Annotated in this window: 39 protein-coding genes; 10 read left to right on the top strand and 29 right to left on the bottom strand. The window is 72.1% G+C overall.

All coding sequences use genetic code 11. The annotated features are described in order from the left end of the window. The 7 genes from VB059_RS11425 to VB059_RS11395 all read right to left on the bottom strand — a co-directional run. On the bottom strand, positions 1-1,207 hold a 1,207-nt coding region (locus tag VB059_RS11425; protein ID WP_416339547.1), incomplete at its 3' end, for an ATP-binding protein. A gap of 234 nt (positions 1,208-1,441) precedes the next feature. Next, the gene (locus VB059_RS11420) at positions 1,442-2,791 is read right to left on the bottom strand and encodes an NAD(P)/FAD-dependent oxidoreductase (RefSeq protein ID WP_323422155.1); all 1,350 of its coding nucleotides are present in this window, start codon (positions 2,789-2,791) and stop codon (positions 1,442-1,444) included. Then, a complete protein-coding gene (locus VB059_RS11415) occupies positions 2,788-4,356 on the bottom strand; it encodes an APC family permease (protein ID WP_323422154.1) in 1,569 nt (522 codons plus the stop codon). Before VB059_RS11415 ends, VB059_RS11420 begins: the two co-directional genes overlap by 4 nt. Continuing rightward, positions 4,346-5,791, bottom strand: a complete 1,446-nt coding sequence (locus VB059_RS11410; RefSeq protein WP_323422153.1) for an aldehyde dehydrogenase family protein — start codon at positions 5,789-5,791, stop codon at positions 4,346-4,348. The genes VB059_RS11415 and VB059_RS11410 overlap by 11 nt, the downstream gene beginning before the upstream one ends. Positions 5,792-5,956: 165 nt before the next feature. Continuing rightward, on the bottom strand, positions 5,957-6,898 hold the full coding sequence (locus VB059_RS11405; RefSeq protein ID WP_323422152.1) for a helix-turn-helix domain-containing protein: 942 nt from the start codon (positions 6,896-6,898) through the stop codon (positions 5,957-5,959). Positions 6,899-7,178: 280 nt separating this feature from the next. Continuing rightward, positions 7,179-8,867: an ABC1 kinase family protein gene (locus VB059_RS11400; protein WP_323422151.1), complete on the bottom strand. Its 1,689-nt coding sequence runs from the start codon at positions 8,865-8,867 to the stop codon at positions 7,179-7,181. A gap of 111 nt (positions 8,868-8,978) precedes the next feature. Beyond that, positions 8,979-9,485, bottom strand: coding sequence for a PadR family transcriptional regulator (locus VB059_RS11395; protein WP_323422150.1), 507 nt, complete (start codon positions 9,483-9,485; stop codon positions 8,979-8,981). 331 nt (positions 9,486-9,816) lie between these two features. On the opposite strand from VB059_RS11395, the gene VB059_RS11390 reads away from it, so the two are divergent. Then, positions 9,817-10,239 (top strand): hypothetical protein, encoded by a 423-nt coding sequence (locus VB059_RS11390; protein WP_323422149.1) that lies wholly within the window; start codon positions 9,817-9,819, stop codon positions 10,237-10,239. Continuing rightward, on the top strand, positions 10,236-10,424 hold the full coding sequence (locus tag VB059_RS11385; RefSeq protein ID WP_323422148.1) for a helix-turn-helix transcriptional regulator: 189 nt from the start codon (positions 10,236-10,238) through the stop codon (positions 10,422-10,424). The genes VB059_RS11390 and VB059_RS11385 overlap by 4 nt, the downstream gene beginning before the upstream one ends. A 112-nt stretch (positions 10,425-10,536) precedes the next feature. Here VB059_RS11385 and VB059_RS11380 read toward each other — a convergent pair whose 3' ends face one another. Further along, positions 10,537-12,183, bottom strand: coding sequence for a nuclease-related domain-containing DEAD/DEAH box helicase (locus VB059_RS11380; protein ID WP_323422147.1), 1,647 nt, complete (start codon positions 12,181-12,183; stop codon positions 10,537-10,539). A 123-nt stretch (positions 12,184-12,306) separates the two neighbouring features. Next, the gene (locus VB059_RS11375) at positions 12,307-12,873 is read right to left on the bottom strand and encodes a DUF1697 domain-containing protein (RefSeq protein WP_323422146.1); all 567 of its coding nucleotides are present in this window, start codon (positions 12,871-12,873) and stop codon (positions 12,307-12,309) included. A 753-nt stretch (positions 12,874-13,626) separates the two neighbouring features. On the opposite strand from VB059_RS11375, the gene VB059_RS11370 reads away from it, so the two are divergent. Continuing rightward, entirely contained in the window at positions 13,627-14,382 is a 756-nt protein-coding gene (locus VB059_RS11370; protein ID WP_323422145.1) for a methyltransferase domain-containing protein, read from the top strand. 229 nt (positions 14,383-14,611) lie between these two features. Here the strand turns inward: VB059_RS11370 and VB059_RS11365 are convergent, their stop codons facing one another. The 4 genes from VB059_RS11365 to VB059_RS11350 form a co-directional block, all read right to left on the bottom strand. Next, positions 14,612-15,844 (bottom strand): MFS transporter, encoded by a 1,233-nt coding sequence (locus VB059_RS11365; protein WP_323422144.1) that lies wholly within the window; start codon positions 15,842-15,844, stop codon positions 14,612-14,614. A gap of 9 nt (positions 15,845-15,853) precedes the next feature. Further along, positions 15,854-16,129 carry a hypothetical protein gene (locus VB059_RS11360; RefSeq protein ID WP_323422143.1) on the bottom strand — a complete coding sequence of 92 codons (276 nt, stop codon included), beginning with the start codon at positions 16,127-16,129 and terminating at the stop codon, positions 15,854-15,856. A gap of 32 nt (positions 16,130-16,161) precedes the next feature. Continuing rightward, positions 16,162-16,776, bottom strand: coding sequence for a nitroreductase family protein (locus tag VB059_RS11355; RefSeq protein WP_323422142.1), 615 nt, complete (start codon positions 16,774-16,776; stop codon positions 16,162-16,164). Between the two features lie 178 nt (positions 16,777-16,954). Beyond that, entirely contained in the window at positions 16,955-18,409 is a 1,455-nt protein-coding gene (locus VB059_RS11350; RefSeq protein ID WP_323422141.1) for a THUMP-like domain-containing protein, read from the bottom strand. 74 nt (positions 18,410-18,483) lie between these two features. On the opposite strand from VB059_RS11350, the gene VB059_RS11345 reads away from it, so the two are divergent. Then, complete coding sequence (locus VB059_RS11345; RefSeq protein WP_323422140.1) at positions 18,484-21,336, top strand: cation-translocating P-type ATPase; 2,853 nt, start codon at positions 18,484-18,486, stop codon at positions 21,334-21,336. A 73-nt stretch (positions 21,337-21,409) separates the two neighbouring features. Here the strand turns inward: VB059_RS11345 and VB059_RS11340 are convergent, their stop codons facing one another. The 4 genes from VB059_RS11340 to VB059_RS11325 form a co-directional block, all read right to left on the bottom strand. Further along, positions 21,410-21,889: a hypothetical protein gene (locus tag VB059_RS11340; protein ID WP_323422139.1), complete on the bottom strand. Its 480-nt coding sequence runs from the start codon at positions 21,887-21,889 to the stop codon at positions 21,410-21,412. After that, entirely contained in the window at positions 21,886-23,046 is a 1,161-nt protein-coding gene (locus VB059_RS11335) for a lactate/malate family dehydrogenase (protein ID WP_323422138.1), read from the bottom strand. Before VB059_RS11335 ends, VB059_RS11340 begins: the two co-directional genes overlap by 4 nt. Before the next feature lie 103 nt (positions 23,047-23,149). Beyond that, a complete protein-coding gene (locus VB059_RS11330) occupies positions 23,150-23,527 on the bottom strand; it encodes a hypothetical protein (protein WP_323422137.1) in 378 nt (125 codons plus the stop codon). 140 nt (positions 23,528-23,667) lie between these two features. Next, positions 23,668-23,853: a tautomerase family protein gene (locus VB059_RS11325; RefSeq protein ID WP_323422136.1), complete on the bottom strand. Its 186-nt coding sequence runs from the start codon at positions 23,851-23,853 to the stop codon at positions 23,668-23,670. 304 nt (positions 23,854-24,157) lie between these two features. On the opposite strand from VB059_RS11325, the gene VB059_RS11320 reads away from it, so the two are divergent. After that, the gene (locus tag VB059_RS11320) at positions 24,158-25,519 is read left to right on the top strand and encodes a wax ester/triacylglycerol synthase domain-containing protein (RefSeq protein ID WP_323422135.1); all 1,362 of its coding nucleotides are present in this window, start codon (positions 24,158-24,160) and stop codon (positions 25,517-25,519) included. 54 nt (positions 25,520-25,573) lie between these two features. Continuing rightward, positions 25,574-26,764, top strand: coding sequence for an SPFH domain-containing protein (locus VB059_RS11315; RefSeq protein ID WP_323422134.1), 1,191 nt, complete (start codon positions 25,574-25,576; stop codon positions 26,762-26,764). Positions 26,765-27,143: 379 nt separating this feature from the next. On the opposite strand, the gene tsaD is transcribed toward VB059_RS11315, so the two are convergent. The 5 genes from tsaD to VB059_RS11290 form a co-directional block, all read right to left on the bottom strand. Beyond that, positions 27,144-28,205 carry a tRNA (adenosine(37)-N6)-threonylcarbamoyltransferase complex transferase subunit TsaD gene (gene tsaD, locus VB059_RS11310; RefSeq protein WP_323422133.1) on the bottom strand — a complete coding sequence of 354 codons (1,062 nt, stop codon included), beginning with the start codon at positions 28,203-28,205 and terminating at the stop codon, positions 27,144-27,146. Beyond that, entirely contained in the window at positions 28,202-28,858 is a 657-nt protein-coding gene (locus VB059_RS11305) for a GNAT family N-acetyltransferase (RefSeq protein WP_416339546.1), read from the bottom strand. Before VB059_RS11305 ends, tsaD begins: the two co-directional genes overlap by 4 nt. After that, entirely contained in the window at positions 28,855-29,562 is a 708-nt protein-coding gene (tsaB, locus tag VB059_RS11300) for a tRNA (adenosine(37)-N6)-threonylcarbamoyltransferase complex dimerization subunit type 1 TsaB (protein ID WP_323422132.1), read from the bottom strand. Before tsaB ends, VB059_RS11305 begins: the two co-directional genes overlap by 4 nt. Continuing rightward, entirely contained in the window at positions 29,559-30,533 is a 975-nt protein-coding gene (gene tsaE, locus VB059_RS11295; RefSeq protein ID WP_323422131.1) for a tRNA (adenosine(37)-N6)-threonylcarbamoyltransferase complex ATPase subunit type 1 TsaE, read from the bottom strand. Before tsaE ends, tsaB begins: the two co-directional genes overlap by 4 nt. A gap of 155 nt (positions 30,534-30,688) precedes the next feature. Beyond that, a complete protein-coding gene (locus tag VB059_RS11290) occupies positions 30,689-32,986 on the bottom strand; it encodes a DEAD/DEAH box helicase (protein WP_323422130.1) in 2,298 nt (765 codons plus the stop codon). 413 nt (positions 32,987-33,399) lie between these two features. On the opposite strand from VB059_RS11290, the gene VB059_RS11285 reads away from it, so the two are divergent. Continuing rightward, positions 33,400-34,536: a glycosyltransferase family 1 protein gene (locus VB059_RS11285; RefSeq protein WP_323422129.1), complete on the top strand. Its 1,137-nt coding sequence runs from the start codon at positions 33,400-33,402 to the stop codon at positions 34,534-34,536. Positions 34,537-34,650: 114 nt separating this feature from the next. On the opposite strand, the gene alr is transcribed toward VB059_RS11285, so the two are convergent. From alr to glmS, 4 genes are read right to left on the bottom strand one after another with little or no spacing between them, the layout of a single operon-like run. After that, positions 34,651-35,814, bottom strand: a complete 1,164-nt coding sequence (alr, locus tag VB059_RS11280; RefSeq protein WP_323422128.1) for an alanine racemase — start codon at positions 35,812-35,814, stop codon at positions 34,651-34,653. 35 nt (positions 35,815-35,849) lie between these two features. Further along, positions 35,850-37,277, bottom strand: a complete 1,428-nt coding sequence (locus VB059_RS11275; RefSeq protein WP_323422127.1) for an NAD(P)H-hydrate epimerase — start codon at positions 37,275-37,277, stop codon at positions 35,850-35,852. A 17-nt stretch (positions 37,278-37,294) separates the two neighbouring features. Continuing rightward, entirely contained in the window at positions 37,295-37,654 is a 360-nt protein-coding gene (locus VB059_RS11270; protein ID WP_323422126.1) for a holo-ACP synthase, read from the bottom strand. An 11-nt stretch (positions 37,655-37,665) separates the two neighbouring features. Beyond that, a complete protein-coding gene (glmS, locus tag VB059_RS11265; RefSeq protein WP_323422125.1) occupies positions 37,666-39,510 on the bottom strand; it encodes a glutamine--fructose-6-phosphate transaminase (isomerizing) in 1,845 nt (614 codons plus the stop codon). 98 nt (positions 39,511-39,608) lie between these two features. On the opposite strand from glmS, the gene coaA reads away from it, so the two are divergent. Further along, the gene (coaA, locus tag VB059_RS11260) at positions 39,609-40,592 is read left to right on the top strand and encodes a type I pantothenate kinase (protein WP_323422124.1); all 984 of its coding nucleotides are present in this window, start codon (positions 39,609-39,611) and stop codon (positions 40,590-40,592) included. Between the two features lie 135 nt (positions 40,593-40,727). After that, on the top strand, positions 40,728-41,036 hold the full coding sequence (locus tag VB059_RS11255; RefSeq protein WP_323422123.1) for a hypothetical protein: 309 nt from the start codon (positions 40,728-40,730) through the stop codon (positions 41,034-41,036). A gap of 164 nt (positions 41,037-41,200) precedes the next feature. On the opposite strand, the gene glmM is transcribed toward VB059_RS11255, so the two are convergent. The 3 genes from glmM to rplM are packed head-to-tail and all read right to left on the bottom strand — an operon-like array spanning position 41,201 to position 43,597. Further along, a complete protein-coding gene (gene glmM / locus VB059_RS11250) occupies positions 41,201-42,574 on the bottom strand; it encodes a phosphoglucosamine mutase (protein WP_323422122.1) in 1,374 nt (457 codons plus the stop codon). A gap of 25 nt (positions 42,575-42,599) precedes the next feature. Then, complete coding sequence (rpsI, locus tag VB059_RS11245) at positions 42,600-43,136, bottom strand: 30S ribosomal protein S9 (RefSeq protein ID WP_416339548.1); 537 nt, start codon at positions 43,134-43,136, stop codon at positions 42,600-42,602. 17 nt (positions 43,137-43,153) lie between these two features. Then, positions 43,154-43,597: a 50S ribosomal protein L13 gene (rplM, locus tag VB059_RS11240; RefSeq protein WP_323422120.1), complete on the bottom strand. Its 444-nt coding sequence runs from the start codon at positions 43,595-43,597 to the stop codon at positions 43,154-43,156. Between the two features lie 306 nt (positions 43,598-43,903). Here rplM and VB059_RS11235 point away from each other — a divergent pair, with 306 nt between their 5' ends. Further along, the gene (locus tag VB059_RS11235) at positions 43,904-45,187 is read left to right on the top strand and encodes a citrate synthase (protein WP_323422119.1); all 1,284 of its coding nucleotides are present in this window, start codon (positions 43,904-43,906) and stop codon (positions 45,185-45,187) included. The last annotated feature ends 42 nt before the right edge of the window (positions 45,188-45,229 follow it).

Genomic DNA, 45,229 nt, shown 5'->3' with positions numbered 1-45,229 from the left:
CCGCCGCGTCGAGCCGGACCGGTCGGGCCTGCGCCCTGGCGAAGGCCGCCAGCAGGGTGGGGTGTTCGAGCCGCCAGACGGCGAGCGACTCGGCCTGGTCGGGCCCGCACCAGGCCTCGACCATCTCGCGGGTGCGGGTCGTACAGAAGTCGAGGAGGCAGGCCATCGTCGAGTCCGTCTCGCCGCGCTGTGCCAGCAGGGCCGAGCCGTAGTCACGCAGGGTGGCGAGCTGCCGGTAGCGGACCCGATCGCCGTACCTGTCCACGACGACGATCGACCGCTCGACGAGGCCGGCGAGGGTGTCCAGCACCTGCTCGCGCGCCAGGTCCCCGTACCCGCAGACCGCCTCTGCGGCCTCCAGCCGGAAGGACCCCGGGAACACCGACAGCCTCGCCCACAGCGTCCGTTCGTCCGCGGGGCAGCGTTCGTGGCTCCAGTCGACCAGGGCGCGCAGGGTCCGGTGTCGTTCGGGGCCCTGGCTGCTGCCGCCGGTGAGGACCGCGAACCGGTCGTCGAGGCGGCGGTTCAGCTCGGCCACCGACAGCACCCGCAGTCTCAGCGCCGCCAGCTCGATGGCGAGCGGAATGCCGTCGAGGCGTCGGCACAACTGACGGACGTCGTCGACGTTCGCCGCGGTGATCCCGAAGTCGGGGACCAACTGGCGAGCCCGATCGACCAGCAGCCGGACCGAGGCCGCACCGAGCAGCTCCGCCGCCGTGGTCGCCTCGTCGGGCACCCCGAGGGGGGCCAGATCGTAGAGGCACTCCCCGGGCACGTCGAGGCGTACGGTGCTGGTCGCGAGCACCACCACCTTCGGGCAGCCCTGCAGCACGGCGAGCACGAGGTCGCGCACCCCGTCGCGGACATGCTCACAGTTGTCGACGTAGAGCACCTGGGAGCGGTCGCCGAGGTGGCGGACCACCTGGTCGCGGGCGGATCGTACGGACTGCTCCGCCACCCGCAGCGCGCGGGCGACCAACGCCGCGACCTCGCCACCCTCGCTGATCGTGGCGAGGTCGACAGCCGTGACCGGACGGCTCTCGCCCTGCAGGACCTGGCCCGCCAGGCTCGTCTTGCCCAGCCCGCCGGACCCGCTGATGGTGACCAGCCGATGGTCGGTCAGGAGCTCGGTGACCGCGCGGACGTCCTGCTCGCGGCCGACGAAGCTCGTCAGGCGAGGAGCCAGCAGCTCGGTCAGCTCGGTCATGGACGAGGGACCTCCCACGGCGACGTGCGCCGTCGATCGCCACGACGCGAAGGACACCCAGTCTGGATCATCGACATGCGTCTGCGCCAGAGGCCGGCGATCATCACGTATTGGCCACGACATGGGTGTCAGTCCTGAAGGTGTCCCCGTTCCGCACAGAGCCGCAGCCGCCGTACGGGTGGGCATTCGCTGGGAACACCCACCCGTACGGCCCCTCAGCGCCCGGCGACCGGCCTATCCGGTGGAGCGGACGTCACCGGGTGCGGGGATCCCCAGGTCGGCCAGCGTGGCCCGCGCGGTCGTGATCGCGCTCTCGATCGCCCCGTCGACCACCACACCGTTCCAGCCCTTGGCCCAGTCGGCGCCGGCGAACCGCAAGCGCGAGTCGGCGCCCAGGAACCGGCTCCAGCCGTCCACGAACTGGCCTGACCGCAGCGTCGCCCAGGTCTGGCCCGACCACTGGTCGGCGGTCCAGTCGTGCCCGCTGACCTCCAGCACCTCCAGCCCGGGACACCACCGGTCCAGCATCTCCTGGACGACGGTGACATCGGTGAGGTCGACCCGGGTGTGGTCGGGTCCGAAACCGACCAGGATCGTGCTGTCATCAGCGACGTACTCACTGCGGACCAGCGTGATCGGGTGATCGGACGGGGCGCCGGCGATCAGCGACTGCCGTCCGGCGACCTTGATCCAGATCTTGAAGCCCTTCGACAGGTAGCCCTGCTCGACCAACTCCCGGCGGGCCGGGCCCAGCGGCGGCACGAACTCGATCTGGCCGAGCGCGCCGAGCGGTGCGGTGACGATGACCGCATCGGCCACCACCGGCTCCCCTGCTGCGGGATGCAGGATCGCGGAGTCGGCAGCGTGCTCGATCCGGACGATCGGGGTGTTCAGGTGGATCGGGGCGGCCACATCGGCGGCGATTGCCTCGTACAGTCCGCGCATCCCGTTGTCCAGCTTGTACTGCAGGGTCAGTTCGTCCAGCAACCGGCTCCGGTGGTCGGCGAGCGAGGCCCAGTGCATCGCCATCAGCGGGGAGGCATGGGTGATGTCGCCCTGGTAGCCGGCTGACCAGTACGCGTCCGCCAGATCGATCTCCTCCTGGCTGAAACCGCCGTCGCGCAGCACGTCGAGCATGCTGCGCCGATCGGTCGCCCGGAACCGCTCCTTGAGCTCCTCCGGCACCTCCGGGTCCGCCAGCACCCGCAGTGGCTCGTGCGGGTAGGGGAAGAACTCCCGCGACCCGGCGAAGATCCGCTCCTGGGCGCCGCGCAGCCGGTCGTCCAGGTCGGCTTCGGTGCCGCTGTGGGTGACCCCGTCGCTGATCCAGAAGGCCCGCTCCGGAGCCGGGCTGGCGTGGATGCCCTGTCCGTAGCGGATGATCTCGGTCCACACGAACGGCTGCATCCAGTGCACCCAGGTGGCCCCCAGTTCGAGCGGGCGTCCGAGGCGTTCCTCGGTCCAGGCCCGCCCGCCGATCCGGTCGCGGGCCTCGTAGATCTCCACCCGGACGCCGCGGGACTCCAGCTCCCGGGCGGCGATGAGCCCGGCGAAGCCGGCTCCGACGATGGCGACTGTGCTCATTGCTGTTCCTCGTTCCTCACGGTGGTGGGGGTGGCAGGGCCGACGCCGGGGGCGTCGTGACGGAACGGCCCGGGCTCCGGCGCCTCGGGTCCGCGCATGCTGAAGACGTACGTGGAGGCGACGCCGCCGATGAAGGCGACCGGGACGAGGGCCATCAGCACCGTCGCCACCGTCGCGTCGCCCCCGACGAGCGCGTCGAAGTTGCCGGCGACCATCGCGACCAGCCCGATCAGCAGCAGCACGGCGATCACCGGCATCACCCGGGTGCGCAGCACCGATCCCGTCCGGGACCGGGCGAAGTAGACCACCACCGACACCGAGCAGAGGATGTAGAGCACCATCAGCGACAGGACGGCCAGGCCGCCGCCCCACGGGAACAGGGTGAGGCTGGGGTCCAGCCCGAGGATCGCGAACGGTGCCACCGTCAGCGCTGCCATCACGGACTGGACCCGGGCGGCGACGAACGGGGCGTGGTGCCGGTTCACGTTGCCGAGCGGATGGGGCATCGCTCCGCGGATCGCCAGCGAGTGCAGATAGCGGTTCACCCCGTTGTGGAAGGCGATGATGCCGGCGAGCAGCGAGGTGACCAGCAGCACCCCGGCGACCTGCCCGGCCCAACCGCCGAGGGTGTCCGACAGCGGGCCGAGGACGAAGGCCGAGGTGTCCCCCTGCATCGCGGCGCGGGCGGCGTCGGCCACCTGGCCCGGGCCGTAGTAGGACACCACGATCCACAGCGCGAAGGCGTAGAAGACCGCCAGGATGATCACCGCGGCGTACGTCGCCAACGGAATGGTCCGTCGTGGGTTCTTCGCCTCCTTGGAGTAGATCGCGGTGGATTCGAAGCCGACCATGGAGGCCACGGCGAAGACGACGGCGACACCGGGGTTGCCGGACAGGACGACCGACGGTGAGAAGCTGGCCGCCAGGTCCAGCCCCTCCGGGCCGCCACCACGGACGAGCACCCCGATGCAGAACGCGGTGATCAACAGGAACTCCAGCAGGACGAGGACTGCCAGCAGCCGTGCCCCGACCTCGACGTTGCGGCTGCCGAGCACCATCACCAGGACGATGGTCAGCCCGACGATCAGCCACCACGGGACGGTGACACCGGTCAGCCCGGCCAGCAATCCGGAGAACATGTAGCCGTAGAGGCCGTACATCGCGCCCTGGATCACCCCGTAGGCGAGGATGGCCAACCAGGCGGCGCCGACACCGACCCGGGCGCCGAGGGCCTCGGTGATGTAGGCGTAGAACGCACCCTGGACGTCCACCCGGCGGCTCATCTCGATGAAACCGACGGCGAAGACACAGATCACGACCCCGACGATCAGCGATGCGGCCGGCGCGCCGGCGCCGTTGCCGGCGCCCATGGTGATGGCGGTCGGGCCGACGATGCCGGTCAGCGGCGCCTGGGCGGAGAACACGAAGAACATCACGCCCAGCACGCCGACCGAACCGGCCTTGAGCGCCCGGCCGTGCGGGGCGTCGGTCGCCTTGTCCGACCGCACCGGGGTGGCACCGGCCACGGCATCGGTCGGCCGTCCGGTGTTGGTCTCAGTCGCCATAGTGCATCCAGACCGACTTGGTCTCGGTGTAGGCGTCGATCGCCCACGGACCCATCTCCCGGCCCCAGCCGCTGGCCTTGTAGCCGCCCCAGGGCGCAGCCATGTCCGGGATCGGCAACATGTTGACGAAGACCGCCCCGGCCCGCAGTCCGTTGGAGATCCGGTGCGCGGCGGCGAGGTCACGGGTCCAGACGGTGGCGGCCAGGCCGTACTCGCTGTCGTTCGCCCGGGCCAGCAGCCCGGCGAGCTCGTCGTCGTCGCGGTAGCTGGTGACCGCCAGCACCGGGCCGAAGATCTCCTCGCGCATGATCGCCATGTCGTCGCGGACCCCGGCGAACACTGTCGGGCGGAAGAAGTATCCGTCGCCCTCCCCCGGCCGCCCGCCGGCCACCAGCTGGGCGCCCTCTGCCTGGCCCTTGGCGACCATGGCGGCGACGTAGTCGCGGTGCTTGGCCGAGACCAACGGGCCGAGCTGGGTGGTCGCCTGCATGCCGTCGCCGAGCACCAGGGAGTCCGCTCCGGCCGCCAGCTTCGTCACGAACTCCTGTTCCCGGCTGGCATCGACGTAGAAGCGGGTGTACGCGGCGCAGACCTGACCGGAGTTGATCACGCCGCCCTGCAGGTTGCCGGCCACCGCGGCATCGATGTCCGCGTCCCGCGCGATGATGGAGGGGGCCTTGCCGCCCAGCTCGAGGGTGAGCCGCTTGAGGTTGGTGTCGGCGCTGGCATGGGTGATCGCCCGACCACCCTTGGTGGAACCGGTGTAGGACACGTGGTCGACGTCCGGGTGCCGGGTCAGTGCCTCGCCGACCTCCGGGCCACCGGTGACGATATTGACCACCCCGGCCGGGATGCCCGCCTGATGGGCGAGCTCGACCAGTCGCAGCGAGGTCAATGAGGTGACCTCGCTGGGCTTGATCACCACGGTGTTTCCGGTGGCCAGGGCCGGGGCGAGCTTCCAGGCCAGGATCATCAGCGGCGCGTTCCACGGCGTGATCAGCGCATTGACACCGATCGGTTCGCGCCGGGTGTAGTTCAGCGTGTCGGGGAAGGAGATCGGATTGGTGGTGCCCTGGATCTTGGTGACCCACCCGGCGTAGTAGCGGAAGTGCTCCGCGGCACCACCGACCGACAGCTGCCGGGAGAACCCCAGCGGCTGGCCCTGGTCGCGGGTCTCCAGCTCGGCGAGCTCGTCCCCGTGCTCGCTGATCAGGTCGGCCAGCCGGAAGAGCAGGCCGGCGCGCTGGGCCGGCAACAGCCCGGCCCAGTCGGGCCGGTCCAGTGCCTCCCGGGCAGCCGCCACCGCAGCATCGACGTCGGCCGCGGAGGCCACCGTGAGCTGGTCGATGATCTCCGCGGTGGCGGGGTTGATCACCGGCAGCGTGCCGCCGTGGCCGTCCACCCATTCGCCGCTGATGCAGAGCTGTTTCGTCATGGAACAGGTCCCTTCGAATGCCTGGGGCAGCCTCGTCGCTGCCTCACCAGTAGTGAACGCCGGCGACCGGTGGCGGTTCTTGTCCCAGCGACGGCGAAACTTGGACATTCGTGCAGGGTGACCGGCGTCACAACAAACACCACGACGCCGCGACGCCGGACCCCGCTACCGGCCGCGCCGCGTCTCGCGCGGGGAATGCCCGTACTTGGCCTTGTAGACCCGGGAGAAGTGGGCGCCGTCGGCGAAGCCGTGGGCGTGCGCGATCTCGGTGATGGACCGGGTGCCGGCCAGCAGCTCACGATGACAGAGCTCCGGCCGCCGGGACCGGATGTGCGCCGCCACGGTCTGGCCCTGCGCCCGGAACAGCGCATGCAGATGGCTGAGCGAGATGTGCAGCTCGTGGGCGATCCGGGCCGGCGCCAGCTCCGGGTCGGTCAGGTTGTCATCGATGAACCGCAGCAGGTCGTCGATCAGGCGCTGCTGGGCCAGGGTGGAGCGCTCCGGGCCGAGCTGCTTGCGCAGGGTCATCCCGAGCAGGTCGACCGCCGTCTCGCCGAGCACCTCCGCCTCGTCGGGGTCGATCGAGGCCAGCTCGTCGGCGGTGGTGGACAGGAACGACGCCAAGCAGGTCCGCAGACCGCCGTCGGCGTGCATGCTGTGCCCGTTGACCCGGGCCACCGCCCGCGAGGTCAGCGGCAGCATCGCCTTGGGGACCATCAGCACCACGCTGACGTACGGGTCGGGGTAGCTCACCTGGTACGGGATCGCGGTGTCGTAGACGGCGAAGTCGCCGGCCCGCAGGCAGACGGTGCGGTCGTCCTGGGTGAGCAGGGCGCGGCCGGACAGTTGCAGACTGAGCTTGTAGTGGTCGGAACTGGTGTCCTCGATGTGGTGGCGATGTCGTACGACGCTGTGGGTCGCCGAGCTGATCTGGGCGAGCTGCACCAGCCCCAGCGCCCGCGCCGTGATCGACCCGACGAAGTGGTCCTCGTCGGTGGCCCTGATGTCGTGCGCGACGAAGGCCGTCGACGCCGTCCGGCTGAAATCGGGGAACCCGAGCACGCCGTGCCCTCCGGTGCCGTGGTGGGCATCGTCCTTGAGACCCATGAACCTCTCACCTTTCCCGAGGCCACGTCAGATGATCGAATGTAACCCAGCACACATCGTCGAGAAAGACCCCGGATGACCAGGCGGCACCCCAGGCTTGCCGCATGGCGCTCGGACGGCACCCCCGGAGCGACACGATCCGCCGATCTCCGGGGACCTTCGACTCTCCATGCTGCCCGGCCCGCAGCGGGCCTCATGCCCGGCCGCCCGGCCCGCAGAGGGCCTCATGCCCGGCCCGCAGAGGACCTCCATGCCCGACCGCCCGGCCCGGCCCCTCGGGTCAGCGCCCGTGCGGCCCGCCCCGCCCGGTCATCATCGTCCACAGCAGCGGGACGACGGACAGGATCATCAGCCACCGACCGAGCAGCGGGTCGGCGCCGGTCACCAGTGCTCCGGCGACCAGCACGGCGGCGAACACCAGGATGCCGTTGGTGCGCCGGATGGTCCGCTCGAGCCGGCGGACCTGACGGGTGAGCAGCGGCGTCCCGAGGGTCAGCTCACCGCGCTCGGCCATCGTGAGGACGCGGTCCGTACGGCCCGGCAGGCCGAGCGCCACCACGGCGATCTTCCCCGCCTCGGTCAGCACCCGCCGGGCTGTCGAGCCGCCCTCCTCGGCCACCAGTTCCTCGGCGTACGGGGTGATCGTCCCCCAGATGTTGAAGTCCGGGTCGAGGCCGGTGCACATCCCCGACAGGATGCCGATCGAGCGGCCGAGCATCAGCAGGTTCTGCGGCAGCTGGAAGGGCATCTCGAGCATCAGGTCACGGAACTGCAGCCCGAACCGCATCATCTCGGCGTGGTCGATGCCGCGCAGCTGGTTCATGCTCATCCCGCCGAACCGCTCGAACACCTGCAGTGTCGCGCGTTCGATCAGCGCCAGGTCGGCACCGGGCAGCAGTACGTCCAGCGTCTGCATGCTGTGCACGAGGCGGGCGCCGTCCCGGGTGCCGACGGCGATCAGCGCCTCCGTCAGCCCCTCGCGCAGGGTGTCCGGGACCCGGCCGACCATCCCGAAGTCGATGAACGTCAGCCGCCAGGCCGGCTCGCCCGGCGCGGCGCCGGGCTGCGGGGTGACGAACAGGTTGCCGGGGTGCGGGTCGGCGTGGAAGAAGCCGTCGACGAAGATCTGCTGCAGGTACGTGTCCGCCAGCACCGTGGCCACCTCACCGCGGTCGATGCCGGCGGCGCTGATGGCGTCATGGTCGCCGATCCGGATCGCGCTGACGTCCTCCAGGGTGAGCACCCGGCGGGCGGTGAGCTCCCAGACCACCCGCGGCACGCTGACCCGTACGTCATCGGCGAAATTGGTGGCGAACGTCTCGGCGTTGCTCGCCTCGGCCAAGTAGTCGACCTCGGCGAGCGTGGTCGTGGCGAACTCCTCGACCAGCCCGCGGACATCGGCCCGGGAGGCCACCGGCCGGTAGTGCGTCAGCCAGCCCGCAACCCGTCGCAGCGCCGCCAGGTCGACCTCGATCACCTGCTGGATGTGCGGGCGTTGCACCTTGACGACGACGTCGGCGTACCCGAGGTCGGCGGCGTCGGCATCCTTCAGCCGGGCCCGGTGCACCTGGCCGAGGGAGGCTGCGGCCAGCGGTTCCTCGTCGAACCAGGCGAAGTGCTCGGCCAGCGGCAGCTCCAGTTCGGCGAGGGCGACCTCGTGGATCGCGGCGAACTCCTCGGGCGGCACCTGGTCCTGCAGCCCGGACAGTTCGTCGGTGATCTCCACCGGGAGCACGTCCAGCCGGGCCGACAGGAACTGCCCGACCTTGATCATCAGGCCGCCCATCGAGATCGCCAACACACGGAAGCGCGCGGCGGTCCGGGCGTTGCGGCGGGTCCGCGTACGATCCGCGAGCCGGCCCAGCCCCAGCCGGCGCAGGATGATCTCCCACCAGATGAAGCTCGCCGTGACCCGCGCGAAGAACCCGACGATGCGCCGGTAGCGGGCGCGCAGGGCGGACTGCTTCATGCCACCTCCGGACTCGGCGCCGTGTGCTTGTCGGGGTTGGGATCGTTGTCGGGGCTGGGCTCGTGGGCCCGGTCGTCGGACCCGGATCAGGTCACGGGACCGAGGGCCGGCTCAGTCCTCGGCCAGGATGGCGTGCAACTGCTTGCGCGCGTTCTCCAGCACCTCCTGGGCCGCTGTCCGCTGGCTCGCGGAGCCGGTGGTGGCGACCTGGAAGACGACCTGGGCGAGCCGCGCGGCGGCCTGGCGGTAGCGCATCAGGTCCGACACGTTGTCGCCGGACGCTTCCCACGGTGCGGGCTGGCCCCCGGCCTCGGCGGCCGCCGTCCGGCCGGCCTCGGTGAGGTGGTAGACCTTCTTGCCGCCCGACTGCTCGGACTCGACCAGCCCCTCATCGGCCAGCAGCTGCAGGGTCGGGTAGACCGATCCGGCGCTGGGCTCCCAGGCACCCTCGGAGCGGTCGGTGAGTTCGTGGATGATCTGGTGGCCGTGCATGGGCTGTTCGACCAGCAGCCGCAGGATCGCCGCCCGCAGGTCGCCCTGGCGGGCGCGACCGAAGCCGAGGGGGCCGGAGCCGAACGGGCCGGTGGAGCCGGTGAACGCCTCCCAGCGGGAAGCCATGTCGAACAGGGGCGGGAAACCCTCGCTCGTCGGGCCGGAGTGATGATGGCGGTACATGAGGACCCTCCGATCGCGGTGACGGCAGACCTTGGCCTGTCGTGCCTCCATGGTAGGAGCCGGAACCGCCGATTCACGTACGCTCACCAAAGCCCCGGCGACCGAGGCCCGGCGAACCAAGGCCCCGGCGACCAAGGCCCGCGACCGAGTGATCCGAGACGCCCATGAACCGTGCCGCCTCGCCGGGCCCCCTTCCACGACGACACCAGGCCCGCGCCGTGACGACATGTCAAGGATCCTTGACTCGATGGAAAGCACCCTTTACATTGAAGTCATGACTCCAGAAGCCTCCCCACGACAGGGCGCGACGGTCCGGGCCCGCGCCGGGCGCGCGTACGCCATCCGGTTCGGGACCGCGAGCGTGCTCTACACCGTCCTGATGCTCGTCGGCATGCCGCTGGCACGTAGCCAACCGGCCGGCTCCTTCGCTCGCTATGCGCTGGTATGCCTCCCGGTCATCGGGGTGGCCATCGGCGTCCGGGCACTCTGGCGCCTCGTCCACGAGGCTGATGAGCTCCAGTCCCGCCGACTGATGGAGGCCCTCAACGTCTCGATCGCCGGCACCATCCTCGTCACGTTCTGCCTCGGCATGATGCAGGTGGTCGGGGCACCGGCGCTGCCCTGGTTCTGGGTGATCCCGGTCTGGGCGGCCTCGTTCGGCATCGGCGTGGCCCGGACGGCCTGGAAGTACCGATGAAGAACCGCCTCAAGGAGCTCCGTACGGAACGCCGGTGGACCCAGGCCGACCTCGCCGGCGCATTGGACGTGTCCCGCCAGACGGTCAATGCTCTGGAGACCGGCCGCTACGACCCGTCCCTCCCGCTCGCGTTCACCATTGCCGCGGTCTTCGGCCGCAGGATCGAGGACATCTTCATTCCCTGAGAGGCCGGCCCATGCCCTGCTGGGCCGGCGCCACCCGGCGGCCCGGTCGTCGGGGGCCGAGCGGTCGAGGCCCCGCCGTCGGGTCGAGGGCCACATCATCGAGGCCCCGCTGTCAGAGCCCCAGCCGACGGGCCACCTCGTCGCCGCCCATCGCGCGGATCACCGCGGGGTCCCCGACCACCACCAGCCGATCGGTGGCCCGGGACAGTCCCACGTAGAGCCGCTCCTTGGCCCGGTCCCGCGTACCGTCCTCATTGAGGCACAGGATCACCGCGCGCCGTTCCAGGCCCTTGCAACCGAGCACGTGGCCGTAGAAGACGTCATCGCCGTCCCAGAACGTCCGCCAGTAGCCCTGCTGGCCGTACGCCTGCTGCCGTTCCACCTGGACATCGTGGCGCTTGCCGGTGGTCAGCAGCATCACGTGCGCCGGATCCCAGCCCTCGTCGAGCAACCGGTCGACCTGGTCGTCGGCCGCGGCGATCGCGTCCTCGGTGCGGACCGGGACGCACTCGACCCGGGGCCCGTCCTCGCCGCGCAGTTCCATCCGTGCCCCGGCGAGCGGGAGGAAGGTCTCGGCGATCTGCTTGGTGTTCCGCAGGTTGTGGTCGAGCACGAGCGGCACCAGGGTGACCGGCGGCCGTCCGAACCGCTGGAACACGCGCTGCTGTTCGTCGCTGTAGACGTGCAGCCGACCGGTCTCCTCATCGCGCAGCGCGGCGAGCAGCGGGCGCCACCAGGAATCGGCGAAGTCCTGGCCCTCGTCGACGATGACGGCGTCGAACCTCTCCTCCCGGGCCAGTCCCCCGGCCAGGTCCAGCATCTGTTCGGGCAGCCGGTGCTCCCAGAAGTCGCTGTCCTCCCGGCTCCCGTCGGGCGCTCCCCAGGAGCGGCCCAGCGCCGCGAAGGTGCCGATGAACGCCGGCCGGTGCCGGCGCCCGACCTTGTTGAGCTCACGCCGGAAGTACTCCGCCAGGCCGATCGAGTAGCAGACCAGCGCCACCCGCTGCGGTTCGAGGCCGCCGTGGCCCCGGGCGAGCTGCTTGGCCTGGGTCAGCGCGAGGATCGTCTTGCCCGAGCCGGCGCACCCGCGCACCTCCGTACGCGGCACGAAGCGAGTGATGTCGAGCAGCAGCGCCTGCTCCTTGGTCAACCGGTCGGCGCGGCCCTCGCGCTCGGCGGCGTCGGCCTCGACGTCCTCCACCGGATGGTGCGCCCCGCGCAGGATCGTCCGGACCAGCGCGACATCGGCCGCGGTGGGCACCCGGCCGCCCCGGGCGGCCGTGCACAGGCCCCGCAGCCGCTCCCCGAGCCTGCCCATCTCGCGGCGGCCGAGCACCTGCCAACGCTCCAGGCCGGGCGTATGGAAGTCGTCCGGCCAGTCGGTGTACGGGGTGACCAGGACGTGCTCGATCCGCAGCCGGCTGTGGCCCTGCCAGCGTTCGTCGCATTCGAGGTAGTCACGGACGGCGTACTTGTTCCGCAGGCCCTGCTCGATGTCGAACTCCCGCCGGGACTCCCCCGCACCGACGTACCACTGCCCGTGGGTGCAGTGGACGCTGCCGCCCTTCACCTCGACGACCACGATCCCGCTGTCCGGGATCAGGCAGAGGAAGTCGACCTCGTGGTCGTACGTCCCGGTGAACCGCAGTCCCGCGAAGACCACCGACCCGTCCGGCAGCTGTTCGACCAGTCGGCGCCCGACCAGGTGTTCCGACTCCGTCGCGTACGTGGGGGCTTCCGGGATCAGCTCGGCGGTCATGTCCGGCACCGTAGCGGGGCGTCGCGCCGCCCGCAGGGGTTCGGGGCGTCGCGCCGCCCGCAGCGGTTCGAGGCATCGCGCCGCCCGCAGCGGTTCGAGGCATCGCGCTCGCGTCGCGGGGCGTCAGGCGGACTCCATCTTCCTGACGATCCGCTGGACCGTCAGCCACGTGCGGGTCGTGATGTCCTTGCCGCAGGTCTTCTCCAGCCACGACATGACCCCCGAGGGCGTGCCGGTCGTGGTGTTGTCGAGGACGGCCAGGATGACCCGCGCCGCCGGGTCGTAACCGAGACCCCGGGTCAGCGGATCGGGCCGCTCGGGCCAGTGCTCGGGCGCCGCCGCGGCGACCTTCACGGCTGCCCGGTCCTTGAGGAAGGTCACGGTGAGGTACGTGCTCCGATCATGGCTGAGCCCGGCGAACGGGTCACGGTCCAGCAGCGCCCGCAGCTCAGCGTGCTCGCGGATGATCGTGCCTCCCCCGATGCCCAGCTCGCGGACCAGCGCCGCCTGGATCCGTTCCTCGAGGACGGGCACGTCGGACTCGGCGCTACGGAACACGATGTTGCCGCTGGCCAACACCGAGGTGACATCGCCGAGGCCCAGCCCCTCGAACACCCCGCGCAGCTTGTCGTTGGTCATGTTCGGGTTGCTCGGCGTGATCCCGCGCAGCAGCGCGGCGTACCTGCCCATGGCACCGAGCGTACCCATCACGGTCGGATCGGACCGCCGCGAGGATCGCCTCGCTCACCTGCTGCAGGTGCGCCATGTCCCGGTCGGCCCGGGTCATCGCGGCGGTGAGGTGCCCGACGGCCAGGCCACGGTCGGGTCCGAGGTCTGGGCTGGGTCCGAGGTCTGGGCTGGGTCCGGGGTCTGGGCCTGGGGCCGGGCCAGGGCCGGGCCGGGTCAGGGCCGGGCCGGGCCGGGTCAGGGCCAGGGTCGGGTCGGGTCGGGTCGGGTCAAGGTTCGGCCCAGCCGGCCCCAGACACTGCGGCACCGTCAAGGCCTCAGACGCTGCACCACCGGCGGGAACCCAGACGCTCCTGTACGCGCCGCCGGAGCACAAGCCCGGCACCCGGCACGTGACCGCACAGGACGCCCGCGAGGATCCGCAGGAGACCGACCTGGTGGACTGACCCTCGTCGGTCGTGACCGCCGCGACCGCAGCCGGGTGGTCGCAGCCGCGGTGGTCACGACCGCACAGTGGTCACGACCGCACAGTCGCCGTGAGTTCAGCACGCCGCCGCGTCCCCATTCAGCTGCGGCCCGCCGGTGCGCGGCGTCGCCATGGGGACGCGGCGGCTGCGCAGGAGCGCGGCGGCTGCGCGGGGACGACAGGTGCGCAGAAGCGCGGCGGTTTGCAGGAGCACGGCGGCTGCACAAGGACGACAGCTGTGGAGGACAGCGGTTGTGCAGGAGCGCGGCGGATCCACCACAATCGGCATCATGACCGCTTCCGCACCGCGCGACTGGGACGCTGCCACGTACGGCGCCCTGCCCCTGCCCCACGTCGGCTGGGGCCGACGCGTCCTCGACCGACTCCACCCGGTCGCCGGTGAGACCATCCTGGAGCTCGGCTGCGGCACCGGGCGCGACGCCGCGGTGCTGCTCGCCGAGCACCCGGGCTGCCGGCTGGTCGCCCTGGACGGCTCGCCACAGATGCTCACCGCCGCGGCCGCGGCCCTGGCGCCGTACGCGGACCGGGTCCGGCTGCGGCAGGCGGACCTGCGCGAGGGGTTCGAGGTGGACGAGCCGGTGGACGGCGTGATGAGCGTGGCGACGCTGCACTGGATCCCGGACCATCCGGGGGTGTTCGGGGCGGTCGCCCGGGCGCTGCGTCCCGGCGGCCGGTTCGTCGCCGACGCGGGGGGCGAGGGTCAGCTGCAGCGGGTCCACCGGGCCCGCCGGCAGGTGGAGGGCACCGCGGCCCCGCAGGACGCGACCCACTTCGCCGGCGTCGAAGCGACCCGGACGGCGCTCGTGGCCGCCGGGTTCGTCGATGTCGACGTCCGGCTGCGCCCCGACCCGCTGGTGCTGGACGAGACGACCCTGCGGCCCTATCTGGCCACCGTCATCCTCGGCGAGGTGCTGCGCGGACTGCCCGAGGCCGCCCGCGACCCGTACGTCGATGCCGTGGCGCGGGCGATGGGTGAGCCGGTGATCGACTACGTACGCCTCGAGTTCGAGGCCCGCCATCCCTGAACCGACGGGCACCCTCGCCAGACGTCACGACGAGCAGCCCAGCCCGTCACCCCTGAACGGACGGGCCCTCTCACGGGTGGCGCGCGATCGAGACGCACGCCACCCGTCCCCCTGAACGGACGGGCCCCTTCCGTCGGACGTCACGACGAACGGCCCAGCCCGCCGGCCCCGAACCGACGGCCCGCTCGTGGACCGCGTGTCTGACCTCCTCAGGGCTCGTCGCACTCCCTCAGGGCCTCGTCATCCTCTGGGCCTCGTCATCCACGTACGTGGGGCGGGCGACCCGCACACCGGCGAGGGTCATCACGACAGCGGTGCCGATCAGCAGGGTCAGCACCCACGGCCAGCCACCGGTCAGCTGGTGCACCACCCCTACGAGCAGTGGGCCGATGCCGGCCATCAGGTAGCCGACCGGCTGGACGAACCCGGACAACCGGGCGGTCACCTGCGGATCGCGACTGCGGGCGGTGATCATGGCGATGGCGGCGGTGAAGGCCCACCCGCCGAGTCCGAGCAGGGTGGCCCACAGCCACGGCACCACGGCGGGCACCAGCCACAGCCCGACGTAGCCGGCGACGGTGAGGACGCCGAAAGCCACCATCACCGGGGTCAGGTCGGGCGAGCGTTCCACCAGGACCGGCATCAGGAAGCCGCCGAGGATGCCGAGCACAGAGACGAAACCCAGCAGACCGCCCGCCGCGCCCGCCGGCAGCCCCGCGTCGCGGTAGATCTGCGGCAGCCAGCCGAACTGGACGTACGCGTTGAGCGCCTGCATCCCGAAGAAGACCGACAGCGCCACCGCGGTGGGCGACCGGAGCAGGGAGCCGCTGGGAGCGACGATCGGCACGCCGGCACGGTCGGCCCGATCGCGACGTTCCCGCACCGTGAGGACGGCCCACGGCACCAGGCCGACCGCCGCCGCGAGGCCCCACACGCCCAGCGCCGCCCGCCAGCCCCCGGGCGCGACCGCCGCCACCGGCGAGGCGAACATGGACGCGGCGGCCGCCCCGACCAGCAGCATCACGCTGTAGACGGTCATCAGCCGGGTGACGGCGCCGCCGCCGTGGCGTTTGATCCAGGCCGGCACCAGCACGTTGCCGAGCGCCATGCCGGACAGCCCGACCAGTGTGCAGGCCAGGAAGGCGAGGGTCGAGCCGGTGAACGTCCGCAGCAGGAACCCACCGGTGATCAGCGCCAGGCCGGCGAGGACCCCCGCGGTGAGCCCGATCCGACGCGACAATGCGACCGCCACGGCGCCGATCGCCGCGAACGTCAGGCCGGGCAGGGCGGTCAGCAGGCCGGCGGCCGTGCCGTCGAGGCCGAATTGCTGCCGGAGCTCGGCCATCACCGGGCCGACGGACGTGGCCCCGGGGCGCAGGGAGCCCGCCACCACGACCACGGCGACCAGGGCGAGGGCCGGTCCGACGATGATCGCGCAGTCACTCCGCGTGTTCTCACTCACACCGGGAGGTTAGTCGTCGAGCTCGTCCTCCACCGGAGGGCCGAGCTCGGGGCGTTCCTCGTCGTCGTCCCCGCCGCCCCGGGTCAGGGATGGGAACCAGGTGTCCTTGGCGGTGCTCCGCCGGCCCACCGGCCCGCCGGAGGCCTCCGCCTGCCGCAGTCGTACGGCCTCGGTGTGCACCAGCTCGGCGACGTACGCCTCGAGGGTGCGGCCTGCGGCGCCGGCCGCCCGGGTGAGGGTCGAGCGATCGGGTCCGTCGATCTCGACGCTGAGGTCCGCTGTCATGCCCGCATCGTAGGCCCCGCCGGGACCGCGGGTCAGGGATGCCGGGGCGAGCCTGCCCGGACGTCCCGGACGATCGTCAGCTCGGCGAGGTCGCGGCGGGTGCGCGGGGCGGCGTCGCGCTCGCGGATCGCCTCCGGCACGTCCTCGGCGTCGGCGAGCTTGCCGACCGCGACCAGGCTGACCGGCTCGAGCTCGGGCGCCAGGTCGAACGCGGCCCGCAGCTCGTCCACCCGGAAGCCACCCATCTGACGTACGTGCAGACCGCGGGACTCCGCCTCGATGCTGAGGTGGGCGACGGCCTGGCCCAGGTCGTACTCGGCCCACCGGAGCGGCTTGCCGTCTCGCTCGAGTTCGGCGATCGCCACGATCAGCAGGGAGGCCCGCGGGGTCCACGCCTGGTTGAAGCCCATCAGGGCACCCAGGATCCTGTCGAAGCTCTCCGTCCCGCGCGCCGCGACGATGAACCGGGTCGGCTGCCGGTTGCCGGCGGACGGGGCCCAGCGTGCGGCCTCGCCCAGTGCGGTCAGGTCCTCCTCGGGGAGGACGTACTCGGCGTCGAAGCCGCGCGGGCTCCACCGCCGGGCAAGGGCCTCATGGATCGGGACGGACGTGGTGTTACGCGGTTGCTGGTCGAGCGTCGTCGTCATATCTCTGCACCTCAGGCATGATCGACCGCCGCGGTCGGTGAAACCACCACGGCGGTCGTTGAAAACCAAATCATCTGACGTGGCCAGGTTAGTACACCCACCAAGTACACCCACCAAGTGCACCGATCACGATCCCGCGTCACGATCCCGCGTCACAGTCCGGTGTCACGATCCCGCGTCACGGTCCCGCGACGCGTGGCGCCGCCGGGCGCTCCACGACCAGACGCTCCACCACCAGGGCTCGGGCACCGTCGGGGGTCGGGGTCAGTACCAAGGTGGCGGCGTTCGGCCCGGACGGCCGCAGCCGACGGCGCAGCGCGGCGGGGTCGGTGTCGACGCCGCGTTTCTTGATCTCGAGCCGGCCGACCCGATGGTCGCGGACCCAGGCCCGCAGCACCTTCTCCTTGGCCGCCAGGACCTCCAGCACCCGGAAGCCGGTGGCGAACCGGGTCGGATCGGGGTGCCTCCCAGCTGGCCCGGCCGGATCGAGGCGACTCCCAGCTGACCCGACCGGATCGGAGCGCTCCCCGACTGACCCGGCCGGATCGGAGCGCCCTGCGCCCGGCCCTGCTCCTGGTGCCGCCGCACTGACCAGGTAGGCGATCTCGTCCGCCACCCGCCCCGCGTCGAGCAGCTCCGCCAGTCGGTCCACCGCCCCGGCCCGGATCACGGCGGGGTCAGGTTCCCACAGCACGCTCCCGACGGCCGGCGCCCGCAGCGGGCCCGGCGCGTCCTCGGCGACCAGTCGGAGCACGGCTCCGCCGTCATCGAGCAGTGTGGCGGTCCGGGTCCCGGCGACCGGCAGGGTGGATGTCACCACCTCACCCTGTCCGGAGGGTCCGGAGGGTCCGGACGGCACAGACGGTCCGGGAGGAGCGGACGCCGGCCGATCCGCCGCGTACGCGGCAGGCAGTGCCCACAGGGCGACCTCGACCAGGTCGCCGCGATGACTCACCCATTCGGCGGCGACGTCCTCGGGGATCATCCGGTACGGCAGGCCCGGCCCGAGCTTCAGGCACCCCACGCCGCCACCGGCGGTGGCCCGGGCGAGCAGCCCGACGGCCCAGTCCCAGGGCGGGGTGAAGTCGGCCGGGTTCCACGTACGTCCCGCCCCGGTCCGCCGCGCCGGATCGGCGAACACCGACACGCCGGGCGACCACAGCTCGTCCAGCCGGACGGTGACGTCCCCCTGCAGCACCCGGGCCCGGCCGGCCGCGACGGCGGGCGCGAGGTTCGCCGCAGCCACCGCGGCGGTGACCGGATCGATCTCCACCGCCACCACCTCGAGGCCGGCGTCGAGGAAAGCCCAGGCGTCGGTCCCGATGCCACAGCCCAGGTCGAGCACCCGGGTGGCCCCGGCCGCCACGTACGTCGCGGCACGGTGCGCGGCCACCGCCGGCCGGGTCGCCTGTTCGAGACCCGCCCGGGTGTAGAACCAGCGCTCGGCGGCCGCGCCGAACTTCACCCGGGCGGCCCGCCGCAGCGAGGCCTGGGTCAGGATGGCCGCTGCCCGCTGCCCGTAGCGAGCCCGCATCCGCGCCACCGCACCGGGCGCCTCGGTGTCGGGGAGTCCGCTCGCCTCCGCCAGCGCCTGCTGCCCCGCCGGGGTCCCGAGCCACGCGATGTCGTCCACCGGCCCATTGTGCGCTGCCGGGAGCCGGGGTCGCCGCCTCCTGCACCGAACAGGCCGGCTCCTACACTGAACAGATGGCCACGAACGCCCGTTCCACCCGCACCCGGCCCGCATCTGGCGCCGCGCCGCGACTGGGCGATCCGACGCTGCGACCGGCGACCGACATCGCCGCCGCCCTCGGCGTCGACCCGGACCGGGGGCTGTCCGCGGCGGAGGTGGCCGCCCGCCTGGAGCTGTACGGCCGCAACGAGCTGACCGGCACCCCGCCCGAGCCGGCCTGGCACCGGTTCCTGCGGCAATTCAACGACCCGCTGGTCTACCTGCTGCTGGTGGCTGTGGGGATCTCCCTGCTCGCCTGGCTGGTCGACGGCGCCCGCGGGCTGCCGGTCGACGCCCTGGTCATCGTGACGATCCTGCTGCTCAACGCGATCATCGGCTACGGCCAGGAACGCAAGGCGGTGGACGCCGTCGCGGCGCTGCGGACGATGACCGCGGCCCATTGCACCGTGCTGCGCGACGGGCGCCAGGAGACGGTCGCCTCCGCCGATCTGGTCCCCGGCGACATCCTGCTGCTGGCCGAGGGCGATGCCGTGGGCGCCGACGCCCGGCTGCTGAGCACGTCCGCGCTGCAGGTCCAGGAGTCCGCTCTGACCGGTGAGTCGCAGGCCGTCGAGAAACATGCCGGCGTGATCGCGGCCGCGGCCCCGCTCGGGGACCGGGTGAACATGGCCTACCGGGGCACCGCGGTCGCCCGGGGCGTCGGACGGGGGGTTGTCACGGCCACCGGGATGGACACCGAGATGGGCGCCATCGCCGGGATGCTCAATCGCACCGAGGACACCGAGACCCCGCTGGACCGCGAGATCGCCCACGTCTCGCGGACCCTGGGCTGGATCGTCGTCATCATCGCGCTGGTGGTGATGGCGACGATCGTGCTGGTCGACGATGTCCGCAGCCCCACGGCACTCGTCGACGTGCTGCTGCTCGGCGTCTCGCTGGCGGTGGCGGCGGTGCCGGAAGGACTGCCCGCGATCCTGTCGGTGGTGCTGGCCATCGGGGTGCAGCAGCTCGCCCGGCACCGGGCGGTGGTCAAGCAGCTCTCGTCGGTGGAGACCCTCGGGTCGGCGTCGGTGATCTGCTCGGACAAGACCGGCACGCTGACCCAGAACGAGATGACGATCCAGAAGCTGGTCACCGCCTCGGGCACCGTCGACCTGTCCGGCATCGGCTACCGGCCCGAGGGGGAGGCCACGTACGACGGTCGGCGCCCCGACGACCCGGCGTTGCTGACCGAGGCCCGTACGCTGCTGCGGCAGGGATCGCTGGCCAACAACGCCCAGCTCACCGAGACCGACGGTGAATGGTCGATCCAGGGCGATCCGACCGAGGCCGCGTTCCTTGTCGCGGCGCGCAAGCTGGAGGGCCCCGGGCACGACCTCAGCGGCTACGCACGGCTCGCCGAGGTCCCGTTCACCTCCGAACGCAAGATGATGTCCACCCTGCACAGCCACGGCACGCGGACCGCGCTGCTGAGCAAGGGCGCACCGGACGTGCTGCTCGACCGGTGCGACAGCCGGCTGGTCGGCGACGAGGTGCGCCGGCTCGACGAGGCGGCCCGGCGCCGGATCCTCGACGAGGTCGAGGCGCTGTCCGCGCAGGCGTACCGTACGCTCGGCGTCGCCTTCCGCGAGGTCCCCGCCGACCCGCATCCCGCGGCGGAGTGGGCCGATGCCGAGCAGTTCGATGCGGCGGCCGAGGTGCACCTGACCTACGTCGGCACGGTGGCCATCATCGATCCACCGCGCCCGGAGGCCGAGGCGGCGATCCGGGAGGCGCATCGGGCCGGGATCCGGACGATCATGATCACCGGCGACCACCCCAGCACCGCGGCCCGGATCGGCACCGACCTCGGCATCATCGCCCCCGGCGGGCGGGCGCTCAGCGGCGCGGAGCTCGAGGAGCTGACCGACGAGGAGTTCCGGACGGCGACCCGGGAGGTGTCGGTGTACGCCCGGGTCGCGCCCGAGCACAAGCTGCGGATCGTCGATGCGCTCCAGGACGACGGGCGGATCGTCGCGATGACGGGCGACGGCGTCAACGACGCCCCGGCGCTCAAGGCGGCCGACATCGGCATCGCGATGGGTCGCACCGGCACCGAGGTCACCAAGGACGCCGCCCGGATGATCCTCGCCGACGACAACTTCGCCACCATCGTGGAGGCCGTCGAGCAGGGCCGGGTGATCTTCGCGAACATCAAGAAGTTCCTCCGCTACCTGCTGAGCTCCAACATGGGCGAGGTCTTCACCATCTTCCTGGGCGTCGTGCTGGCCGGGCCGATCGGCCTGCACCCCGACGCTCCGGGCGGGATGGCGCTGCCGCTGCTGGCCACCCAGATCCTCTGGATCAAACTGGTGACGGACTCGGCCCCCGCCCTGGCGATGGGCGTGGACCCGCAGATCGACGACGTGATGGCGGTGCCACCCCGCGACCCGGCCGAGCGGGTGATCGACCGGCGGATGTGGCACGACATCGGCAGCATCGGCCTGGTGATGGGCCTGGTCACCCTGCTGACGATCGACCTGTGGCAGCCGGGAGGCCTGTTCGAGGGCAGCCACACGTACGCCGAAGCGCAGACGGCGGCGTTCACCACCCTCGTCCTCGCCCAGTTGTTCAACGCCCTGAGCTCCCGCTCCGAAACCGTCTCGGCGTTCCATCGGCTGTTCGCGAACCGCTGGCTGTGGGGCTCGATCGGCGTCGTCGTGGTGCTGCAGGTGCTCGTGGTCGAGGTACCGTTCCTGCAGGCCGCGTTCAGCACCGCGCCGATGACGCCGCTGCAGTGGCTGATCTGTGTCGCGATGGCCTCGGTGGTGCTGTGGTTCAGCGAGCTGCGCAAACTGGTGCTGCGCGCCCGCGACCGGCGGCACTGACCATCGGCCTCAGCACATCCCCGGTCCCCCGTACGCACCGCCCCGCGTACGCATCGCGCCGGCACCCCTCGCCTCAGCGCACCTCGGAGATCACCGTCCCGATCGTCAGGGCGCCGGCCTCCCGGGCGGCGGCCGCCACCGCGGCCACCTCCGCCAGGGTGCCCTCGACCAGGACCGGCTGATCGGCCGCCGAGTCCCCCGACCAGACGACGTCCAGCCCGCGAGGCGGTCGGAAGGCCACCCCGGGCGGCATCCGGACCACTCCGGCGGCCCGCGCGCCCGGATCCTCGAACGGCCGCAACGTCAGCGCCCGCACCACGTTGAGGCGTTCGACCACCCGGCGGAGCAGCCGGCACTGCCGTTCGGTCGCGTCGAAGGTCAGCGCGATCGCCCCGGGCCGGCCGTCGAGCGCCCCGGTCGCCAGCGAGGTGAAGTTGATCCCACGTTCGGCGAACACCGACGCGAGGGCCATCAGCGCACCGGGCTGGTCGAGACACCGGACCAGCGCCACCCAGGACCGCGGCACCGAGGGATCGGCTCCGGTCCCGCTCATCGCCCCGCTCCTTGCGTCGTTCCTTGCCTGCCGTCGACGCCCGTCGTTCCTTGCCTGCCGTCGACGCCCGTCGCGCCGAGGCTGCTCAGCTCGGCGACGGTCACGTACGGCTCGACCGTGGCCGCGATCCGCCGGGCCGAGCGGGCCAGCAGAGCGTCCTCGTCAGGTGGCAGCTCGCCGAGCAGCACCTCGCTCCAGCCCTCCGGACGCAGGACGACCGGGACGCCGAGCACGCCGTGCACCGGTGCCCCGGCGAGCCGCGCCTCACCGGCGAGCGCGACCTGACCGGCCATCACGATCTCGCGCCCCTCGGCGAAGGCGGTGATCAGGTCGACGGTGGCGTTGGCCGTCCCGACGGCCGTCCGGGCACCCGACTGGTGGGTCAGCCACGGCCGGGTGACCGTCCGCAGGTCCGGCGGCCACGTCTCGACCATCGCGAACGCCCGCCCGCTGTCACGTTCGGCGAGCAGCTCCGTCTTGCCGGCCGCGATCTCGTCGGGGAAGTCGGCGAGGTCACGCCCGTGGCGCAGCCGCTCGACCGTACGGTCCCGCTCCCCCTCGACCAGCCCACGGATCCGCACCGACGACCACAGCGGCACCGCGTCGTCGCCGTGCTGGCCGGCGATGAACCCACCGATCCGCTGCCGGCGCACCCCGAGGGTGTGCGCGATCTCGCGGCGGAAGCGCAGTGTGTCGAGCCAGGCGCCCATCCCGATCACCCGGTGCCGGCCCAGTCGGGCGGCCATCGTCGCCACCCCGAGCTCCACCGGGTTGGTGACGACGACCACCACCTCGTCGCCGGATCCGTGCTCGGCCAGCGCGTCGGCGTACGCGGCGAACATCGCATGGTTGGCCCGGGCGAGCGCGGCCCGGTCGACCGGCTGGCCCGGCTTCGTCCCCAGCGTCGCCCCGGAGGCGACGACGATGACGTCGGCGACCACCTCGCCCGGCTCCAGCGCCACGTCGATCAGCGGCGCGATCTCGTCGTATGCGTCGATCAGGTCGGCCCGGTAGCCGTGCGTCGCCGCGGCGGACGAACCACCCCGGCGCCCGACGAGCTGCAGCCGCGCGGTGGTCGGCAGCGCACGACGTTCGATCAGCTGGGTGCACACCTGCCGGCCGACCGCACCGGTGGCACCGATCACTGCGACATCCATGGGCCGAGCGTACGGAGCACGTGTGTCGAACGTGTTGCGGCCGCCGCGGCCGACCGGAGCGAGGCAGCTCGGCGCCCACCCGCCCGGCTCCCCGGGCCACAGCTCATCGGGGGAGGTCGACCCAGCGAGCAGCCGCCTCGTACGTGTCGGACGGGGTCTCGTTGAACGCGATCGCCGCGCCGGGAGCGTGTCGGCGCACCAGGTTGACGACCCGCTCGAACAACCCCAGGTCATGACGCACACCGCCACCGACGACGACGCATTCCCACGGCCGGGCACGTAGTGCGGTCGTGATGACCGCCTCCACGTCGTCGCTGCCGTCGAGACCGACGAGACATGACCCGACGTCGACGCCGTGCTCACGGAACCGATCCAGTCCGACCTCGATGCCATCGGCTATCGGCGTGGGGTCCCACGGCCCGGGGACGCGATACGGATCGAGCCCGATGACGAGCACGCGGGGGGTCACGGTCATGTCCATGCTCACTCCTCCGGCCGAGAACTCTCTGCCGAGCGTACGTGACCCGTGGGAGCGCCGGTTTGTTCCCCGTGGCTGGTTTGTTCCCTGTGGGAGCGCTACGTATTCCCCGAGGGGAGCGCTACCTGTCCGCCGCGGGAGCGCTACCTGTCGCTGCGGAGTTTCGACCCGACCGAGAAGCGCGTCGGGGGCACCTCGTTCACCATCACCCGGATGGAGTCCATCGGCGCGTTCAGCGTCTCGTGGGCGACCTCGGCCACCCGCCGGATGAACGTCTGCACCACGTCGTCGTCGCGACCCTGGACGAGGGTCACCTGGATGATCGGCATGAGCACTCCTTCGTGTCGTCGGTGCGGTCGAGCCTAGCGAGTGCGGCGATGACGGCCACCCCCGGCCCCGAGGTCCCCGACAAGGGGCCCGGATGCGACGACGGGTGCTTCCCGACGGGTACGTCCCGACCGGTACGTCCCGACGGGTCCGACGCGACGACGGGCTCATTGCGACACGGCCCATTGCGACGACGGGCCCGACGCGACAATGGATCCCACGGGCAGAACTGACAGTGGGCCCCACGGCAGGGCAGTCGCGGGGCCCACACGGCAGACGTAGGCGTCGACGACGGGAGTGGGTGCGGTGTCGCGGAACTCGACAGGCAGGGGCCCCGGGATCACCCGACTGAGCGCCGATGACCTGGTCTCGCTGGCCGAGGACTCCGGCCCGGTGCCGATGCAGGTCGGCGTGGTGGTGATGTTGCGGACCGACCCCGACTTCCGACCCGAGGACGTGGTCCGCTCGCTCGACGCCCGGATGCCGGGCGTCCCACGGATGCGCCAGCGGCTGATCCGCCCCGCCCTCGGCCGGGGGCGGAGCTTCTGGGCGGACGACCCGGACTTCAGCATCGACCGGCACGTCCGCATCGTCCGGACCACGGGTGGGCCCGAGGTGGCGCTGACGATCGCGGATGGACTCGTCACCACCCCGCTGCCCCGCGATCGGCCGCTGTGGGCCGCCCGTCTGGTGGTCGGCCTCGACGACGGACGTACGGCCGCGCTGATCTTCGCCACGCACCACGTGATGGCCGACGGCATCTCCGGGATGGAGCTGCTCCGCGGGTTGGCCGACGGCCCGCCGCCGGTGGCCGACCAGGCCTTCCCCCGGCCCCTCCCGACCGGCCCGGCTCTGCTGGCGGACAGCCTGCGGGAGGCCCTGCGGTGGTGGCGCCGGCTTCCGCACACCGTTCGGCTGATGCTGGCCGAGCTCGACCTGCTGCGGGCCTCCCGACGCCCGCCGATCCCGGTGAGTTCGCTGAACCGGCCCGTCGGGCCGCGGCGCCGTTCGGCCACCGTCAGCGTCGACCTGACCGAGGCACGGCGGGCTGCCCGGGGCGCCGGGGCCACCGTCAACGACCTGGTGCTCACCGCGATCGCCCGGGCCCTCGGCGCCCTGCTGGCCACCCGGGGCGAGTCGGCCGACGAGTTCGTCATGTCCGTCCTGTTCGCGACCCCCCGCTCCGGGCCCGCCGGCGTGCCCGGCAACCGGTCCGGGGCGGTCCCGATCGCCATCCCCACGACGGGGGACCCGTACGAACGGCTGCGGATCGTGGCCGGACGGACCGCGGCGGTGAAACGCCGGCACCGGGCGGCACTCAACAGCCTGCTCGGGCCGCTGACCCGCCTGCTGGCCGGGCTGGGGATCTTCCCGTGGATCGCCGGCCGACAGCGGTTCATCCACACCATCGTCAGCAGCCTGCGGGTGCCCGGCCGACTGACCATCGCCGGCCGGGAGGTCACCGGGATCATCCCGTTGTCCGTCGCCACCGGCAACATCACGGTCGTCTTCACCAGCCTCGCCTACGAGGGCCGGGTCACCGTGGCGATCATGGCCGACCGGGACGCCTGCCCCGACCTGGACACCCTCCGGGACGGCCTCGCGGCGGCGCTGGCGGAGCTGGTCGCGCTGCCTGGACCCGCCGTCGAATATCGTGGTGCGGACTGACACTTCCACGGGCGCCCCACGAGTGGCGTGGGCCCCGCGACCGGAAAGGACCCCATGCCCGGTTTCGAGATCCTCCTTCTCCTCATCGTGATCCTGGTGGTGGCCGGCCTGCTCTTCGGCGGCCTGCGCACCAGCATCTTCTTCACGGTCCACACCCAGGAGAACGTCCTCGTCGAGCGATTCGGCAAGTTCCAGAAGGTCGCCGGGCCGGGCCTCAACACGAAGGTCCCCTTCATCGAGACCACCACCAAGCCGATCTCGCTGCGCGTCAAGCAGCTCGAGGTCAACATCGAGACGAAGACCAAGGACAACGTCTTCGTGACGATCCCGGTCGCGGTGCAGTACGTCATCGACCAGCACGCCGTCGTCGACGCGTACTACAAGCTCTCCGACCCGGAGGACCAGATCCGGTCGTACGTCTTCGACACCGTCCGCTCCGCCCTGTCCGGCCTGACGCTGGACACCGCGTTCGAGTCGAAGGACGACATCGCCACCACCGTCGAGCAGCGGCTGTCCCAGTCGATGGCGGAGTACGGCTTCCGGATCGTCAACACCCTGGTCACCGACATCTCCCCCGACCCGCGGGTCCGCGACTCGATGAACTCGATCAACGCCGCCCAGCGCGAGCGCGACGCGGCCCAGTCGCTGGCCGAGGCGGACAAGATCAAGCGGGTCACCCAGGCCCAGGCCGAGGCGGAGTCGAAGCGGCTGCAGGGTGAGGGTGTCGCCGCCCAGCGCAAGGCCATCGCGATGGGCATCGCCGAGCAGTACGAGATGCTGCGGGCCGCCGGCATCGAGGGCACCGCCGAGCAGCTGCTGCTGATGACCCAGTACTTCGACACCCTGCAGGACGTCGCCCGCAACGGCCGCTCCAACGTGCTGCTGCTGCCCTCGAACCCGGGCGCCCTCGGCGACCTGTCCCAGGAGATCCGCACCTCGCTGCTGACCAGCTACGAGTCCGAGCACGCCCGCCGCGACGGCGACGCCCGGGCCGAGCACGAGGCGGCCGAGCGTCGCGCCGCCGCCCAGCGCACCGCGGACCGACTGGCCCAGCAGGAGGCCGCGTACCACGCCACTGCCGCCGGGGGTGCGCCCGCCGGGCAACCGACCCCCACGGCGGCGTCCCAGCACGCCCCGGTCACCGCCGAGGATCTGGCGGCCCGTGCGGAGCAGCTCGCCGGCCACCTGCCGCACCGTCTGCAGGACCAGGTCAACCAGTTCCTGCAGCAGCGTCCCCAACAGTGAGCCGGTTGCTCGCTCGCCAAAGGGGATCCGGAGTGTCCCGCCTGCTCGGCTGATGCCCTGCCCGGCCCGGGCAACATCGCTGAAGCCTCCGCCCGGCCCGGGCGATGCCGCCCGTCATTGCCCGGCCGAGCAGCGCACCCGACACGACAGAAGCCCACCCGAACCACACACCCGACGGAGCACCCAGCACCCCGGCCGACGTTCCACGTGATCACCGACGTTGATCAACGTGGCCGACGGAACTCCGGCGGCCACGTCACCGAAGGTCGGCCGGGGTGAAAACCATCGGCCAACGTCTCCGGCCACGAGCCCGGATGCCCCCGGACCCCGGCCTCAGGCCGCAGGTGCCACGCACACGTACGGCCAGCAGACCCCGGCCTCAGGCTGCAGGCGCCGCGTACGGCCGGGAGACCGGCATGCCCGAGTCGGCGCCGAGCAGGATCGGCGACGGCGCCGCCCCCGAGGCGATGATCTGGGCGCCGAGCACGGCGATCATCGCGCCGTTGTCGGTGCACAGCCCCGGGCGCGGACGACGCAGGGTGATCCCGGCCGCCGCGGTCCGCTCCTCGAGCAGGCCGCGCAGGCGGGAGTTCGCCGCGACGCCGCCACCGAGCAGCAGGGTCTCGGCGCCGAAGTGCTGGCAGGCGTCGACGGCCTTGGCGGTGAGCACGTCGCAGACCGCCTCCTGGAAAGAGGCGGCGACATCGTTGACCGGGATCTGCCGACCGGCGGCCTGTTCGGTCTCCACCCAGCGCGCCACCGCGGTCTTGAGGCCCGAGAAGGAGAAGTCGAACCGGTGCTTCGCCAGGTCGTGCTTGGCGGTCAGCCCGCGCGGGAACCGGATCGCCCGCGGGTCGCCCTGCTGGGCGGCCCGGTCGATCACCGGCCCGCCGGGGTAGGGCAGCCCGAGCACCCGGGCCACCTTGTCGTACGCCTCGCCCGCGGCGTCGTCGATGGTGGTGCCGACCTCTTCGAGGTCGCCGGCCAGGCTGCCGACCCGCAGCAGCGAGGTGTGCCCACCGGAGACCAGCAGTGCCATCGTCGGCGAGGCGGGGTCCAGCGGGCCGTGCTCGAGCAGGTCGACGGCGACGTGACCGACCAGGTGGTTCACCCCGTAGAGCGGCTTGTCCCAGGCCAGTGACAGCGCCTTGGCGGCGGAGAGGCCGACCGCCAGGGCGCCCATCAGGCCCGGTCCGGACGTGACGGCGATGCCGTCCAGGTCCTCGGGCGCCACCCCCGAGGTCTCGAAGGCACGCCGCAGCGCAGGCACGATCGCCTCGAGGTGGGCCCGGGAGGCCACCTCGGGCACCACGCCGCCGAAACGTACGTGCTCCTCGACGGAGCTGGCGACCTCGTTGGCGAGCAGTTCGGTGCCGCGGACGATGCCGACACCGGTCTCGTCGCAGGATGACTCGATACCGAGGACAAGTGGTCCGGTCATGCGTTCATTCCCTCCGGGTCGTGACGGGTGTGTTCGGGGCGGGCGGGATCCGGGCCGGTGGACGCCGGGCGGGCGGGATCCGGGCCGGTCGACCCCGGGCGGGCGGAATCCGGGCCCGTCGACCCCAGGCCGGTGGACTCGGGGCGGGCGGATTCGGGGCGGGTGGATTCGGAGCGGGGCCGGTCCTCGAGCGGTGGCAGGTCCGCCTCGACGGGGGCGCGCATCACCAGAGCATCGGCGCCGGGGCCGTAGTAGTCGGCGCGGGTGTGCAGCGTGGTGAAGCCACAGCCCCGGTAGAGGCCGATGGCCGGCGCGTTGTCGTGGCGCACCTCGAGCAGCAGCTGCTCGACGCCCCGGGTCCGCAGGTGGAGCAGGCCGGCGCGGACCAGGCCGCGGCCGACGCGACGTCCGCGGGCGGCCGGCGCGACGATGATCCGCATCAGGTCGGCGGTGTCGGGCCCGATGAGGAAGGTGATCACACCGAGCACGGCGGGACCGGCGTCGGGGTCCACGGCGACCAGCACGATCCGGTCGCTGCCGTCGAGCTCACCGCGCCAGGAGATCTCGCTCCACTGCTCCCGGGCCGGGAAGCCGGTCTGTTCCAACGCCAGGACCGCGGGCAGGTCGGCCGCCGTCGCGCGGCGCAGGATCATGCCCGCCCGATCGTCAGGCGCTTGTGGCTGACCAGCGCGGACTTGCGTGTGGTCGGCGCGACCGCGTCGGGGCGGCGCAGGTAGAGCGGCTGCTGCCCCGCCGAGGGCAACCGCAGGCCGATCCGGGCCAGCAGGCCCGGATCGATCGCGCGGGGGCCGTCATCCGTACGCCCGTGGTGCACCGACGGGTAGAGGTCGGCGCCGGGGCCGATCACCGGCAGGTCGGGCAGCGCGGCGGGGGCGCTGACCTGCGGATCACCGACCCGGGTGCCGTCCGGGGCGTACCGGGCCCAGTAGAGCTCCTTGCGGCGGGCGTCGGAGGCGACGACGAAGTCGCCGGTCGGGCCGGCCGCGCCGGCATGGTCGGCTCCACCGGCCGCGTGGGCATGGTCGTACGCCACCACGTCGAGGCTGCACACCCCGTGCAGCGGGATCTGCCCGGCCCAGGCGAGGGTCTCGGCGGTGGCGATGCCGACCCGCAGGCCGGTGAACGGGCCCGGGCCCAGCCCCACCACCAGGTCGGTGACATCGTTCACCGCGGCCCCGGCCTCGGCCAGCGCCTCGCGGATCCATTCGGCGAGGTGCTCGACGTGCGCGCGCCGGTCGGTGTCGCGGCGGACCGCGAGGACCCGGTCGCCGGAGGCGACACCGACGCAGATGTCGGTGGACGTGTCGAGCGCCAGGACGAGAGGGGTGTCGGTCATGCGACGATGCCTCCGGAGGGCGTGACGGATTCGAGCTGGGCGTGCAGGCGGGCCCAGCGCTCGCCCTCGCCGCGGAAGAACACGAAGCGGGTCTCGTCGGCGGGATCGTCGGAGCGCTCGATGGACATCAACAGGCGGTCGCTGTTGAGCTGCTCGGCGATGCCCTCGCCCCACTCGACCACGGTCACCGCGGTGCCCGCCGTCTCGTCGAGATCGATGTCCTCCAGTTCGTCGGCGTCACCCAGGCGGTAGGCGTCGACGTGCACCAGAGTGGGCCGGCCGTCGGCGGCCCGGTGCACCCGGGACAGGACGAAGGTCGGGGAGACGACCGGCCCCTCGACCCCGAGACCGGCACCGAGGCCCTGGGTGAACGTCGTCTTGCCGGCGCCCAGCTCCCCCTTGGCGATGATCAGGTCCCCGGGACGGACGATGCGGGCCACCCACTCCCCCAGCCGGACCATCTCGTCGGCCGTCGGCACCTCGAAGGCGACCGGGAGCTCGCGGCCCACCTGGAGCAGCAGGTCGCCGCGGGAGAGCACCTCGTAGCCGAGCTTGCGCCACCAGGCCAGCAGCTCGGGGAACTCGATCCGGACCCCGAGCTGGGCGAAGGTGCAGCCGCGCAGCGCGGACAGTTCCTCGGCCAGCTCGATCATCGCGGTGGCGATGCCGTGCCGCTGGAACTCGGGGTGGACGCTGACCCGGTGCCAGGTCGCCACCGCAGCCGGCAGATCGGTGGAGGCGTCGATCCCGATGCCGACCAGGACGGCCCCGGCCGGGCGGCCGTCGAGGCGGGCGATGATGCCGAATCCGTCCTGCAGGGCCCGGGCGACGGACGACTCCGTCTCGGACAGGCCCGCGGGCGGTGGTCCGGCCGCCCGGCGAGCGCCGAACGCCGCGTGGATGACCTCCACCAACGCGGGCGCGTCGGACTCCACCGCAAGGGCGAGATCGAGCTGGTGCTCAGCACTCATGGGTGACTCCTCTCGGTGCCCGGGCGTCGGGGACGCCGGACACGATGCCGGTCGCCGGACAGGAGCCGGGGTCCTGTGTGCGACCGACCAACCATGCTAGCCGCGCCGGCCGGAGCCGGGAACGATCGCCCGGCCCCGGTCATCTACGACGTGGCTCAGTCGCGGCGCCGACCCCGGTCGCCGTACGAGCGGCGCCCGCCACCGTAGCGACGGCCGCCGCGCCGACGCTCGGGCTGCTTGGGGGCGATCAGCTCCTCGTACGCGGCGTCCTCGATCGGCTCGGTGGAGGGCCTGCGGGCGCCGGTGGCGCGGTACAGCCACTCCTCGTCCGGGGCGGCCTCCTGCGGCTTGGCCTGGACACCGGCCTGGTGCGCCAGGCGGACCATCGACCGGCGCTGGTGCGGCAGGATCAGCGTCACCACGACGCCGTCGGTGCCGGCCCGGGCCGTCCGACCGGCGCGGTGGGTGTAGTCACGGGAATCGGCCGGCGGATCGACCTGGAGCACCAGGCCGATGTCGTCGACATGGATGCCGCGAGCGGCCACATCGGTGGCGACCAGCACCGGCACGGTGCCCTCCTTGAAGGCACCCATCACCCGGGCGCGGGCACCCTGGGTGAGGCCACCGTGCAGCGCACCGGCCATCACGCCGGCCTCGCGCAGCTGACCGGCGATCCGGTCGGCGCCCTTCTGGGTGCGGGCGAAGACGATGGTCCGGCCCTCCCGGTTGGCCAGTTCGGCGGTGACGGTGGCCTTGTGTTCGGGCTTGACCAGGACGAGGTGGTGTTCCATCGTCGTGACGGTCGCCTGGGCGGAGTCGACCTCGTGGACGGTCGGGTCATGCAAGTAGCGCTTGACCAGCCCGTCGACCCCCCGGTCGAGGGTCGCCGAGAACAGCAGCCGCTGCCCGTCGGTGGGGGTCTCGTCGAGGATCCGGGTGACCTCGGGCAGGAAGCCCATGTCGGCCATCTCGTCGGCCTCGTCGAGCACCGAGACGCGGATCTCGGACAGGTCGGCGGCGCCCTGGTCGATCAGGTCGATCAGCCGGCCCGGGGTCGCCACGATCACGTCGACGCCGCGCGACAGCGCACGGCGCTGCGGATCGTACGACATGCCACCGGCCACCAGCAGGGACCGCATGCCGAGCGCCCGGGCCAGCGGGGACAGCACGTCGGCCACCTGCATCGCGAGTTCACGGGTCGGTTCGAGGATGATCGCCTGCGGCTTGCGGACGTTGCCGTCGGGCAGCACGGTCTCCCGCAGCCGGGTCAGCAGCGGCAGGGTGAAGCCGAGCGTCTTGCCCGACCCGGTGCGACCGCGGCCGAGCACGTCCTTGCCGGCCATTGCATCGGGGATGGAGGCCTGCTGGATCGGGAACGGTTCGGTGATGCCCTTCTGGGCGAGGACGGCGACGAGTTCGGCCGGCACGCCGAGCTGGGCGAAGCCGTTGGCACCGGTCACCGTCGAGGTGTCGACCTCGACGTCCTCGGCCTCCTGCCACTCCATGGTGTCGAGTGGGCCGTCAGCGGCCTCGTCGTGGTCGCGGCGGTCATGACCGTGGCCACCACGACGGTCGTCGAAACGCCGGTCGTCACGGTGGCCGCCGCGGGCCTCGAAACCACGCCGATCGTCGCGGCGCTCGAACCGCCGGTCGTCACGATCCTCGAACCGGCGGTCGTCACGGCGGCGACGCGGCGCCTCGTTGTCGCCCCAGCGCCCACCGTCGACCTCGACGTCGCGGCCCCAGGCCGCGGTGCGCGGCCGGTTCTCCCGGTAGGAGCTGCCGCCACGGGGGTAGCCGCCCTTGCCGCGCGCCGAGCCGCCCTGGGGGCGCCGGTCGTCACGACCGTACGGCTTGCCGGACCGGCCGGCGTCGCGGTCCTCACCCTCGCGGCGGACACGGTCCTCGGTGCGGTCGCGACGCTGCGCGGCGGCGCGGCGGCGGTCCTCACCATAGGAACGGCTGTCACCCTGGTAGGCCTCGGGCCCGCGCTCGCCCCGGTCCCGGCGGGGGCCACGATCCTGATAGCCACGCCCTTCGGAACCACGGTCCTGGTAGCCACGCCCCTCGGAACCACGCTCGCGGCCATAGCCGCGGCCTCCGGCGCCACGCCCCTCGGAACGGCGGTCCTGATGGCCGCGGGACTGATAGCCACGGCCCTCGGAACGGGAAGCACCGTCCCGGTCGTAGCCACGGCTCTGCGAGCGGTCGTCCCGGTCGTAGCCACGACTCTGCGAGCGGTCATCACGATCGGACGATCCGCGACGGTCATCACGATCGCGGCGGTCGTCACGTCGGGCGCTCTCGCCGCCGCGGTGCCGCGGGCCGTGGCCGCGGGCGGCCCGCTCCTCGGCGGACCAGCGCTTCTTCGGGGAGCCGTCGGCCTTGTGGCTCTTCGGTTTGCGGGCGGAGGACCCGCCCGAGGACATGGAGGGGCGCGCGTTGTAGGGCACGGTGATGACTCGTTTCCGGACCTGGGGTCCTGACCTGATAGGCGCGTCATCATGTTCGACTGTCACCCGGCTCCAGCGGGGCGCCCCGGCGTTCCGGGGGCGGGACAACGTGCCCATGCGCCCGACACTGGGCGTCTACGTCCCGGACAGCGCTGCGCAGCCGGGTGATTCATGCTACACCGCGCACCCGCGTGGTCACGAATCGAGGCCCGCGCCGCGGCACCACCCCGCCCGTCCCGCTGCCCATCCTGCGGAACGTGGCCACGGCGCGGAGGCCACCGAGGTTCCTAGACTGGGCCGGGTACACGCCGTTCACCCACTCGACATCCGATGTCGGTCGACACGTCGACGTACGTCACCCTCCGTCCATCCGCTCCCCGCAGACTGGCCGGAGGTCAACGAAAGGGCAGCACGTGCGGGTCGCGATCTTCACGGAATCCTTCCTCCCCGCCATCAACGGGGTCACCCACTCCGTGATGCGGGTGCTGGAATATCTTCGCGACGAGGGCCACCAGGCCCTGGTCATCGCACCGGCCGACGGGGGCCGCGAACCGTCGGAGTATGCGGGCTTCCCCGTCGTCCCGGTCGCTGCCGTCAGCCTGCCGGGTTACCACGACGTCCGGGTCTGCGGCACCAGCCAACTGCGGCTGGAGCGCCTGCTGGAGGACTTCCACCCCGACGTGCTGCACCTCGCGGCGCCGATCGCCCTCGGGCACCGGGCCGCGCTGGCCGCGAACTGGCTCGGCATCCCGGTGGTCGCGATCTACCAGACCGACGTCCCCTCGTACGCCGCCCGGTACGGCTTCGCCGGGGCCGAGACCCTGCTGTGGTGGCGGGTCCGCCAGATCCACTCCCAGGCCACGATGACCCTGGCACCGTCGACCGCATCGCGCAGCCAGCTGGTCCGCCACCACGTCCCGCGGGTCGGCCTGTGGGGCCGCGGCGTGGACTCCGTACGTTTCGACCCGGTCAAGCGAGACGAACGGTGGCGCCGCAGCGTGGCACCGCACGGCGAACGGATCATCGGCTGCGTCGGTCGGCTCGCGCCGGAGAAGCAGATCGGTGACCTGCAGGTGCTGGCCGACCTGCCGGGCGCCCGGCTGGTCATCGTCGGCGACGGGCCGCTGCGCGCCGACCTGGCGGCGTTCCTCCCCACCGCACACTTCACCGGGCAGCTGACCGGCGAGGACCTACCGCGGGTGATGGCCAGCATGGACGTCTTCGTCCATCCCGGCGAGCTGGAGACCTTCGGCCAGTCGATCCAGGAGGCGATGGCCTCCGGTCTGCCGGTGATCGCCCCCGCCAAGGGCGGACCGATCGACCTGGTGGACTCCTCACGCACCGGCTGGCTCTACCCGCCGGGCGACCTCGCCTCGATGCGCCGCCACGTCCGTGACCTGCTCGGTGACGACCGCAAGCGTGCCGCGTTCTCCGCGGGGGCGCGACTGTCGGTGCTGGAGCGCACCTGGCACCGCCTCTGCGACGACCTGATGGGCCACTACCGGGAGGCGATCGCTGAGGTGCACTCCCGGCAGCGACTCAGCGTCTGACTCGCCATCCGCCGGGCCGTCCTCCGGGGCCCGGCGTCTTCCGGGGCCCACCACCCTCCACGGCCGCTGTCCCCCACGGGCCACCGTCCGCCGCGGGGGACGGTCATGACGGGCTCAGCCGCGCAGCACCCGCGGCACCCGGGCCCCGATCCGGGTGACGATCTCGTAGCCGATGGTGCCGCACCAGCGGGCCCAGTCCGATGCGGTCGGCACGACACCGTCCGGGCCGGGAGCGCCGAACAGCACCACCTCGTCGCCGATCTCCTCGGTCGCCCCCGGGCCCAGGTCGACGATCATCTGGTCCATGCACACGCTGCCGCGCTGGTGCACCCGACGGCCCCCGACGGCCAGCTCCAGCCGCCCGGCGCCGTGGCGCGGGATCCCGTCGGCATAGCCGAGCGGCACCAGGCCGAGCTCGGCGCCCGGCTGCGGCGCCCGCCACCGGTAGCCGTACGACACGCCGGTGCCGGCGGTCACGTGCTTGCGGTTCACGAGCCGTGCCCGCAGCGTCATCACCGGCGTCAGCGCGACCCCGGCGTCCGCGGCCATGGTGCCGTCGGCCGGATCGACGCCGTAGCCGGCGATCCCGAGCCGGACCATCTCGTAGCGGCTCTGCGGGATGCTCAGCGCCGCGGCGGAGGCGGCGATGTGGCGCACCGGGATCGCCAGCCCGCCGGCCCGGGCCTCGGCGACGGCCCGGTCGAAGGCCTCCAGCTGCGCCGCGTTGCCGGGGTGGCCGACCTCGTCGGCACAGGCGAAGTGCGACCAGACCGCGACCACCTCGACCGCCCCGCCCTGCTCGGCGCGCCGGGCCGCGTCGACGAGCGCCGGCCAGTCCTGCGGCAGGCAGCCGTTGCGGGACAGGCCGGTGTCGATCTTGAGGTGGATCCGGGCGGTGCGCCCGGCCCGCGTCGCCGCCAGCATCACCGTCCGCACCTGGCCGGGGCTCTGCACCGACACGTCGATGTCCGCATCGACCAGCGTGGTGAGGTCCTCGTCGGGCCCGTAGAGCCAGCAGAACACCCGGCCGGTGTCGCCCGCGGCCCGCAGCGCCAACGCCTCCGCCGGCACCGCGACCCCCAGCCAGGATGCCCCGGCCTGCCGCGCCGCGGCGGCGCAGGCCAGCATGCCGTGCCCGTACGCGTCGGCCTTGACCACCATCATCACCTCGGCCGGGGCGACGACCTCCCGGACGGCGGTGACGTTGGCGCGCAGGGCGTCGAGGTCGATCAGGGCACTGGCGGTCTGGGGGTCGATGGTGGGCCCGGCGGAAGTCATGGCGGTCATTCTGCCCCGTCCCGGTGACGGCAGGGTCACCGATCGCCCAGCAACCCCTGCAGCGTCGTCCCGAAGCGTTGTGCCAGCGCGTGCGGCGGCAGCGGCGGCTCGGCGGCGGCGGTGAGCGCCTGCAACGACGCCCCGCAGACCGCGGCCCGGGCCGCCGGCAGGCCGGCGGCGAGCAGGCTGCCGCAGACCCCCGCCAGGGTGTCGCCCGACCCGGCCTGGGCGGTCCGGCCCGGCCCGGGGACGGCGACCTCGACCGTACGTTCCCACGGGGTGGCGACGTACTGGGTGGCGCCCTTCAGGAGCACGGTGGCGCCGAACAGGTCAGCGGCGCGATGGACGTGGGCGAGCGGGTCCGCCTCGACCTCGGCGCGGGGCACCTCGAGCAGCCGGGCGAGCTCGCCGGCGTGCGGGGTGAGCAGGTGCTCGGGGGAGAGTGTCACCTCGGGCACGTGGCGCAGCCCGTCGGCGTCGATCAGCACCGGCGCCTCCTGGTCGAGGATCTCGGCCAGCCGGGCAGCGCCGTCGGGCCGGTCGCCCCAGCCGGAGCCGACCACCCAGGCCTGGACCCGGCCCGGCGCGGTGACGACCGAGGGGATCGCCGCGACGCTCGCCCGGGCGACCTCGGGCGAGCCGAGACTGCGGATCATCCCGGTGCCGGCGTACGCGGCGCCGTACGCGACCAGGATGCCGGCGCCCGGGTAGGTCGCCGATCCGGCGTCGATGCCGAGCACCCCACGGGAATACTTGTCGGACAGCACGTCGGGCACCGGCCAGGCGGCGGCGACGTCGGCGGTCTCCCAGCGCCGCAGCAACGGCGTCCCCGCCTCGCCGAGGGCCGCCCAGTGCAGGCCGATGTCGATCACCTCGACCGCTCCGCACCGGTGGGCGGCGGGCTGCATCACCTGGCAGGCCTTGGCGGTGCCGAAGGTCACGGTCCGCTCGGCCCGGAACGACGGGTGGGCCCCGGCGCCGTCGGCGTCCAGCCCCGAGGGCACGTCCACGCTGGTCACCGGGGTGCCGGAGCGCTCGGCCGCCTCGGCCAGCCGGGCCACGTCGCCGGCCAGCCCGGGGCGGCCGCCGATGCCGAAGATGCCGTCGACGATCCGGTCGACCCGCTCCGTCAGCGACAGTGCCGTCTCGAGGTCGACCGGGGTGGCGCCGTTGTCGACACACGCCGCCCACCCCGCTTCGTGGACGTGTCCGGGCACGACGGCATGCACCCAGACGCGTACGCCCCGCCCGGCGAGCCGCATCGCGGCCCACAGGGCGTCACCACCGTTGTCGCCGGGCCCGGCGAGGACCAGCACCTTCGTCCCGTCGGTGTGGCCGAGGTCGCGCAGCACGCTGGTGGCCAGCGCGTCGGCGGCGCGCTGCATCAGCTCACCCTCCTCGGTGCGGGCGAACGCCTCCTCCTCGGCGGCACGGATGGACTCCACAGAATGGACGAGCAGCACGATGACCTCCTGGGCTCCTAACGGCCATCCTCGCAGACGACGAACGCCGTGGCGATGCCTCCGTCGTGCGACATCGACAGAAAGGTCCGGGTGATGCCGAGCCGGGCCTCGAGGTCGGCGATGGTGCCGGTGGTGACGAAGTAGGGCTGCCCGTCGGGGGTCTTGCGGACCTCGCAGTCGCGCCAGACCAGGCCGCCCGGGGAGCCGAGGGCCTTGGCGAAGGCCTCCTTCGCGGCGAACCGGCCGGCCAGCGACGCCGGCCGGTGGTGCGCCTCCTCCGGGGAGAAGAGCCGCGCCACCAGCCCCGGGGTCCGCAGCAGCATCTCCTCGAAGCGGGAGATCTCGCAGACGTCGACCCCGATCCCGACGATGGCCATCGGGTCGGCGCCTACTCGACGGTGACGGACTTGGCCAGGTTGCGCGGCTGGTCCACGTCGTGGCCCAGCACGGTCGCCAGCTCGCAGGCGAACAGCTGCAGCGGGATGACGGCGACCAGCGGCTGGAGGATGGTCGACACCTTCGGCAGCCGGATCACGGTGCTGGCGAAGTCGTCGACCACCGAGTCGTCCTGCTCGGCCAGCGCGATCGGGCGGGCGCCTCGGGCGCGGATCTCCTGGATGTTGGAGATCACCTTGTCGTGCAGCTGGTCGCGGCCCCGCGGCGGCACCACGACGAACACCGGCATGCCCGGCTCGATGATGGCGATCGGGCCGTGCTTGAGCTCGCCGGCGGCGAAGCCCTCGGCGTGCAGGTAGGCGATCTCCTTGAGCTTGAGGGCGCCCTCGAGGGCGACCGGGTAGCCGACGTGGCGGCCGAGGAAGAGCACCGAGGGCTGGTCGACGAGTCGGGCGGCGAGGTCGAGGACCGGGGCGGCGTTGTCCAGCACCTGCTGCATCAGCGGCGGCAGGCCCTCCAGCTCCTTCATCACCGCGGCGATCTCCTCGCCGTACATCGTCCCCTTGATCTGCGCCAGGTAGAGACCGAGCAGGTAGCAGGCGGCCAGCTGGGTGGTGAAGCCCTTCGTCGAGGCGACGCCGATCTCCGGGCCGGCGTGGGTGTAGATCACCGCGTCGGACTCGCGCGGGATGGTCGAACCGTTGGTGTTGCAGATGGCCAGCACCCGGGCGTGCTGTTCGCGGGCGTGCCGGATGGCCATCAGGGTGTCGGCGGTCTCGCCGGACTGGGAGATCGCCACCACCAGGGTGGTCGGGCCGACGATCGGGTCGCGGTAGCGGAACTCGGAGGCCAGCTCCACCTCGCAGGGGATCCGCACCCAGTGCTCGATGGCGTACTTGGCGACCATCCCGGCGTAGAAGGACGTGCCGGCGGCGATGATGATGATCTTCTGGATCTGGCGCAGCTCCGACTCCGACAGCCGGATCTCGTCGAGGGTCAGCGCACCGTCCTCGGTGTGGCGGCCCAGCAGGGTGTCGGCGACGGCCTTCGGCTGCTCGAAGATCTCCTTGCGCATGAACCAGTCGAAACCGCCCTTCTCGGCGGCGGACAGATCCCAGTCGACGTGGTAGCGCTTGGCCTCGGCCGGCTTGCCGGTGAAGTCGGACACCTTCACCCCGTCGGGGGAGATCTCCACCACCGAGTCCTGGCCGAGTTCGAGGGCCTCGCGGGTGTGCTCGATGAACGCGGCGACATCGGAGGCGAGGAAGTTCTCCCCCTCGCCCAGGCCGACGACCAGCGGGGAGTTGCGGCGGGCGGCGACCACCCGGTCGGGCGTCCGGGCGTCGACGGCGACCAGGGTGAAGGCGCCCTCGAGCCGGTTGACGACGGTGTGCAGGGCGTCGAGCAGGGCCGCCCCCTTGGCGACCTCGACACCGAGCAGCTGCGCGGCGACCTCGGTGTCGGTCTCGGAGCGGAAGGTGATGCCCTCGGCGGTCAGCTCGGCGCGCAGCTCGGCGAAGTTCTCGATGATGCCGTTGTGCACGACGGCGACCCGGCCGTCCTGGGACAGGTGCGGGTGCGCGTTGCCGTCGGTGGGGGCGCCGTGGGTGGCCCAGCGGGTGTGGCCGATGCCGGTGCCGGACTCCGGCAGCGGGTGCTCGTCCAGGGCCATCTCGAGGTTCAGCAGCTTGCCGGCCTTCTTCTCGGCGGCGATCCGCCCGTCGGCCACGATGGCCACACCGGCCGAGTCGTAGCCGCGGTACTCGAGGCGCCGGAGCCCCTCGACGACGACCTCACGGGCGCTGCGCGGCCCGACATACCCCACGATTCCACACATGGGGACAGCCTAGCGGCTGCCTCCGACACCCCGGGATTCACGAACCGTACGCCGGGCCGGGCCCCGGCACACCCCCGTGACGGGGCAGAATGGCGCCCATGCCAGACGCGACGCTGCCCCCGGGCGACTCCGCGCCGGACCTCGGCGAGGCCGGCGGACCGTACGTCCTGCGCAGTCGGGCCGACTGGGCCGAGCTCGCCAACGCGCTGCCGTCACCGCTGAGCGAGGAGACGCTGGAGCGGTTGCGCGGCTTGGGGGACCCGACGTCGATGCGTGACGTGGTGGAGGTCTACCAGCCGCTGACCCGGCTGCTCAGCCTGCACTTCCGGCACCGTGGCAACCTCTACCGGTCCACCAACACGTTCCTGCGGCTGGACGTCAAGCGCACTCCGTTCGTCATCGGCATCGCCGGCTCGGTCGCCGTGGGCAAGTCGACGACGGCCCGGCTGCTCGCCGAGCTGCTGCGCAACTGGCCCGACCACCCCAACGTCGAGCTGGTCACCACCGACGGCTTCCTCTACCCCAATGAGGAGCTGAAACGGCGCGGCATCATGCACCGCAAGGGCTTCCCCGAGTCGTACGACCGGCGGGCGCTGCTGCGCTTCGTGATCGACGTGAAGTCGGGCCGCCCCGAGGTCACCGCCCCGGTCTACTCGCACCTGTCGTACGACATCGTGCCGGACGAGCGGCTGGTGGTCCGGCGGCCCGACATCGTCGTGGTGGAGGGCCTGAACGTGCTGCAGCCGGCCCGGGTGCACGCCGACGGGTCGACCGGTCTGGCGCTGAGCGACTTCTTCGACTTCTCCGTGTACGTCGACGCCGCCTCGGAGGACATCCGGACCTGGTACCTGGAGCGGTTCATGTCGCTGCGGGAGACCGCCTTCCGTGATCCGCGGTCGTACTTCCGCCGCTACGCCGAGATGAGCCAGGAGGGCGCCACCCGGCAGGCGGCGAACATCTGGGACACCATCAACGGCCCGAACCTCGCCCTGAACATCCGCCCGACCCGGGGCCGCGCCACCGCGATCCTCCGCAAGGGCGCCAACCACGAGGTCAAGTGGGTGCGGATCCGCAAGATCTGACCCCGCCGTCCAGCCCGATCATCCGTCCGGGATCGCACCCCGATCCCCGTCCCTGCGTCCCACCCCGACCATCCACCCGGAATCGCACCCCGATCCCCGTCCCTGCGTCCCGTACGCGCTGACCCGAGGAGCACCATGACCGACCCGTCGGACCACGCCACCCCATCGGCCCATGACCCGGTGGTCGCCAACGTCTGGTACGACCGCGACGAGGACGCGGTGCTGGGCCTGTTCGCGCCGGACGGCTCCGAGCTGACCGTGGCCGTCACGATCGGACAGCGCTGGCCGACGTTCGGCCGACTGCTGACGATGCTGTCCCCGCACCTGGTCCGGTCCTCGGTGCGGGGCTTCCTGGAGCAGCTCGAGGGCGCCGGCATGGTACTGAGCGGCTACACCGCCCACGACCTGGCCGATTTCGAGCGGGGCCGCCGGGCCAACCCCTGACCGGCCGTACATCTGACCGACCGTACGTACGTCTGGTTGACCGTACGTCCGACCGACCGTACGTCTGGTTGGCCGTACGCCAGACGGCGCAAGCAAGCGACTCTCCGCCGGCCGTACGTCCGGTCGGTGAGGCCGCCGCCCGGTCGGCGGAAACGCCGGCAGGCTCAGTGGGCGGCGCTGCGCAGCGACAGACGCTCGGCCACCACGGCGGCGAGTCCCTCGGCGACGGCGCGGGAGAGGTCGGCGTCCTCACACTCGACCATCACCCGGACGACCTGTTCGGTGCCGGAGGGGCGCAGCAGCACCCGGCCCCGTGAGCCGACGGCGGCGTTGGCCGCGGCGACCGCGGCGAGCACCTCGGTGTCGGTGGCGGCGCGGTGCTTGTCGACGTCGGGGACGTTGATCAGCACCTGGGGGACGCGTCGGACGACGGCGGCGAGGTCGGCCAGTGGCGCACCGGTGTCGGCCATCACGGCCATCAGCAGCAGCGCGGTGAGCGTGCCGTCGCCGGTGGTGACGAGATCGCGCAGGATGACGTGCCCGGCCTGCTCCCCGCCGAGGTTGAGGCCGCCGTCACGCATCGCCTTCATCACGTGCCGGTCGCCGACGTCGGTACGGACCACCCGGATGCCACGGGCGTTGAGGGCGTGGTCGAGACCGATGTTGCTCATCGTGGTGACCACGACGGCATCCCCCTTGAGCAGCCCACGGTCGTGCAGGGCGAGGGCGAGAGTGGCGATGATCTGGTCGCCGTCGATGATGTCCCCGTCGGCGGCTGCGGCGATGGCGCGGTCGGCGTCCCCGTCGAGGGCGATGCCGAGATCGGCGCCGTGCTCGAGGACGGCACGCTGCAATTCAGCCGGGTGGGTGGAGCCGCAACGGTCGTTGATGTTGGTGCCGTCGGGCTTGCCGTTGATCACGACAACCTCGGCCCCGAGTTCCCGGAAGGCGGCGGGGGCGGTGCGGTGCGCGGCACCGTTGGCGAGGTCCAGAACGACCTTCAGCCCGGCCAGGGAGACGTTGTCCTGGGTGACGGTCCGCAGCGTGGTGACGAGATGGTGGACGTAGTCGTCCACGAGCTGGGGGGCATCGCTGACCCGGCCCACGGCCGCACCCATCGGACGCTGCCACGGTTCGAGCATCCGGGCCTCGATGGCGTCCTCCGTGGCGTCGTCGAGTTTCCAGCCTCCGGCCCGGAAGAACTTCAGGCCGTTCTCCGGCATCGGATTGTGACTGGCCGTGAGCATCACACCGAGGTCGGCGTCGCCGGCCCGCACGAGATGTGCGAGCCCGGGGGTCGGCACGACACCGACCCGGACGACGTCGACCCCGGTGCTGGCCAGTCCGGCGATCACGGCGCACTCCAGGAACTCACCGCTGATCCTGGGGTCGCGGCCCACGAGTGCCCTGAGGCGGCGTTGACCGCCGCCCTCGCCGAGGACGTGGGACGCCGCGACCGCCAGGTCGAGCGCCAGCTCTGCTGTGAGATCCTGGTTCGCGCGTCCGCGGACGCCGTCCGAACCGAAGAGACGACCCATGTGAGTCAGCCCAGAGGGGCCTTGATCAGCGCTTCGAGTACTGCGGAGCCTTGCGGGCCTTCTTCAGGCCGGCCTTCTTGCGCTCCACCGCACGCGCGTCGCGGGTCAGCATGCCGGCCTTCTTCAGGCTCGGGCGGCTGGCCTCGGCGTCGACGGCGTTCAGTGCCCGGGCGACACCCAGCCGCATCGCGCCGGCCTGGCCGGAGGGGCCACCACCGTGCACGCGGGCGATGACGTCGTAGGCGCCCTCGACACCGGCGATGACGAACGGCTCGTTCACCAGCTGCTGGTGGATCTTGCTCGGGAAGTAGTCCGCGAGGGCCCGCCCGTTGAGGGACCACTGCCCGGTGCCCGGAACGATCCGGACGCGGGCGACGGCTTCCTTGCGGCGGCCGGTGGCCATGCCGGGGGCGATGATGGCCTGGCGCTCACCCGGGGCAGCGGTGCCGGCGGCGGCCTGTCCCTCGGAGCGGTAGGCGATCTCGCGGTCGCCCTCGGTGAAGGAGACGAGCTCCTCGCTGGTATCGGTGGTCTCTTCGACGTTTTCAGACACTTGGTTGATCCTCGGCAATCAGTGGGTCACTGGGCGATCTGGACGATCTCGTACGGCTGCGGGTTCTGCGCCGCGTGCGGGTGCTCAGGGCCGCCGTAGACCTTGAGCTTGCCCATCAGCTTGCGGCTCAGACGGTTCTTGGGGAGCATGCCCCAGACCGCCAGTTCCACGGCGCGACGCGGATCCTTCTGGAGGAGGTCGCCGTACGCCACGGACTTCAGGCCGCCCGGCTCACCGCTGTGCCGGAACGCCAGCTTGTCAGTGGCCTTCTTGCCGGTCAGCCGGATCTTGGAAGCGTTCACCACCACGACGAAGTCACCACCGTCGATGTGCGGGGCGAAGGTCGCCTTGTGCTTTCCGCGCAGCAGGGTCGCGGCGGTCACGGCGAGGCGGCCGAGGGTCACACCCTCGGCATCAATGACATGCCAATGGCGCTCGATCTCGCCGGGCTTCGGGCTGTACGTAGACACGGTCGGGGACCACTTCCACTAGGTAGTTTTACGTTCTCTCTTGCGCAGTGCGACCGGGGAGCCAGGACCGCCACACCCGGACACCGGGGCGACAGGCTCGCTGGCATAGCGTCGCCAAGCGCAACATCGCAATAGGTTACCGTCGCCGACAGCTCCGGTCAAAACAGCAGGTCGGGCGGGCCCTGCCGGAGGCGGCCGGGGTCGGGGCCCGGGCCGCGGATGATGATGCCTGTCTACCACACGACGTGACGCAGCCGACGCCCACCCGTCGCCGGAACGGACCCCGGGTGACCCTATCGTGCCGACATGGGAGAGACTCTGACCATTCGCGACAATCGCACCGGGGAGACCTACGAGCTTCCGGTCTCCGAGGGGACGCTGCGGGCGAAGGATCTGTTCCGGATCCGCGACGCCGACGGCCATGGCCTGGTGTCCTTCGACCCCGGCATGTTCAACACGGCCACCTGCCATTCCTCGGTCGCCTACATCCACGGTGACAAGGGCATCCTCGACTACCGCGGCTACCCGATCGAGGAGCTCGCCGAGAGGTGCAGCTACCTCGAGGTCGCCTACCTCCTGGTCTACGGGGAACTCCCGACCGGCGCCCAGCTGGACCAGTGGGAGTACGACATCAACCACCACATGTTCATCCCGGAGAACGTCAAGAAGCTGATCGACGCGTTCCCGTACGACGCCCACCCGATGGCGAAGCTGATGTCGGCGGTGAGCTCACTGCACGCCTTCTACCCGGAGTCGCGCGAGGCCGACCTGCACCTCAGCCCGCACCTGCAGATCCGCCGGCTGATCGCCAAGATGCCGACCCTGGCGGCGTTCTCCTACCGGCACTCCGCCGGTCTGCCCTTCGTCTATCCGCGCGACGACATCTCCTATGTGGAGAACTTCATGCGGATGCTGTTCATGATGGGCGAGCGTGACTACCGCCCCGACCCGCGGCTGGTCCATGCCCTGGAGGTGCTGTTCGTCCTGCACGCCGACCACGAGCAGAACTGTTCGACGACCACCGTGCGCACCGTGGCCTCCTCCGGCAACGGCCCCTACACCTGCGTGTCGGCCGGCATCGGGGCGCTGTTCGGCCCGCTGCACGGCGGCGCCAACGAGGCGGTGCTGCGGATGCTGCGCGAGATCGGCGACGTGTCCCACGTTCCGGAGTTCATCCGGGGGGTGAAGACCGGCGGCGCCCGGCTGATGGGGTTCGGCCACCGGGTCTACAAGAACTACGACCCGCGCGCCCGGATCATCAAGTCGACCGCGCACGACGTGTTCGAGGTGACCGGCGTCAACCCGCTGCTGGAGATCGCCCTCGAGCTGGAGAGGATCGCCCTGGAGGACGAGTACTTCGTCACGCGGCGGCTCTACCCGAACGTCGACTTCTACTCCGGCCTGATCTACGAGGCCCTCGGCTTCGAGCCGGAGATGTTCACCGCCCTGTTCGCCATCCCGCGCACCGCCGGCTGGCTGGCCCAGTGGATGGAGGGCGCCAACGACGCCGAGCAGAAGATCGTCCGGCCCAAGCAGATCTACACCGGTCCCGCCCGCCGCCACTTCGTCCCGATCGACCAGCGCGGCTGACCCTCTCCTCACCCCACCCCGGGCCGGGGGGGGGGGGGGGGG

Source organism: Raineyella sp. (assembly GCF_034933565.1).
Lineage (GTDB): Bacteria > Actinomycetota > Actinomycetes > Propionibacteriales > Propionibacteriaceae > Raineyella.
Note: the sequence above shows the minus strand (reverse complement) of the source record. Positions and strands in the feature narration are given on the sequence as shown.

Bases quoted from the DNA above. Each gene is read 5' to 3' on its own strand.
- VB059_RS11405 (WP_323422152.1), bottom strand. From the start codon at position 6,898: ATGGGTCTCAAGGACGATGCCCACCACGGCACCGGAGGGCACGGCGTG.
- VB059_RS11345 (WP_323422140.1), top strand. From the start codon at position 18,484: ATGGCCACGAACGCCCGTTCCACCCGCACCCGGCCCGCATCTGGCGCC.
- tsaB (WP_323422132.1), bottom strand. From the start codon at position 29,562: ATGACCGACACCCCTCTCGTCCTGGCGCTCGACACGTCCACCGACATC.
- VB059_RS11335 (WP_323422138.1), bottom strand. From the start codon at position 23,046: ATGGATGTCGCAGTGATCGGTGCCACCGGTGCGGTCGGCCGGCAGGTG.
- VB059_RS11305 (WP_416339546.1), bottom strand. From the start codon at position 28,858: ATGATCCTGCGCCGCGCGACGGCGGCCGACCTGCCCGCGGTCCTGGCG.
- VB059_RS11410 (WP_323422153.1), bottom strand. From the start codon at position 5,791: ATGACGAAACAGCTCTGCATCAGCGGCGAATGGGTGGACGGCCACGGC.
- VB059_RS11380 (WP_323422147.1), bottom strand. From the start codon at position 12,183: ATGACCGCCGAGCTGATCCCGGAAGCCCCCACGTACGCGACGGAGTCG.
- VB059_RS11415 (WP_323422154.1), bottom strand. From the start codon at position 4,356: ATGGCGACTGAGACCAACACCGGACGGCCGACCGATGCCGTGGCCGGT.
- VB059_RS11330 (WP_323422137.1), bottom strand. From the start codon at position 23,527: ATGGACATGACCGTGACCCCCCGCGTGCTCGTCATCGGGCTCGATCCG.
- VB059_RS11375 (WP_323422146.1), bottom strand. From the start codon at position 12,873: ATGGGCAGGTACGCCGCGCTGCTGCGCGGGATCACGCCGAGCAACCCG.
- tsaD (WP_323422133.1), bottom strand. From the start codon at position 28,205: ATGACCGGACCACTTGTCCTCGGTATCGAGTCATCCTGCGACGAGACC.
- VB059_RS11400 (WP_323422151.1), bottom strand. From the start codon at position 8,867: ATGAAGCAGTCCGCCCTGCGCGCCCGCTACCGGCGCATCGTCGGGTTC.
- coaA (WP_323422124.1), top strand. From the start codon at position 39,609: ATGCCAGACGCGACGCTGCCCCCGGGCGACTCCGCGCCGGACCTCGGC.
- VB059_RS11355 (WP_323422142.1), bottom strand. From the start codon at position 16,776: ATGACGACGACGCTCGACCAGCAACCGCGTAACACCACGTCCGTCCCG.
- alr (WP_323422128.1), bottom strand. From the start codon at position 35,814: ATGACTTCCGCCGGGCCCACCATCGACCCCCAGACCGCCAGTGCCCTG.
- VB059_RS11385 (WP_323422148.1), top strand. From the start codon at position 10,236: ATGAAGAACCGCCTCAAGGAGCTCCGTACGGAACGCCGGTGGACCCAG.
- VB059_RS11235 (WP_323422119.1), top strand. From the start codon at position 43,904: ATGGGAGAGACTCTGACCATTCGCGACAATCGCACCGGGGAGACCTAC.
- glmS (WP_323422125.1), bottom strand. From the start codon at position 39,510: ATGTGTGGAATCGTGGGGTATGTCGGGCCGCGCAGCGCCCGTGAGGTC.
- VB059_RS11340 (WP_323422139.1), bottom strand. From the start codon at position 21,889: ATGAGCGGGACCGGAGCCGATCCCTCGGTGCCGCGGTCCTGGGTGGCG.
- VB059_RS11395 (WP_323422150.1), bottom strand. From the start codon at position 9,485: ATGGCTTCCCGCTGGGAGGCGTTCACCGGCTCCACCGGCCCGTTCGGC.
- tsaE (WP_323422131.1), bottom strand. From the start codon at position 30,533: ATGAGTGCTGAGCACCAGCTCGATCTCGCCCTTGCGGTGGAGTCCGAC.
- VB059_RS11315 (WP_323422134.1), top strand. From the start codon at position 25,574: ATGCCCGGTTTCGAGATCCTCCTTCTCCTCATCGTGATCCTGGTGGTG.
- VB059_RS11270 (WP_323422126.1), bottom strand. From the start codon at position 37,654: ATGGCCATCGTCGGGATCGGGGTCGACGTCTGCGAGATCTCCCGCTTC.
- VB059_RS11370 (WP_323422145.1), top strand. From the start codon at position 13,627: ATGACCGCTTCCGCACCGCGCGACTGGGACGCTGCCACGTACGGCGCC.
- glmM (WP_323422122.1), bottom strand. From the start codon at position 42,574: ATGGGTCGTCTCTTCGGTTCGGACGGCGTCCGCGGACGCGCGAACCAG.
- VB059_RS11255 (WP_323422123.1), top strand. From the start codon at position 40,728: ATGACCGACCCGTCGGACCACGCCACCCCATCGGCCCATGACCCGGTG.
- VB059_RS11420 (WP_323422155.1), bottom strand. From the start codon at position 2,791: ATGAGCACAGTCGCCATCGTCGGAGCCGGCTTCGCCGGGCTCATCGCC.
- VB059_RS11360 (WP_323422143.1), bottom strand. From the start codon at position 16,129: ATGACAGCGGACCTCAGCGTCGAGATCGACGGACCCGATCGCTCGACC.
- VB059_RS11390 (WP_323422149.1), top strand. From the start codon at position 9,817: ATGACTCCAGAAGCCTCCCCACGACAGGGCGCGACGGTCCGGGCCCGC.
- VB059_RS11325 (WP_323422136.1), bottom strand. From the start codon at position 23,853: ATGCCGATCATCCAGGTGACCCTCGTCCAGGGTCGCGACGACGACGTG.